Consider the following 57,671-nt stretch of genomic DNA (forward strand, 5'->3'; position numbering starts at 1 on the left):
GCTGCGCTTGGCGGCCGGATAGCCGAGGTCTTCCGCCGAGAAGGTGACGGTACGCAGGGTGGTCTCGCCATCGACCGGAGCGTACAGGACGATCGTCGCTTCCTTGCCCGGGTTGATGATGGTGTATTGCGAGAAGCCCGACCAGGTGCTGGAGCAACCGGTGATGCCTTCGGCCGCGCAGTAGGCGTTGACGGCGGCGTCGATGGCGACGTCTTCCGCGTTGGTCTTCAGCGAGCGGTTCAGGTAGGTGACGCCCAGGTTCCAGTAGTCGCCGAGACGGAATTCGTAGCCCAGGATGAACTCTTCTTCCTTGGTGGCGCTCAGGTTCTGGTCGATGGCCGACGTCGGATCGTGGATCGTGCCGTCGCCGGTGACGTTACAGCCCGAGGTACCCGCAGCCGCCGAACCCGAGGTGACCGGGAACGGACAGGCGCCCGCACCGGTCCAGCCCGTGAGCTGGGTGCCGAGGATCGGGGTCTTGTCAGCGTTCAGGCCCGAATAGGTCCAGTATTCGCGGAAGTAGTATTCCGAGCCAGCCTGACGGAAGGCCGTGTTGGCGGCGACCGGCAGATAGTAGACGCCGTACGAACCGAAGATACGTTGCTTGCCTTCACCCGTCGGGTCATAGGAGAAGCCGAGACGCGGGCCCAGGTTGCCGTCCATGTTGATGAACTGCGAACCGTCGCCGGTGAAGTTGTTGAAGTCATCCGAACGCAGGCCCAGGCTCAGGGTCAGGTTCTTGTTAACCTTCCATTCGTCCTGGATGTAGTAGCCGATATTCTCGGAATGGAACTCACCGCCCGAGTTATAGTAGTTCAGTTCAACATAGAGGCTGTTCGCGCCCAGGTGGGCGACGCTGTTGCCGGTGCCGGTGGAGCAGCGGACCGAGGTGCCGCAGCGGCGGTAGATCAGCGAGTAAGGATTGCCCAGGCTGTTACCCGGACCCGTGCGGGTCGCGAAGTGGACAAGGCTGTTTTCTTCCTTTTCCCAACCGAGGCGGACGTGGTGGTCGCCCCAGAAGCTGAACAGTATGTCGGCGTCAGCGCGGGTGAACTTGCGTTCCGTCGTTTGGGTGCCGTCGGAGATGCTGTTGCGCTGGGCGTTGCCGAAGGTGTTGCCGAGACCGAACAGGTTGAAGGCGTTACCCGCGTTGGCGTCCTGAATCAACTTCAGGGTGCCGCCATCCGACTCCGAAACGTCCTGGTTGACGCCGCTGGCCGCCGAAATCGTGAGCCAGTCAGTCAGCTTGCCGGTATACTTCAGCACATAGCTGGGGGCGCCGAAATGCTGGTTATCGACGTTGCCCAGGGCGCCAATCGCACCGGTGCCAACATTGTAGATTTCGTCATTGACCTGATCGTTCGTGCACTGGCCCTGCGTAACCAGACCCGGGCTACAGACGAACGCCGAGCCGCTGTCGTAGGCATAGTAGTTGCTGACGATATCGCGCGACGTGTCGAAATAGGTGAGTTCCAGGTGATGGTCAGGATTGATGTAACCATCCAACTTCAAACCATAGAAGTTGTTGTTGTTGATGTCTTCGCGCATGCCGCCGGCGAAGTCACCGTTCCAGTCGGACCCTTCGACGCGCTGGACCAGGCCGTAGGCGTAGAGGTGATCCTTCCAGATCGGACCGCCCAGTTCGACCACGATATCGGCCGACTGCGACTTATCGAACTGGTTGGCCGAACCGATGGTGTTCGGGGCATCGCTGAACATGCCGTTCGGCGTCCAGTTCAGACGAACAGCGCCCTTGAATTCGTTGGTACCGGACTTGGTAACGGCGTTGACGATACCGCCCGTCGCACGACCGAATTCGGCCGGCTGGCCGCCTTCCTTGACTTCGACCGACTTGAAGAATTCGAACGGAACCGACGACGAACCGAGATAGTTGTTGAAGTCGGTGATGTTCATACCGTTGAGGTAATAGGCGTTTTCAGCGACCGACGAACCGCCGACCGAAGCCAGGTTACCAAACGCGGCGTCGCCCTTGACGGTACCCGGCGCCATCAGCACCAGCGAGGTCAGGTTGCGGCCGACCGGCACATCACGGGTCAGCTTTTCGACATCCAGAACGACACCCGTGGTCGCCGTGGAGAAGGCCAGCTTGCGGCGGGCGCCGCGAACGATGACGTCAGACGAACTGGCCGTGCTGGAGGCCAGCGCAAATTCATAGTTGGTTTGCTTCGAAGCTTCGATGACGATCTGCTTGGCCGACTCCGAAGAGTAGCCCGAAGCTTCGACCATCACGTCATAGTCGCCGATCGGCAGGTTGCTGAAGCTGAAGGTACCAGTGCTGGAGGTCGTGGTCGAACGGGAGATGCCGGTCTGGTTGGAGACGATCGTCACCGTGGCGCCGACGACCGGCTTACCGCTACCATCAACAACATCACCGGTGAACACACCCGACGTATAGTCCTGGGCAAAGGCGGTCGTCGGCAGCGCCGCGACCCCTGCCACCACAGCCACGCCAGCCATCGTCGACAATACTGCACCGCAAATTGTCGTCGTAGCCATCAGGCCAGATCGCAAAGATTTATGTTTCACTCTTGTTTCTCCGGGTTACATGAGGGTGTAGGCGCACCCACCGCAGTTTCCAGCATTACACGCTGTTAATAAACTTAAAGACCCCTGTCGTGAATCCGTCAATCACGCGACACATTTTTGTCTATATCAATTGAAACCTGTTTCAATAAAGTCACAGGCGCAACCTTCCCTTAGGGAAGGATTTGTCGGACACAAGGGGCGATTTTTCCACGGGGCATTCCTACACCATTTAGAAGAAATACGACAAAAAATCTTAAAATTACAATAAAGGCCTCACACCTGCGGTTGCGTAAGGCACACGGAGCAGGAGAGAAAAATTTCACCCCGTATTGAGATCAAGCTGATGAAATCATTCCTGTGGATATCTCTCAGAGACGGCCCCAATCGGCTCCAAACGGGCACAAAGCCGCCACATCTGCGCCGCGCAAGGGCCATAACCGGCGTGCGAAAAAGGGAATTGTCGCCACATCCCCTCCCCTTCAAAGCGGGCCGTTCCAGCGTGTCAAAACGCTGATACACGCACCTGTCGTCCCATCCAAAAGACTCAGTGCCGCACTGCAACGCGCGCAGCCATGGGGGCCACCGGTTCAGGTGTGCAGCTGGCTACGGCAAGGTGTGCCAGAAACAGACACATCATCGCCGCCAGGCCACGTTGTGAACGCTTTGATATATAAAGGGCGATGTCGCCGGCCATGTCTCACCTCTGCACGTATGGCAAAGGTTAAGCAAAAGTTAAGCCACGCGGATGGTCAGAGGGCTTCGATCTTGTGAATAAGATCGACCACCCGACGGCAATTGGCGCCCAGGTCCGGCATAGGGTAACGGCCGACGCTGCGGATATCGATCCCGTTCGGATCCAGACGAATCACGACATCCGACTTGAAGCCGTAGAACGGGTCCTGATAGGTCGCTTCGACACGCCAGTCGGCGGAACCGGTCACCACATAGTTGTTCGCCTTCAGCATAGCGACGACTTTTTCGGCGGTCACGCCTTCCTTCTTGGTGATGGTGCGGGCGCGTGGACAGGTCAGTGCGTTGATTTCCGGGATGGTCTTACCGCCCCAGTCCATCGACTCGTTGCGCGGCACGCGCGGCAGGTCTTCGATCGGCCGGGCATCACGGCCGCGCTGTTCGATGAGACGGGTCGAGAAGGTGACAGGGCGCTCCCAGTTGGTGGCGACATCGCCGATCGGCGGGTTGGCTTTCAGCGCCTTCTGGTACCACCAGAACCCTCCCAGCACGCCGCCGGTGATCACCACCGCCGCCAGCGCCCACGGCCCGAGCCGCCCCGGCGCCATGAACAGCGAAATCAACAAGGACAGCCCCGCCACCGCCATGGCCCCCAGAGCCATTTTCGGCGCCAGGTTCAGGGTCAGCGCCCTGAAGCCAAGATCATAACTGATATAGCCCAGGTTGGACGCCATCATCACGCCCAGCAGAAACAGCGGCGTCACCAGGGACACCATGAAGGCGAAATGGGCGAAGGCAAGACCCTTTTTCTTGGCCTTGGGCTTGTCCAATGTCGGCATGTCTTCCGTCACGCGTGGGTTTTCCCTGTTGTTGTATCAGATGGAACGGATCGCGTACCTTAGCCCGTCAACGGGCCGCGTCACCGCTTTACCTTCAAAAAGCGAAATTTTTTTGACCGTGCTGCCGCCGCAACATCACGCATTCCATAGCGTATCCCCTTATACGCCGCCAACTGACGACCGGATGAGGGCGCCGCGACGATCTTGCTAGGGTTCAATCTGCCATGAAATCGTTGCGAGATCAACGGCTTGCTGTCGCTCGGCGATATCCGGCGTGGCGTCGGACACGTCTTTGGTCCGCAGAGCGACACGCGCCGCGCGATCGGAGGCCGAAACCTCCAGCCAGATGCCGGCAAACGGCAAATTCGCCTGAGCGGCGAGCGCCTGGGCCTTGTCGCGCCAGGTGACCTCACGGAAGGTGGCGTCGAGAATCACCGACTGGCCCGTCGCCGCGACCGTGCCGGCCAGGGCGAACATCTCGCCGTAGACGCGGTGGTTCTCATCCGGCGTATAGGCTTCGCGTGGGAGGGCCTCGTATTCCGGGCAGGCCCACAGGCGTTTGCGGATTTCGTCGCTGCGCAGGATGACGGCGCCGGGCGCGCGGCCGCTGGCTGGCGCGATCTGGCGGGACCGCGTCGACTTGCCCGAACCGGACAGGCCGCCGACGGCCGTGAAGGTCGCCGGCGTCATGTCGAGGAAGCGGTGGGCCGCCTCAAGGTACATGCGCGCCTTGTCCATGGCGTAGTGCCCCTCCCCGCCATAGTTGGCGTTGACGTGACAGCGCACACCGGCGCGGACCGACAGGTACAGCGGCAGGAGCTTCAGGCCGGCATAGACGCTTTGGACATCGTCCTCCAGGCGGGCGGCCTGTTCGAGATAGACATTGAGGACGCGCGAGGCGGCGTCGCCATGGCCCCTCACCCACAGGTCCATCAGCAGGAAGCCCAGGTCGTACAGGACGTCGATCTGGCTGAGGCGTTCGTTGAATTCGATGCAGTCGAACAGCACCGGCTGGCCGTTCTCGACCAGGATATTGCCCAGGTGCAGGTCGCCGTGGCAGTGGCGGATATGGCCGTCGGTAAAGCGTTTCAGGACGTCGCTTTCGACGGCGGCATAGGCGGCCTGGATAGCGGCGTCGTAGGCGTCGACCGCGTCTCCGCCCAGCTGTTTGCGGAAGACGTCGATGTTGCGCTTGTTGGAATCGATGACGTATTTGATGTTGTTGTCGTGCTGGGGATCGCGGCAGATCTCGGAACCGGCGTGGAAGCGACCAACCATGCGCCCCAGATTGTGCATCAGGTCGAGATCGGGCGTCCAGGCCGGATCTTGCGCGCTCTGTTCGCCCAGAACGCCCTTCGTGTCGAAGCGGCGCATGACCAGGACGCTTTCGCCGGCAATTTCCTCGACGCCGAGATAGATGTCGGCGGCCATGCGTTGATTGTAGCGCAGTTCACGCAGCAGGGCCGAGCGGCGCTTTTCGGCGGAGGTAAAGTCGAGGAAGCCGTAGTCGACCGACTTCTTGACCTTGTAGGCCTTGGCGCCTTTCAGGATGACGACGGCGCACGAGGTTTCGATGACCTGGTCGGCGCCTTCTTTCAGGTGGTAGAGGACTTGGCTGAGCGACATGGCCTTCGGGTAGGACGTTTTTCGAGGCTTGGCAACAGGAAGCGCTTGACCCCTTGGGGTGGACGGGCCAAGGAACCGGCCATGTCCCTTCCCGCGCCCCCCGTGCTGCGGTCTGAGGTGCAGGCGCTGATCTTCGATTGCGACGGCACCCTGGCCGACACCTTCGCCGCCCATTATCGCACCTTTCGTGAGGCTCTGGTTCCCTACAAGGTCGAGATGACCGCCGCCTTCTATGCGGCGCGTTTGGGGTTGTCGCGGCGACAATTGCTGGCGGCGCTGACCGAAGAAACCGGCATGCCGGTGGATGATGAGGATCTGCGGGTGCGGACGCCGGCCATGTTCCTGGGTCATGCGGCGGCCATCCGGGCGATCCCGTTTTCGGAGAACCTCGTCCGGCTGCATCATGGCCGACTGAAACTGGCTGTGGCCTCGGCGGCGCAGCGGCCGATGGTGATGGCGTCACTGGGCGCCATCGGGTTGACGGATTTCTTCGAGTCGATCGTGACCATCGAAGATACGGGCGTCGGCAAACCGGCGCCGGATCTGTTTTTGAAGGCGGCGACGAATCTGAGGGTAGCGCCAGGGTTGTGCCATGTCTTCGAGGACAGCGACCAGGGCATCGAGGCCGCTCACCGCGCCGGCATGACGGTGACAGATATACGGCCGTATTATCAGAGCGATCCGGCGGAGTGGTAGTGTACTTCGGCAGGCAGGTCGTCCCAAATTAAAGTAGATCCGAGTTCCCGGCTCCCCCTCCGCTTCGACGCGCTTCGCCTGAAGAAGGCTCGCTTGCTCAGCACCTCCCCCGCAAGCGGTGGAGGATAAGAAGGGTCGAGCCTGACACGTCAAGGGTATAGCTTCTCGCGGGTCCAGCCGGTGGATGTGCGGACGAACCGCACCCGGTCGTGCAAGCGGAACGGACGGTCGCGCCAGAATTCGATCTGGCTGGGGGTGACGCGGAAACCGGTCCAGTGCGGCGGGCGGTCGATCTTGCCCAGGCCGAACTTCAGGCCGTATTCGGCCACCCGCTTTTCCAGTGCGAAGCGGTCCGGCAGGGGCCGGGACTGATCCGAGGCCCAGGCGCCGATCTGGCTGGGGCGGGCGCGTGAGGCAAAGTAGATGTCGGCTTCGGCATCGGTAACGCGGGTGACCTCGCCGCGGATACGGACCTGACGGCGCAGGGACTTCCAGTGGAACAGCAGGGCCGCCTTGGGGTGGGCCGTCAACTGTTGCCCCTTGGCGCTTTGGGTGTTGGTGTAGAAGACAAAACCGTCGGCGTCGAAGTCCTTCAGCAGCACCATGCGCACGTCCGGCAGGCCGTCCTCGTCAACCGTGGCTACGGCCATGGCGTTGGCGTCGTTGGGTTCCTTGGCGCGGGCGTCCTTTAGCCACTCCGCGAACAGGAAATAGGGCTCGGCGGCATCGATCTCGGCGCCGTGGGCGGCATGGGCATCGGCGTAGTCGGCTTCGGATGGCGAGGCAGGGATCAGGGGTGACGACATGGTGGCTCTCCTGCCCTGCCCTATAGCGGCTACCGCGGGTGTGCGCAGTTAAAAAACATGGCTAACGGCACATTAAGACTTTTTGCCGCATAACTCGGCCATAGCCTCAAGAGAGCGTCATGGCCCGAGCGAAGAAGCAACCCAAGCCCGTCGTCGAAACCATCGAAGAGCCGACCACCCGCGCCGAGGCGCTGGTCGCGTTGGGGCTTGAAGGCGAGGTCAATGACGATGATGTCCGGACGGCGTTTCGGACACGGTTGAAGGCGGCGCACCCGGATATTCATGGCGGGACCGATGCATTGTTGCGGCGGCTGATCCTGGCGCGCGAGCTGTTGATGTCGGACAGCAAGAACGCGCATGAACACACGGAATTATTAACCAATCTTAACGCGCACCTCGACGAACCGATCAGGTTGGATATCAGCCTGAACCAGGCTGTGGCGGGTGGCGTGGCGTTAAAGGATGTGCCGGCGTTGGAGGTATCGGCGGCGCATGAGGAACTGACCTCGCTGACCCAGATGAAGACCCTGCGGGTGGCCTTGCCGGCGGGATTGCGGAACGGCGACCTGGTGCGGGTGCCGACCGAAGGTGTGCGCGCCGAGCAGGTGTTCCGCATCCATATCGATGCGCCCGACGGCATTCGGGTATGGGGCGACGACCTGTGGATGACGGCCTATATCGAAGCACGGATCTTCGCCATAGGCGGGCTGGCGACGATCGAGACGCCGCATGGCCCGCGCGACGTGGCGATTGAGAAGGATGCGCCGCGGGGTTCGAGCCTGTGTCTGACGGGCCTGGGCTTGCCGGCCAGCGGGAAGCATGGCGCCGGGAACCTGCATGTGCGGCTGGAGGCGATGATGAACCGGGTACCATCCTATCGCGAAGCCTTGAACGAGTTCAGGATGAAGTGGGCCTCGTAATGTCGCCGGACGTCTTCAGTCCATCGCTTGGGATTCGCGAGGATGGGTTCGGCAACCCGATCGGCAAGGCGGTGCCGGATTGGGCAGGCTGTCAACGATTGCCCGATGTGGTGTTGGCGGGGCGGACGTGCCGGGTCGTGCCGTATGCGGTTGAGTTTTCGGAGGGTTTGCTGGCGGCCTATGCGAAGGGCGACGGCGGGCTGTTCAGCTATCTGACCTGGGGGCCTTTCGGATCGGCGGGTGAGATCGACGCCATGGTGCGGGACTATATGGACCATCGTGGATTCCAGACCTTCGTCATCGTGACAGCGGATGGCCCGGTGGGGCTGGCTAGTTTCATGCGTTATGATGAGGGCAGCGGGTCGGTGGAGATTGGCGGCTTGACGTTTTCGCCGTTACTGCAAAGGACGACGGCCGCGACCGAGGCCATGTACCTGATGATGCGGCATGCCTTCGAGGGCGGCTACCGGCGCTATGAGTGGAAATGCGATCAGTTGAATGCGCCGTCGAAGCGGGCTGCCGAGCGGCTGGGGTTTGTTTTTGAGGGCGTCTTCCGCAATGCCGTTGTCACCAAGGGCCGGCGGCGGGATACGGCGTGGTATTCTGTGATCGTCGAGGAATGGCCCGCCGTGCGCGAGCGGCTGGAAGCGTGGTTGCAGCCGGAGAATTTTGACAAGAGCGGCATACAGAAACGGGCGTTGACGACGGGCAGTTAGATTTTCGCTCGAAGTCCGGATACGGAAAAGCTGTTCCGTGGAGGGTAAAGCCCCTCCCACCGCTTCGCGGTCCCCCCTCCCCGTGAAGAACGGGGCGGGAGAAGGTAAGGTCAAGCCATTGCGGTTGCTATGGTTTGGTCGGAGTCAGCAAGGGTGATTCCGCCTCAATCAGACCGTTCTCCCGGCTCACCAGGGTTGCGCACAACAGTTGACTGGTAACGTTCGTCGCCGTCCGCATCATGTCCAGGATCCGGTCGATCGCCGCCAGCAGCGCAATCCCTTCCAGCGGCAAACCGGCCGCCGACAAGGTCACCGTCAGCATCACCGTCGCCACGCCCGGCACCCCGGCCGTCGCCAAAGATCCCAACACGCTGGCCAGGGCAATGATGACATAGTGTTGCTGTGTCAGGACGATCCCGAAATAGTTGGCGATGAAGATCGCCGAGATCGCCGGATAGATCGCCCCGCAGGCATCCATCTTCATATTGGCGCCCAAGGGCAGGGCAAACCCGGCATAGCCCTTTTGAAGTTTCAGCTTGTCGATCGCCGCCTCCAGCGACACCGGCAGGGTCCCGATCGACGAGCACGTAAAGAAGGCCGTCTGCTGGGCCGTGAAGATGCTCTTGTAGAACCCGCTCACCCGTAGGCCGTGCACCTTCAGCAGAAGGGGATACACGACCAGCAAGAGAACGAAACAGCCGAGATAGACCAGGCCAATGTAAGGCAACAGTGGCCGCAGAGCGTCCAGACCATAGGAGGCCACCACGGACCCGATCAGGCCGAACACGCCGATCGGCGTCAGTTGGATAATCCAGCGAGTCAGGCGGAACATGACCTGAGAACCCTGTTCAACCAGTACACCCAACTCTTTGGTTTTATTACCCAAAGCGCCGATTGCCGCACCTATCAGAACAGCAAAGAAGACGATACTCAGAACCTGGCCTTCAGCAAAGCTCTTGAAGATGTTCGACGGCACGATGCCGGTAATCACCTCCACCGCCGGCGGGATGACCTTGGGCGTGACCTGCGCCAAGGGTAAGCCGGTCAAACCGGAGCCCGGCTGGAAATACCAGCCGATGGCAAGGCCGATCGACACGGCGATCACCGACGTGACCATAAACCAGACGACGGTGTAGATGCCGAGCCGAACCGCCCTGCCCCCACCGGTCGCATCCTCGCCATGCGCCAGACGCGCCACCGACGCCGCGATGGTGAAGAAGACCAGGGGCGCGACCAACATCTTGATGGCCCGCACGAAGGTGTCACCGATCGGCTTCAACACCGGCAAGGCGGCCTCGCCCCAGGCCAAAGCGACGGCTACGCCTGCGGCGAAGGCCACCAAGGTCTTGAGCCACAAAGGAATTTTACCGAGCGCCTTAAGCATGATGATTTCTCACGTAACCAGTCCGGCAGATATGGGGCTTATGGCCGCTTTAGACGAACTAAAAAAATTGCGGCCAGAAGTGAATGCCGCTAAAGCGATCTCGAGTTTCAGGTAGAAAATCCATGTCGCACAATACCTTCGGTCATCTGTTTCGTGTCACCACCTGGGGCGAAAGCCACGGCCCGGCCCTGGGCTGCGTGATCGACGGCTGCCCGCCAGGTATCCCCTTGTCCGAAGACGACATCCAGTGGGCCATGGACCGGCGCAAGCCCGGGGGCTCGCGCTTCGTCACCCAGCGCCACGAAGCCGACGAAGCCAAGATCCTGTCCGGCGTCTTCGAAGGCGTCACCACCGGCACGCCGATTTCAATATTGATCGAAAACACCGACCAGCGCTCCAAGGACTATGGCGACATCGCCCGCCAGTTTCGGCCCGGCCACGCCGACTACACCTATTTCGCCAAGTACGGCGTGCGCGATTATCGCGGTGGCGGACGGTCGTCAGCGCGTGAAACCGCCGCCCGGGTCGCCGCCGGCGCCGTGGCGCTGAAGGTCCTGCAGACCCTGGTGGGCGGTATCGAAGTCCGCGGCGCCCTGGTGCAACTGGGTATCCACAAGGTCGACCGCGACAACTGGGACTGGGCGCAGACCGCCGAAAATCCGTTCTTCTCGCCCGACGCCGCTTCCGTGCCGGCCTGGGAGGAATATCTCGATGGCATCCGCAAGGCTGGCTCCAGCATCGGCGCCGTGGTCGAAGTCGTGGCCGACGGCGTCCCCGCCGGCTGGGGGGCGCCGCTCTATGCCAAGCTCGACTCCGAACTGGCCGCAGCCCTGATGACCATCAATGCCGTCAAGGGCGTCGAGATCGGCGAAGGCTTTGAGGCTGCCATGCTGTCCGGCGAAGACAATGCCGACGAAATGCGCATGGTCGACGGCAAGCCGGTGTTCAAATCCAACCATGCCGGCGGCGTCCTGGGCGGCATTTCGACCGGCCAGCCTGTCGTGGCGCGCATGGCATTGAAGCCCACCTCCTCCATCCTGACCAAGCGCGAGAGCATTGATGTCACAGGCCAGGAAGTCGAACTGATGACCAAGGGCCGCCACGATCCCTGCGTCGGAATCCGCGCCGTGCCGGTGGCCGAGGCCATGGTGAGTTGCGTGCTGCTGGATGCCTTCCTGCGCCATCGCGGCCAGACCGGCGGCGGCGTTCACGAAGTCGGGAATTAACTATCAATAATTGCCAGCAACGGATTACCTCTCCATACTGCGTTTAAAATGGGGATGGAGGGACAATCATGCTGTACACGGGCATGCTGTACACGGGCACGCCGGGTGACGACACATTTGCCGGCACCAGCGACAACGATACGCTGAGCGGCGGTTCCGGCCACGACCGACTGGATGGGAATGACGGCGACGACCTGATTCGCGGCGATGGCGGCAATGACACGCTGTCGGGCGGGGCCGGCCGCGACACGGTCAGCTATGCCAGCGCCGGTGGCTCGGTGATCGTCAGCCTGGCTATCGTCGCCGCCCAGAACACCTATGGCGGCGGCACCGACGTCCTGTCGGGCTTCGAAGACGTCATCGGTTCATCCTACAGCGACATCCTGTCGGGAGACGCCGGCGGCAACTGGCTGGATGGCGGCGCGGGCAAGGACACCCTGGTGGGCGGCTTGGGTGACGACAGTTATGTTGTCGACAACGCCGGTGATGTTGTTCAGGAGTCCGGCAATGGCGGCGTCGATGTCGTCTTCGCCGCGCTGAGCTGGGCGCTGGGGGCGAATATCGAATACCTGACCCTGACCGGCAGTGGCCATATCAACGCGACCGGGAACGGTCTGAACAACCTGCTGACCGGCAATGCCGGCAATAACGTCCTCAATGGCGGCATAGGGCACGACCTGATGGCCGGCGGTTTGGGCGACGACACCTATTATGTCGACTCGACCGGCGATAACGTCGTCGAAGCGCATCACGCCGGCAATGATATCATCTTCTCCAGTGTGAGCTATTCCCTGTTCGGACGGGCGGTGGAGAGTCTGACCCTGACCGGCACCGGGCAGCTCACGGCCACCGGCAACTCACTCAGCAATACCCTGACCGGCAACACCGGCAATAACCTGCTGGACGGGGGCGGAGGCGCCGACACCCTGGCCGGCGGGTCCGGTAATGACACCTATTTTGTCAACACGATGGGCGACGTCGTCGTCGAAATCACCGGCGGCGGCAGTGACCTGGTCGTGGCCAGCGCCAGTTACGCCCTGACGGATATCGCCCGGGTGGAGGCGCTGACGCTGGGGGGAACCGGCCATATCGACGCGACCGGCAATGGTCAGGCCAACAGCCTGAACGGCAATGACGGCAACAACCGGATAGACGGCGGCGGCGGCAAGGACACCATGACCGGTGGCCTGGGTGACGACACCTATGTGGTCAACAGCGTCGGCGACGTCGTGATCGAAGGTGTCGGCGGCGGTTACGACAGCATCATCCTGCAAAGCCTTGACAGCAACGTCTACAGCCTGGCCGAGACTAGCAAAGTCGAAGCGGTCACGATTATCGGACGCGGCTGGATCAATCTGGGCGGCAACAGCCTCGACAATACGCTGACCGGCAACACGCAGCAAAATAAGCTGTGGGGTATGGACGGCAATGACAGCCTGGTCGGGTTGGGCGGCGACGACACGCTTATCGGCTATGCCGGCAACGACACAATGCTGGGTGGGGACGGCAATGATCACTATCATCTCGACTCGGCAGGCGATGTGGCCGTCGAACTGGCCGGCGAAGGCTGGGATACGATTTATGTCAATTTCGACTTCAGCCTGGTCGGTACGAACATAGAGAATGTCGGCGCTTCGACTTCCTATGGTGATTATAACCTGACCGGCAATGAGGTGAGCAATATTCTGACCGGCAATTACGGCCACAATCTGCTGGATGGCGGCGCCGGCGCCGACCATATGCGCGGTCTGGACGGCAACGACACCTATATTGTCGACCATGCCAACGAGGATTGTGATGAAACCGAGTCCAGCGGTATCGACCTGGTCATAAGCTCGGTCGATTTCGACCTGGGCTATGGTTATGATAACCCTCTTGATAACCTCACCCTGACGGGGAGCGCCGTTAAGGCCACCGGCAACGACCTCTACAATGTGCTGACCGGTACATCCGGCAACAACCTGCTGACGGGCGTCGGAGGCAACGACAGTCTGATCGGTGGCGAGGGCAATGATACCTACGTCATTTCCGGCCACGACGTTGTCGTCGAGATGGACAACGGCGGTACGGATGAAATACGCGCCGAGATGAGCTACGTCCTGACGGATGCGACCATCGAAAACCTGAGCCTGCTGGACCGCGCTGCCGCCCTGGACGCCACCGGCAACACCAATAACAATGTCCTGACCGGGAACAGCTACGCTAATCAATTGCGTGGCGGCCAGGGGCTGGACACCCTGATCGGCGGTGGCGGCAATGACAGCCTGGTGGGTGGTGCCGGCGACGACTGGCTGGTTGGCGGTGACGGCCATGACACCCTCTATGGCGGCCAGGACTCCGATTGGTACCTTTTTGCCGTCAACAGCGGCGAGGACGTCATCGATAGCGTCGAGGGACACACCTTCCACGACCGTATAGATATCAGCGCCTATACCGGCGGAGTCGCCAATGAAGGCATGCTGACGCAGGTCGGGGATAACACAATCATCGATCTGGGTGGCGGCAACAGTATCACCGTCACCGGTACCAGCGTTGAGAACACCCTGCTCTGCATGGTGTGGTAGTTTTTTGCCACGGGCGTAAATCTCATCATAGTACCGCGCCGCACGGCGCCAACGAGGAAATAGTCACATGCTGTACACGGGGACACCGGGTAACGATACGTTTGCGGGCACCAGCGATAACGATACGCTGAACGGCAATGGCGGCCAGGACAGCCTGCTGGGCGGGTTCGGCGATGATGTCGTCACCGGCGACGATGGCGACGATCATCTGCTGGGCGGCTGGGGCAGCGATACCTTAAGCGGTGGCGGCGGTTACGACGTCCTGGACGGTGAATTCGGCAACGACGTCCTGAGCGACAGTGACGGCGGCAGCCTTCAGAACGGCGGGACCGGTTTCGACACTCTTACCGGAGGCACCGGCGCCGATGTCCTCAATGGCGGCGATCATGGCGACCGGCTGGACGGCGGCGGCGGTTCGGATATCCTAACGGACGGGGCGGCCGGCAATACCGATCAGGACACCCTTCTGGGCGGGAGCGGCGACGACATCCTGCTGAGCTACGGCGGGGCCGATCGCGTCGATGGCGGCGCCGGACTGGATGCTGTGGTGCTGAACCTGTCGGCGTCATCCCAGGCGGTGTCGCTGGACATGGCCCTGGCGGCGACAGCCCTGGGCATCACGCTGGATAACGGCACGGTCCTGGCCAATATCGAACTGGGCGAAATCACCGGCGGGTCCGGCAACGACACGCTGACCGGCGCGGCGCAGGCCGACTTCTTCGTCGGCAGCGCGGGCAATGATGTACTGTCGGGCCGGGCCGGCAATGATGTGCTGGACGGCGGCGATGGCGAGGACTGGCTGGCCGGTGGTGCGGGCAATGACACCCTGATCGGCGGCGCCGGCGAAGATACTGCCGATTATTCCAGCGCCGGTGGCGCGGTTCAGTTGGACCTGACCGTCACCACCGCCCAGAACACCAATGCGGCCGGAATCGACCAGGTCACCGGGATCGAACACCTGATCGGTTCCGCCTATACCGACCTGTTTGTCGGTAATGCGGCCAATAACCGTATCGATGGCGGCGCCGGCGCCGACACCCTGGCCGGCGGTGCCGGTGACGACACCTACTGGGTGGAGGCTGCGGGTGACAGGGTCATCGAAAAATCGGGCGAAGGGGTCGACCTGGTCTATGCCGCAATCAGCTATTCCCTGACCGGAAACTTCGTCGAGTTCCTCACCCTGACCGGATCGGCGGACATCAACGCCACCGGCAACGGCATGAACAACTTTCTGACCGGCAATGAAGGTAACAATGTGCTGGACGGCGCCACGGGCAATGACCTGATGGCCGGAGGCCTGGGTAACGACACCTATTATGTTCAGACGGCCGGCGACATCGTCGTCGAGAACCACTTCGCCGGCACCGACACCGTCTATTCCACCATCAGCTACAGCCTTTTCGGCCGGGCGGTCGAAATCCTGACCCTGACCGGCACGGCGAATATCAACGCCACCGGCAATTCGCTGGCCAATGCCCTGACCGGCAATGCGGGCAACAACCTGCTGGATGGCGATGCCGGCAACGATACCCTGACCGGTGGCCTGGGCAACGACACCTATGTCATCAACAGCGTCGGCGACGTGATCGTCGAAGCCGCGGGCGAAGGCATAGATACGGTGCGGACGTCGATCAACTATACCCTGGCGGCGGGCAGCGCCATCGAAGCCGTGGTGCTGACCGGAAGCCGCAACCTGAACGCCACCGGCAATGCCCAGGACAATGCCCTGACCGGCAATGCCTTCGACAATCGCCTGCTGGGCCGGGACGGCAATGACGCCCTGGCCGGCGGCGGCGGTCAGGACAGTCTGAACGGCGGTACCGGCCGCGACACCCTCTCCGGGCAGGACGGCAATGATACCCTGGCCGGGGATGCCGGAAACGACACGCTGTCGGGCGGCAATGGCCATGACCGGCTGGACGGCAACCTGGGGGATGATACCCTGGCGGGCGGCACCGGCAATGACAGCTATAGCGTCGACTCCGCCGGCGACGTCGTCCAGGAACAGGGCGGCCAGGGGCTGGACCGGGTCACCAGCAGCCTTTCCTACGCGCTGGGCGCCAACCTCGAGGAGTTATATCTGGCGGCTGGTGCGGTCAGCGGCACCGGCAACGTGCTGAACAACTACATATCCGGCTGGGATGGCGACAATGTGCTGGATGGCGGGGCCGGCAGCGATACGCTGTCCGGCGGTCTCGGTAACGACACCTATCATATCGATTCCAGCGGCGACGTGATCATCGAAGGCCTCAATCAGGGCGTCGACACGGTCGTATCCAGCTTCACCTATTCCGCTGCGGCTAACGGGATCGAGACCTTGATTCTGAGCGGAGCCGGCAACTATTCCCTCACCGGCAACGGGTTTAACAACACGCTGACCGGCAATTCCGGCAACAATCTGCTGGACGGCGGCGCGGGCAGCGACACCATGGCCGGTGGCCTGGGCAACGACAGTTACCGGATCGACAATGCCGGCGATGTGGTCATCGAAACGGCGGGTGGCGGCAACGATACGATATTGGTCGGGGCCTTCAACGGCAACACCTACGTGCTGGCTGAGGGTGAGATCGAATCCGTTACCATAACCGTCGCAGGTCCGTACAACCTTACCGGCAACAGCACGGCCAACACCTTGACCGGCACCAATTCCACTAACTTCCTGAGCGGCGCAGGCGGCAATGACGTGCTGGATGGCCGCGGAGGCAAGGACACGCTGGACGGCGGTGGCGGCGACGACACCATGATCGGCGGCGCGGGTGACGACTGGTACTATCTCGATTCCGCAGGTGATGTGGTCGTCGAACTGGCCGGTGGCGGTATCGATTCGATTCTTGCCTATGGCAGTTACAGCCTGGCCGGTACGGAGGTCGAAAACCTGCACACCCGGGTCGGGGATATCAACGACACGGTCACCGGCAATGCCCTGAACAATCTGCTCAATACCCACGAAGGCAATGATTACCTGGACGGAGGCGTCGGCGCGGACACCATGTATGGCGGCAGTGGCGATGACACCTACATTGTCGACAATGTCAGCGATGTCACCTCCAACAACGGCGGCACGGATATCGTCTTCAGCTCGGTCAGCTATACCGCCGGACACCAGGTAGATCACCTTACCCTAACCGGAAACGCCGACATCAATGCTACCGGCAACATCTTCTTCAACATCCTGACCGGCAATTCCGGCAACAACCTGCTGGACGGGGGCGCGGGCCAGGATACGCTGATCGGCGGACTGGGGAACGACACCTATGTGGTGGATAGCCTGGCCGATGTGATAACCGAGGCCGCGGGCGAAGGCTTTGATGAAGTCCGGGCCAGGACGAGTTATGTCCTGGCCGGCGCCCTGGAAGCCCTGACGCTGCTGGAGACGAACAGCGCCCGCGACGCCACGGGCAATGCGGCCAACAATGTGCTGACCGGCAACAGCCTCTTCAATCTGCTTGACGGCCGCGAAGGCCAGGACACGATGCGCGGCGGCACCGGGGACGACACCTATGTCGTGGACGATGCCGGCGACGTCATCGAAGAACAGGGCGGCTATGACTGGGTCACGACCGGCCTGTCCTACACCTTGGGCGCCAATCTTGAAGCCGTCACACTGACCGGCAGCGCCAATGTCAACGCGACGGGCAATGCCGCCGGCAACGTCCTGACCGGGAATGCCGGGATCAACGTCCTGACCGGCGGGCTGGGGGACGATACATACTTTGTCCAGACGATCGGCGACACCGTGGTGGAAGCCGTGGGCCAGGGTATTGACCAGGTCAATACCCTGGTGGATTTCAGTGCCGTTGGAACGCACATCGAGCGGCTGTACATGAGCGGAATCCGCGATGTGCGGGTCGTCGGCAACGAGCTCAACAACACAATCGGCGGCAATGACGGCAATAACCTGCTGGACGGCGGCACCGGCGCAGATACCCTGGCCGGCGGCAACGGCAATGACACCTATGTCATCGACACTGCCGGCGACCAGGTTTTTGAATATGGCGCTTCCAGTGGTATCGACACGGTCGAGACCCCGTTCGACTATACCACGGGTACCAATATCGAAAATGTCGTCCTGACGGGTACGGCGACGACGGCGACTGGTAGCAGTGCCGCCAACAGCCTGACCGGCAACGGCCTGGACAACACGCTCAACGGCCTGGTCGGTAATGACAGCCTGTATGGCGGTGGCGGCAATGATGCGTTGTTCGGCGGCGATGACTTCGACCGGCTGGACGGCGGCACCGGCGCGGACACCCTGACGGGCGGCACCAGCAACGACACCTATGTCATCGACAGCCTCAGCGATGTGATCGTCGAACTGAGCGGAGCCGGTCCGTTCGATACGGTGGAATCCTACATCACCTACACCCTGCCCTCCGCCATCGAACGCCTGGTCCTGATCGGCAACGCCGATATCAACGGGTCTGGCGACAGCCGTGACAACTATATCGCCGGCAATGACGGCATCAACGTCCTGACCGGTTTTACCGGCAACGACACCTACCTGATCCAGAACGCCGGCGATACGGTGGTCGAACAGGGCGGCGGCGGCACCGACGAGATCCGCGTCACCTTCAGCTACTCCCTGGTCGGCGTGGCCAATATCGAGCGGCTGGCGCTGACCGGCACCGCCGATATCAATGCCACCGGGAATGCCGGCAACAACGTCCTGCGTGACAACAGCGGCATAAACATCCTGACCGGAGGCCTGGGCGACGACGAGTATTATGTGAGCAATGCCGGCGACCAGATCGTCGAACTGGCCGGTGAAGGCTATGATTTCGTCCAGACCGAAGTCAGCTATTCGATCGCCGGCACCGAGGTCGAATATCTCGGCCTGATCGGCGACGAAGACGATGATGTCGACGCCACCGGCAACCACCTGGACAACATCATTTCCGGCAATGAAGGCAATAACCGTATCGACGGCGGTGGTGGCAACGACACGCTCTATGGCGCCGGTGGCCAGGACCGCTTCGTCTTCGGCCCTAACAGCGGCCAGGACCTGATTGAGGACTTCCGCGGCTTCTACGAGGGCGACCGGATCGATGTCAGCGCCTACAGCAACGGCGTTGTTCACAACGAATGGGTCAGCCAGAGCGGCAATGATGTGGTCATCAACCTCGGCGGCGGGAATACCATTACCGTGCAAACAGACACATTCAACGTCGTGCAGACCTACATCATCTGGTAGCAGAGACCGTCAGATCGCAAGGAAACAGGGAAGTAACATGCTTTATACAGGTACACCCGGAAACGACAGCTTCGCCGGCGGCAGCAATGCCGACACCCTGAATGGCAATGGCGGTCACGACACGCTGGCCGGCGGCGTCGGCGACGATATGATCACCGGTGACGACGGCAATGACAGCCTGGCCGGCGAATGGGGCAATGACACCCTCACCGGCGGTGACGGACTCGACACGCTGGACGGCGGCTTCGGCGACGACGCCTTGAGCGACAGCGCCGGCGGCAGCGTGATGAACGGCGGCGACGGCTTCGACAGCCTGACCGGCGGTAGCGGGGCCGACGTCCTGAACGGCGGCGTCCAGAACGACTGGCTGTCGGGCGGCGGGGCGGCGGATATCCTCGCCGACGGCGAGATCGGAAATACCGAGATCGACACCCTGCTGGGCGGGAGCGGCGATGATGTGCTGATCAGCCGCGGCGGCGCCGACTCGATCGACGGCGGCGACGGTATCGACAGCCTGATCCTGGACCGCGCTGCCTTTGCCGGCGCGCTGATGATCGACCTGGCCCAGATGGCGACGCCGGCCGGCCTGACCCTGAGTGACGGCACGCACATTACCGGTATCGAACTGGCAGAGGTCCGCAGCGGGTCCGGTAACGACACGCTCCTGGGCGCGGCGGCCGGTGACCGGCTGCAGGGCGGCGCCGGCAACGACAGCCTGGGTGGGAATTCGGGCCATGACCGCCTGGACGGTGAAGACGGCAACGACCTGCTGCTGGGCGGCGGCGGCAACGACACCTTAAGCGGCGGCAATGGTACGGATACGGTCAGCTACGCCAATGCGGGCGGGTCGGTGACGGTCAGCCTGGCCGTCGCCACGGCCCAGAATACCGGCGGCGGCGGCACGGACATGCTCAGCGGCATTGAGAACGCGACCGGATCCGCCTTCACCGATATCCTGGCGGGCAATGCCGCGGCCAATCGTCTGGATGGCGGCGCCGGCGCGGATACGCTCCTGGGCGGCGCGGGCGATGACACCTATGTCGTGGACCATGCCGGAGACATGGTCCAGGAAGGCGCCGGCAACGGGGTGGATATCGTCTATGCCGGGCTGAGCTGGACCCTGGCCGGCAATGTCGAAAATCTCGTCCTCAGCGGCGGTGACATCAACGGCACCGGCAACGGGTTGAACAACGCGCTGACCGGCACGGCCGGCAACAATATCCTGGATGGCAAGGGCGGCAGCGATATCATGGCCGGCGGGCTGGGAGACGATACCTATTATGTCGACCATATCCAGGACAATGTCGCCGAACAGCATCTGCAGGGCACCGACACCGTCTTTTCCAGCGTCAGCTATTCGCTGTTCGGCCGGGCCGTCGAAATCCTGACCCTGACGGGGGCGGCGGTCAGCGCGACCGGGAACGGCCTGAACAACACGCTTACCGGCACCGACGGCAACAATGTGCTGGACGGCGGCGCCGGGGCCGACAAGCTGATCGGCGGCCTGGGTGATGACACCTACTACGTCGACCATATCCAGGACAATGTCGCGGAGCAGCACCTTCAGGGGACCGATACGGTTTATTCGACCGTCACCTATTCGTTGTTCGGACGGGCGGTCGAGGCCCTGATCCTGACCGGCGCTGCGCACATCGCCGCCACCGGCAACTCTTTGGCCAATACCCTGACCGGCAACAGCGGCAACAATGCCCTGGACGGCGGAGAAGGCAACGACACCCTGAGCGGTGGTGACGGCCACGACGCGCTGAACGGCAATGTCGGCGCCGACTCCCTGGCCGGCGGGGCCGGTGACGACAGCTACGTCGTCGATAATGTGAACGACACCGTCCTGGAACAGGTTGGCCAGGGCCGCGACCGGGTGACCACCGGCCTGTCCTACACGCTGGGCGCCAATTTTGAAGACCTGATCCTGACGGGCAGCGCCCTCACCGCCACCGGCAACGGGCTGGACAACGCCCTGACCGGGACGGATGCCGCCAATACCCTGAACGGGCTGGGCGGCAATGACACCCTGAGCGGCGGCAACGGCAACGACACCTATTATGTCGACTCGACCTTGGATACGATTGTTGAAGCCATCGGCGGCGGCACCGACCTGGTCTTTGCCGGCACAAGCTACGTGCTGGCAGACACGGCGCGGGCGGAAACCCTGACCTTGACCGGTTCCGGCAATTTTAATGCAACGGGTAATATCGCTGCCAATGCCGTGAACGGCAACAGCGGTTATAACCTGCTGGATGGCGGCGGCGGCGTCGACACCATGGCCGGCGGACTGGGTGACGATACCTATTATGTCAACAGCCTGGATGTCGTCATCGAAGCCGCGGGCGGCGGCTACGACTCCGTCGTGCTGCAAAGCTATGACCGAATTGGTTTCGCGCTGGCGGCTGACAGCGAGATCGAGGCGGTTACGATAACGGGTAACGGCCACATTGCGGTCGTCGGTAACGGTTTCGATAACCGTCTTAACGCGAACAATGGCAATAACCGGCTCGATGGCCTGGCGGGGAACGACGAACTGCTCGGCTTTGGTGGCGACGACTCGCTTTACGGCGGCGACGGCAATGACACGCTTGTCGGCGGGGATGGCGGCGACAGGGTGAACGGCGGCGCCGGTGACGATTCCATGACCGGAGGCCTTGGCAACGACACCTATTATATCGACGCGGCCGGTGACGTGGTGATCGAACTGGCCAGCCAGGGCGAGGATACGATTCTCGTTAATTCAAGCTACAGTCTGGCCGGAACCTATGTCGAAGGCCTGCAACTGAACGTAACGGCGGGCAACTTCAACCTCACCGGCAATGAAGCCGCCAACAGGATGGTCGGCAACGATGGCGACAACCTGCTGGATGGCGGCGCGGCCGCCGACAGCCTGCGCGGTGGCAAGGGCAACGATACCTACCTCGTCGATAACGCGGGAGATCTGCTTTACGAGGACGCCGATGAAGGCATCGACACGATCGTGAGTTCGATCACTTTCGAGATGACCTATTTCCATCATCAGTTCGAGAATATCACTTTGACGGGCAGCGCCTACAGCGCCAAGGGTAATAGTCGCGACAACGTGCTGACCGGCACGTCAGGTAACAACTATCTCGATGGTGTAGGCGGAAACGATACGCTGATCGGTGGTGACGGCGATGACTACTATGTCGTGTCCGGGGCGGATGTGATCATCGAGGCTGAGAATGGCGGTACGGACCAGGTTTCGGCGGACAGCAGCTACGTCCTGACCGGTACCGCGATCGAAAACCTGACCTTGCAGAATGTGGCGGCGGCGCTCAATGCCACGGGCAATGCGCTGAACAATATGCTGACCGGAAACGCCTATGCCAATATTCTGGACGGGGGCGCCGGCGCCGATACCATGTCGGGCGGCAGCGGCAACGACACCTATATCGTCGACAGCACCGGAGAGGTCACCCTGGAGAGCAGCTCGTCGGGCGGCAAGGACCTGGTTCTGGCCTCGGGCTCCCATACCCTGGGCAACCTGATCGAAAATCTGACCCTGACCGGCAGCGACAATATCGACGGAACCGGCAACGCGCTGTCCAACGTGCTGAGAGGCAATGCCGGGATCAATGTGTTGAACGGCGGCGCCGGCCACGACACCTACTATGTTCAAAACGTCGGCGACACCGTCGTCGATACGGTGAGCGGGAACGATCTGGTGTATTCGGACGTGTCCTTCATTCTGAGCGAAGGGGTAGAAAAGCTTTACCTGCAGGGGACGGATAATCTGACAGGCACCGGCAACAGTGGGGATAATCAGCTGAGCGGCAATTCCGGGAACAACCTGCTGGATGGGGGAGATGGATACGATATTCTGAACGGCGGCGACGGCGACGATACCATCATCATCGGCGGCTATGATGAGGCCCACGGCGGCGGCGGAGTTGACAGGCTTTTGACATCGGTCTCCGTTGACCTGGATGTCGGCGAGGACCAGGACGGCCATATCTTTGGATTTGAAATCGTGATCCTAACGGGAAGTGAGGATTTGGGTATTTATTCCGGCGGTTCCGGCAACGCGTCCCTCTACGGTAATTCCGGCGACAACCACCTGTGGGCGGGAGACGGCGACGAACGGCTGGATGGCGGCGCCGGTAATGACAATCTGTACGGCGGTGACGGCGCCGACCTGTTCGTGTTCGGTCTCGACAGCGACCAGGACGAGATCGCCGACCTGGACGGCAGCGAAGGCGACCGGATCGATGTCAGCGCCTATACGGGCGGCGTCGCCAATGTCGGCATGGTGTCGCAGGTCGGGTCGCACACCATCATCGACCTGGGGGACGGCAATATCGTCACGGTGCAGTACACCACGGTCAGTGAGGTCCTTCCCTATATCGTCTGGTAAGGTTCAGCCAGCCATCATCACGGAGATAAAGTCATGCTTTACAATGGGACACCGGGCAACGACAGCTTTGCCGGCGGCAGCGACAACGATACCGCGAACGGTAACGGCGGCAACGACACCCTGACCGGCGGGGTCGGAAACGATGTCATCACCGGCGATGACGGCAATGACAGCCTGGCCGGCGAATGGGGCAATGACACCCTCACCGGCGGTGACGGGCTCGACACGCTGGACGGCGGCTTCGGCGACGACGCCTTGAGCGACAGCGCCGGCGGCAGCGTGATGAACGGCGGCGACGGTTTCGACAGTCTCACGGGCGGTAGCGGGGCCGACGTGCTCAATGGCGGGACCGAGAACGACTGGCTGTCGGGCGGCGCGGCTGCGGATATCCTCACCGACGGCGAGATCGGCAATACCGAGGCCGATACCCTGGTCGGTGGGACCGGTGATGACGTCCTGATCAGCCGCGGCGGCGGCGACAGTATCGACGGCGGCGCCGGGATCGACAGCCTGGTGCTGGATCGTACCGCCTATGCCGGTGCGCTGGCCGTGGACGTGGCCCAGATGGCCACTGCGGAAGGCGCGCTCCTGGCCGACGGCACGCGGGTCTCCGGCGTGGACCTGGTCGAGATCCGCAGCGGGTCCGGTAACGACACGCTCATAGGCGCCGCGGCGGCCGACCGGCTACGGGGCGGTAGCGGCAATGACAGCCTGAGCGGTGGTTCCGGCCATGACCGGCTGGACGGCGAGGATGGCGACGATCTGCTGCTGGGTGGTGGTGGCAACGACACGCTCAATGGCGGCAACGGCATAGATACAGTCAGCTACGCCAATGCCGGCGGCGCGGTGTCGGTCAACCTTGCGACGACTACGGCCCAGGCGACCAGTGGCGGCGGTACGGACGTCCTCAGCGCAATCGAGAATGCGATCGGCTCGTCCTTCACCGACATCCTGATCGGGACCACCGGCGCCAACCGGCTGGACGGGGGCACCGGCGCGGATACGCTGTCCGGCGGCGCCGGCGATGACACCTATATCGTCGACAACACCGGCGATGTCGTCCAGGAAGGCAACAACGGCGGCATCGACACCATTTTCTCGTCCGTCACCCGCACCCTTTCGGGCGTCGGGGCGGAAGTCCTGAACCTGACCGGCAGCGCCAATATCAACGGCACCGGCAATGGCGCCAACAATCTGCTGACCGGCAACAGCGGCAACAACCTGCTGGATGGTGGTATCGGCAGCGACATCATGGCCGGCGGCGCCGGAGACGACACCTATATCGTCGATTCCACCGGGGATAATGTCGCCGAAAGCCACCTCCAGGGCACCGACACCATCCGTGCCGGCGTGAGTTATTCGCTGTTCGGACGGGCGGTCGAAATCCTGATCCTGACCGGATCGGGCAACATCAACGCCACCGGCAACGGGTTGAACAATACCCTGACCGGCAATGACGGCAACAATGTGCTGGACGGCGGCACCGGCGCCGATGTCATGACCGGCGGGCTGGGCGACGATACCTATTATGTCGATCACATCCAGGACAATGTCGCTGAACAGCATCTCCAGGGCAATGATACGGTCTATTCGACGATCACCTACTCCCTGTTCGGGCGTGCCGTCGAAGCCCTGATCCTGACCGGCAGCGCCCACATCAATGCCACCGGTAACTCGCTGAACAACGCCCTGACCGGAAATTCCGGCAACAACATCCTGGATGGCGGCGCCGGCGCCGACACACAGACCGGCGGTGCGGGTAACGACACCTACTATGTCGATATCGCCAGTGATGTGGTGACCGAAGCCTCGGGCGGCGGCACCGACCTGATCATCTCCGCGATCAGCTATGCGCTTGCCGGTGGCTTCGTCGAGAACCTGACCCTGGGCGGGACGGGCAACCTGAACGCCACCGGCAGCGGCCTGGCCAACACCCTGACCGGCAACAGCGGTAACAATGTGCTGGACGGCGGAACAGGGAACGACACGCTCTATGGAGGTGACGGCAATGACACCTATTATGTCGATTCCACGAATGACCGCGTGTCGGACAGCACGGGCACAGACCTCATCCTGGCCAGCGCAACCTTCAACCTGACCAATACCGGAACAGAAAGCCTGACCCTGACCGGCTTGGCCAATATCGACGCAACCGGGAACAGTCTGGACAACACCCTCACGGGCAACGCCGGCAACAACAATCTCGACGGCGGCTTCGGCAATGACACCATGATCGGCGGTACGGGCGACGATACCTATCAGATCCGCGGTGACGACGTGGTCGTCGAGGCCGCCGGCGGCGGCCATGACACCCTGTGGTTCCTGACGCGCCTGACCGTTCCCTATGTCCTGGCCGAGGGCGAAGTCGAATCTGTCGAGATCAAATATACCGGCTATGACGCGTCGGTTACCGGCAACGGCCGCGACAATCGCCTTACCGGTAATAACGGTGGCGATACGTTATATGGGCTGGCGGGCAATGACACTCTGTCGGGGGGCGCCGGTTTCGACGATCTGTACGGTGGACTCGGCAATGACAGCCTGGACGGCGGCGCCAGTGGCGGCCTTCTGGATGGAGGTGAAGGCGACGACACCATGGTCAGCGGTGGTGACTATACCACCTTCTATGTCGACTCTGCCGGCGACGTTATCGTGACCACACCGTCCGCGGCGAACAATTCCGCCTTTGCCTCGATCAGCTTTTCGCTGGCCGGGCGGGCGATCAAGACCCTGACCCTGACCGGCAGCGCCAATATCAATGCAACAGGGCATACCGGATTGAATACCCTGCGTGGCAATAGCGGCAACAACGTCCTGGATGGCGGCGGTGGAACGGATACCCTGATCGGCGGCCTTGGCAACGACACCTATTATGTCGACAGCAGCAGCGATAACGTCCAGGAACTGGCCGGCGAAGGTACCGACACGGTCATAAGCAGCGGCAATTACGAGCTGAAATCCGCCGTCGAAAACCTGGTCCTTTCCGGTGCGCTGGATTCCAGCGGCAAGGGCTTCAGCAATGCCAACACGATCACCGGCAATAGCGGCAATAATCTGCTGGATGGGAGCTTTGGCGCCGACACGATGATCGGAGGCCTGGGGGACGACACCTATATCGTCGACGACTCCGGCGATATTATTACGGAAGCCGAAGGCGAAGGATGGGACACGGTCAGGACAGGCGGCAACTATACCCTGACCCAGGGTGCGATCGAGGCCCTGGTTCTGACGGGAAATGCGACGTTCGGAACCGGAAATTCCCGTAATAACGCCCTGACCGGTAGCTTTTTCGACAATCGGCTCGACGGCGCGGCGGGCGACGATACGATGGAAGGTTACCAGGGCAATGACACCTATGTCGTCGACAGCACCGGCGATGTTGTCATCGAGTCCAGCGCCGGCGACGGAACGGATGAAGTCTGGGCGTCGGTTTCCTATACGCTGAGCGCATTCGTCGAGAAGCTGACCCTGACCGGCACGGCCGACATAAACGGGACGGGTAACAGTCTGTCCAATGCGTTGAACGGAAACGACGGGACCAATGTTTTAGCCGGCGGACAGGGTAATGATACCTACCTGGTCCAGAACGTGGGCGATACGGTTGTCGAGTCTGCGGGTGAAGGCGACGATATTGTCTACAGCCACGTCGATTTCGACGCCGGCAGCAGCGCCGTTGAACGTATTGTCCTGGCGGGGACGGCGGATAATGACGCCTTCGGCAATGACTTGAGCAATGGCATCCAGGGCAATATCGGCGCCAATCTGCTTGAGGGCCGCGCCGGTACCGATCTGATCGAAGGCGACGCCGGAAACGATACTCTGGACGGCGGCGCCGGAGCCGACACCATGCGCGGTGGCTCGGGAGACGATGTCTATATTGTCGACAGCCTGAACGACGTCGTCGAAGACAGCGACTACTCTGGCCAGGTGTGGTCGTCCATCAGCTACCAGCTCAACGAAGACGGGATTAACTACCTCCGTTTGCTGGGAACGGCCGATATCAATGCCTATGGCAGCGAGGAAGGTGGCGACCGCCTGATCGGCAACTCGGGCAACAACCTGATCGAAGGTTTCGGGGAAAATGACTGGCTGGACGGCGGGGAAGGCAACGACACCCTCCATGGTGATCAGGATTCCGACTACTATCATTTCGGCCTGAACAGCGGCCAGGACATGATGGACAATATCGACCCGTACACCTTCCATGACAAGATCGACATCAGCGCCTACACCCACGGCGTTGCCAACGAAAGCATGCTGACCCAGGTCGGCTACAATACCTTCATCGACCTGGGCAGCGGCAACACCATTACTGTTGTCGGCTCCGGCGTTGGGGACGTTCTCCTCTGCATGGTCTGGTAGGGGTTTGCCGAATTCAAGCTGTCAGCGCTACAGGTAGGAGAGAATTATGACCTATTTTCCGGGAACCCCCGATAATGATGTCTATGCCGGTGGCAGCGACAAGGACGGGATCAACGGACTGGGGGGCAACGACACCCTGTCCGGCGGCGATGGCCAGGACACGATCTTCGGCGGCGACGGTCACGACTGGATCGACGGCGGCAGCGGCGACGACATCATGGGCGGCGGTCTGGGCAACGACACCTTCATCGTCGACAGTACCGGCGACACCGTCCTGGAAGGCGGCAACCAGGGGATAGACCTGGTACGCGCCTCGGTCAGCTTTTCCCTGGCCGGGCGGCAGATCGAATACCTCACCCTCACGGGGCTGGCGCATATCAACGCCACCGGCAACGGGTTCAACAACCTGCTGATCGGCAATGAAGGCAATAATGTTCTGGACGGCGGCGCCGGGGCCGACATCCTGCAGGGCGGTATGGGCGACGACACCTACTATGTCGACCATGCCGGCGACAATGTCGTCGAAGCGCACCTGCAGGGGACAGACACCATCTATGCCTCCGTCAGCTATTCGCTGTTCGGCCGGGCGGTGGAGAACCTCATCCTGACGGGCGCCGCCAACCTCAGCGCCACCGGTAATTCGCTGGCGAACACCCTGACCGGCAACAGCGGCAAAAATGTCCTGGATGGCGGGACCGGCGCCGACGTGCTGCGCGGGGGAACGGGCGACGACACCTACTATGTCGATAACGCCGGCGACAATGTCGTCGAGGCCCACTATGAAGGGACCGATACCGTCCGTGCCAGCGTCAGCTATTCCCTGGTCGGGCGGGCGGTCGAAAATCTGGTTCTGTCAGGCGCCGGCCATCTCAATGCGACGGGGAACTCGCTGCACAATGTCCTGACCGGCAATGCGGGCAACAATGTCATCGATGGCGGCGGCGGCAAGGACACCATGACCGGCGGCCTGGGTGACGATACCTTCTATGTCAATAGTGTTGAAGACGTGGTTTTCGAAGCCAATAACGGCGGCAACGACGTCCTCCTGCTGAACGTCAGTGCGCCGGTCTATCTCATGCCCGAATGGGTGGAACAGGCCATCATGCTGGGGGGCGCCGGCGACATCACCGGCAATACCCGCGCCAACCTGATCGACGCCACCAACAGCAAGGTCACCAAGCCGGACAACCGGCTGGACGGCGATAGCGGCAACGACACGCTGATCGGCGGCGCCGGCGATGACACGCTCATCGGCGGAACCGGAAACGACAGCCTGGCCGGCGGCACGGGGTCCGACGTATTGAGCGGCAGCGGCGGCGACGACACCATGGTGGGCGGCACGGGCGGCGACGCCTATTCGGTCGACTCGGCGGGAGACGTGGTGATCGAAGTGTCGGAGAACAGTGTGGATTTGTTGTCGGCGTCGATATCCTATGTCCTGCCCGAGTTTATTGAGACCCTGACCCTGATCGGCACCGGCAACATCGACGGAACGGGCAACAACCTCAGGAACCTCCTGATCGGCAATGCCGGCAACAATGTCCTGACCGGCGGCGCCGGCAATGACAACTTCCACTTCGGGAGGAAGGTCGGTCAGGATACCATCGCCGACATGGACGGCGAAGAGGGCGACCGGATCGATATCGCGCTGCACACCCACGGCACGGTCACGCCGGGTATCGTCACCCAGTCGGGGGCCGATGTCCTGATCGACCTGGGCAACGGCAACACCGTCCTTGTGCTCAGCGACACGGTCGAAAACGTCCTGCCGTACATCCTTTGGTAAAGCGTCCGGCATTCACACGATAAGGATACGACGATGGCTTATTTTATTGGGACGCCGAACAATGACACCTACTCCGGCGGCAGCGGTAATGACGGAATCAACGGGCTGGGCGGCGATGACGTGCTCGACGGCGGCGGCGGCCAGGATACGGTGTTCGGTGGAGACGGCCATGACTGGCTCGACGGCGGCACCGGCATCGACACCCTGGGAGGCGGCCTGGGCAACGACACCTTTGTCGTGGATGATGCCGGCGATGTCGTTCTGGAAGGCGCCAATCAGGGTGTCGACCTGGTGCGCGCCTCGGTCAGCTTTTCCCTGGCGGGACGCCAGATCGAGTATCTGACCCTTACGGGGGCGGCGCATATCGACGCCATCGGCAACGGCCTGAACAACCTGCTGATCGGCAATACCGGCAACAATGTGCTGGATGGCGGCATCGGTAACGACATCATGGCGGGCGGTCTGGGTGACGACACCTACATTGTCGACGCCATCGGCGACAATGTCTCTGAAAACTATGGCGAAGGCGTCGACACCATCCGCTCCAGCGTCACCTATTCGCTGTTCGGACGGGCGGTCGAGTATCTGACCCTTACCGGCGATGCGTCTATCAACGCCACCGGCAACGGGCTGAACAACCTGATGACGGGCAATGCCGGCAACAATGTTCTGGACGGCGCGACGGGCAAGGATATCCTGGCCGGCGGGCTGGGCGACGACACCTATTACGTCGATAATACCGGCGACAATGTCGCCGAGAACCACCTGGAAGGCGCAGACACCATCTATTCCACCGTCAGCTATTCCTTGTTCGGGCGGGCGGTCGAAACCCTGATCCTGACGGGCAGCGCCCATCTCAACGCCACCGGCAATGGATTGAACAACGTCCTGACCGGCAACAGCGGCAACAACGCGCTGGACGGCGGCGCCGGCAATGACGTCCTCAACGGCGGCACCGGCAACGATACCCTGACCGGCGGATCGGGAAACGATAGCTACTACCTCACCACGACCGGTGACGTGGTTGTCGAAGCCGCTTCGGGAGGCACGGACACGGTCTTCACCAGCTACAACTACTTCATGGAAGGACTGGGGGTGCAGTGGGTGGAGAATATCACCTTGCTGGCCAACGCCGGCAGCATTCATGCCGCCGGTAACGCATTGAACAATGTCCTGACCGGCAACAAGGGTGACAATGCATTGTCCGGCGCGGACGGCAACGACACCCTGATCGGCGGCCTCGGCAACGATACCTACTATGTCGAGCAGACCGGCGACGTCGTGATCGAAAATCCGGGCCAGGGAAATGACACCCTCATCACCTATGTGACCTATTCTCTGGCCGACCTGCCGGCGATAGAGACGATCGACATCGGACACGCCCGGCCCGTCGGCGCGACCGGCAACGACCTCAATAACGAAATGTCCGGCAACAACAGCCATAACTTTCTGGACGGTGGCTTCGGCGATGACACCATGACCGGGCGGCTGGGCCACGACACCTACTATGTCGACTCGGCCGGCGATGTGGTCATCGAGGCCGAGGGCGGCGGCGTCGACCAAGTCGTGACCGGTCTTAGCTATAGCCTGGGCGCCTGGGTGGAGAACCTTACCCTGACGGGGGCTGCGGATGTGAACGGCAACGGGAATGACCGCGGCAATGTCCTGATCGGCAATGACGGCGCCAACGTCCTGGACGGCCGGCAAAGCATTGATACCCTGAACGGTGGCTGGGGGAACGACACGCTTACCGGCGGCACCGGCGCGGACACCTTCCAGTTCAGCACCGGCAGTAGTAACGACCAGATTCTCGACTTTCAGGGCAGTGCAGGCGACCGGATCGACGTTTACGCCTATACCGGCGGCGCCTCCAACCCGGCCCTGGTGAGCCAAAGCGGCGCCGACGTCCTGATCGACTTCGGCGGCGGCAACACGGTGCTGATCCTTACCGATACTGTTGACAATGTGGTGCCATACATCTTCTGGTAAATCCGGTTCTGGCGCATATTGTAATTGTTAAGGTTACACTTATATAGGCGTCAACTGAGTGGCATCCTGCGATGCCACGGGGAGATGTGACAATGATCGACAAGCGACCTTTCGATAAACTGGGCGGCGCCAACCATGGCTGGCTGAACGCCAAACACCATTTTTCCTTCGCCAGCTATCATGACCCGGCCAAGATGGGCTGGGGCTCCATCCGCGTGTGGAACGATGACGAAATCGCAGCCAATAGCGGTTTCCCGCCGCACCCGCACGACAATATGGAGATCATCACCTATGTCCGCGAAGGCGCCATTACCCATCAGGACAGTCTGGGTAACAAGGGCCGTACCGAGGCCGGCGACGTCCAGGTGATGTCGGCCGGGACCGGTATCCGGCATGCCGAGTACAACCTGGAAAGCGAGACCACCAAGATCTTCCAGATCTGGGTGACCCCCAGCGCCCGGGGCGACGCGCCGCAATGGGGCGCCCGCCCCTTCCCCAAGGATGACCGGGCCGGCCGTTTCGTAGCCCTGGCGTCCGGGTTCGAGAATGACGGCGACGCCCTGCCGATCCGCACTCCGGCGCGGTTGCTGGGCGCCACCCTGCTGAAAGACCAGGCGGAAACCTATCGCCCGGTCGAAACCGGCGGGCAGCGCTACCTGTACCTGGTGGTGTCGAAGGGGAAGGTCGAGGTCAATGGTGTCGAACTCGATACCCGCGATGGCGCCGCCATCAAGGACGAGGCGGAGCTGAAGATCACCGCTTTGGAAGATGCCGAGGTCGTATTGCTCGACGCGGCATAGGGTGTGGCCAACTGTCACCACCTACCCGAAATTGTGGTTGGTGTCTGGACGGATACGAACGCGGAGCCTAGATTTCAAGCTCCGCGTTTCGCTTTTGTGGAGGCCCACAGTGCGCGTTCTCCTAGTTGCCGTTCTTGCCCTGGGCCTTAGCGCCTGCGAACCGGAAATCTCCGGCGGCGAACCCGCCGCTGCGCCCGAACCGCCATCAGCGCCCGGTGGGCCAGCCGTTCCCGAAGCGCCCAAGCCGATCGTCGGCGGGGTCAATCTTAATGAGCCGGTCAATCTGGTCGGCACCGAGCCGTTCTGGAGCGTCAAGATCGAGGGTGCGACGATGAGCTATTCGTCGCCCGAAGAGCCCGGCAAGCCCTACGTCATCGGTACCACCAAGATCGTCGACGGCAACAAGGCCGAACTGACGAGCGCAGGGCTGAACGTCACCCTGACGGCGGGCACCTGTTCCGATGGGATGAGCGATCGGGTTTATCCTCTGACGGCGGTCGCCACGCTGGACGGCAAGACGCTGAAGGGCTGCGCCATCAGCGCCGCCGAAATGGCAAAGACCCAGCCCTGAACTATTTGAGACCGACCAGCTTATGGGTCTGCACGCTCATCCGCCATTGCGGATGCATCAGGCAGTAGTCGATCACCGCCTGGGTGTTGGCCGCCTGCCGCGGATTGTCCTTGGGCTGAAGATAAAATCGTTCGAATTGCATTTCCAGGAAATCGGATGGATCGACATTTTCCTGAGGCCAGACAAGCTTTAATTCCTGCCCACTTTTCTGATGCAAGCGATTTTCACCTTTCGGCGAGACGCAGATCCAGTCGATACCGGCGGGCGCCTTCAAGGTGCCGTTGGTCTCGACAGCGATGAAATAGCCGGCGGCCTTGACCGCCGTGATGAGGTCGCTGTCGAGTTGCAGCAGGGGTTCGCCGCCGGTGAAGACCACCGCCTTGTCCGCCGCCCTGCCCTCGCCCCAGACGGCGTCGAGCGCCGCGACGATATCGGCGGGCGTAGCGAACTTGCCGCCGTTCTCGCCGTCGGTGCCGACAAAGTCCGTGTCGCAGAAGTCGCAGGCGGCGGTGACGCGGTCCTGCTCACGGCCGCTCCACAGGTTGCAGCCGGCGAAACGGGCGAAGACATTGACCCGGCCGGCCTGGCCGCCTTCGCCCTGGAGGGTGAGGAAGATTTCCTTGAAACTGTACATGGTGGGGATTTAGCGCCGTTTCCGTTCGAAATCCATGGTCGCGTTAGCAGGGAATTTTACCACGGACCATACGGACCACACGGATATCAAATTCGGTTGACCGCGCCGCATAGCGCAACCGTTCACCAAGTACGCCGCTGCGCGGCAGTTCGCCTGGCCCCCGAAGTCCGTGCGGTCCGTGTGGTCCGTGGTAAAAAACTATCGCTCGGCGTGCTGCTTCATTTCCAGGAAGTGCTCGAACCCGGTCTTACGAAGTTGACAGGCCGGGCAGTCGCCACAACCATAGCCCCAGGCGTGGCGTTCGCCGCGTTCGCCCATATAGCAGGTGTGCGACTCTTCCACGATCAGGTCGACCAGGGCCTGGCCGCCCAGGTCCTGCGACAAAGCCCAGGTCTGGGCCTTGTTCAGGTACATCAGCGGAGTGTCGATGGTGAAGGGCCGCTCCACGCCGAGGTTCAGCACGGTTTCCATGGCCTTCAGCGTGTCGGCGCGGCAGTCGGGATAGCCGGAAAAGTCGGTTTCACACATGCCGCCGACCAGGTGGTCGATGCCGCGGCGGTCAGCCACGGCGGCGGCATAGACGAAGAAGACCAGGTTACGGCCCGGGACGAAGGACGACGGCAAGCCGCGTTCGGTCATGACGATGGCGGATTCGCGCGTCAGGGACGACTCGGCGACCGCGCCGAATCCCTTCAGGTCGCAGACATGGTCTTCGCCCAGGCGGGCCCTGGCCAGGGGATAGACGTCGCGGAAGCGCGCCAGCAGGTTCTGGCGCACCGTCATCTCGATGGCGTGGCGCTGACCGTAGTCGAAGCCGATGGTTTCCACGCGGTCATAGGTATTCAGTGCCCACGCCAGGCAGACGCTCGAATCCTGGCCGCCCGAGAACAGAACAAGGGCGGAGTTTGCGGCGGGGACCTGGTCCAGATACGCGGACATCGAAATGGCTTCCTGTGGAACAAAACGGAACCTTATCTAAAAAGCCCCTTTTTGCCGTTTTGCAAGGGGTTTTTGCTGCGGCGCGCCATCGAATTCCGAGGTCAGGCGCGGTTTAGACTTTGACGTTCGCGGAAACTTGGACGAAAATGGCGGCCAGTCCCGGTAGGAATCGCTCATGAGCCAGCCGCTGCCGTTTTCCAACATGTTCGCCGAGATCGTCGGCCATACGCCCTATATGAAGGCGATCGGAGTACGCTACGTCGGCACCGGCGCCGATGGGGTGACCCTGGCCCTGCCCTATCGCGACGACCTGGTCGGTGATCCGGAGACCCGGGTGTTCGCGTCGGGCGTGGTGACGGCCTTGCTAGACAATACCTGCGGCATGGCGGTGTGGGACCGGATCAACGAATTCAAACCGCTGGCGACCCTGGACCTGCGCATCGACTATATGCGTCCGGCCATGCCGGACAATGAGCTGAAAGCGACGGCCCGGTGCTACAAGCTGACCCGGTCGGTCGGCTTCGTGCGCGCCTTTGCCTATGAGGTCAGTCCGGACGATCCGGTGGCCGCGGCCCAGGCGGCGTTTATCATCAGCAATCCGGCTTTGAGGGCAAAAGCATGAGCGAAGATCTCAGCAAGCTGGCGCGCAAGGATATCTGCATTCCGGCCGAGGTGTTGGCTGCCATCCCGTTCGCCCAGTTCTTGGGTGTGAATGTGGAGCTCGCCGGCGATGAGTTGACAGCGCATCTGCCGTTCCAGGACAAGCTGATCGGCAATCCGATGATTCCGGCGCTGCATGGCGGAGTGATCGGGGCGTTCATGGAAATCACCGCCATGGCGCAATTGGCTTTTTCCGAGAAGTTCGATCACATCCCGAAACCGATCGATGTGACGATCCAGTATCTACGCTCGGGCAAGCCCGTGCACACCTATGCCCGGGCGGTGTTGAACCGGGTCGGTCGGACGGTGGCCAATGTCGAGGTGTCGGCCTGGCAGGAGCAGAAGAACCATCCGATTGCGACATTGCAGGCGCATTTCCTGATCGGGTAGCGCTCGCGCTATCCTCCACCGCTTGCGGGGGAGGTGGCGAGCAAGTGAGGCCCCCTATGGGCCGAAACGCGTCGAGACGCAGGGGGCGTTCCGAGTTCCCGGCTCCCCCTCCGTCTCGACTTACTACGCCTTCGGCTTCGCTCGCTCGACACCTCCCCCGCAAGCGGTGGAGGATAAGATTGTTATTCCGCGCTCGGTGTGAACCCGTATTCCCAGTCGTAGGGCACGCCGGTGTCGCCCAGGAACAACTTGATCAGGTCGGGAAAGGCCTTTTCGGCGCGGACGTCGTTGGCCAGGATCACCACGCAGCGTTGGCCTTTTTCGATGCAGACCATCGTGTTGCCGGTCGTGTCGTTGTGACCGCCCTTATAGAAGCCCGGACCTTGCGGGCCGTCGAACACCACCACGCCAAGGCCGGCATAGAGGTCCTTGCGTTGCTGTTCAGGGGGAAGTTCCGGCTGGAAGCTGTTGAATTGCGAGCGGGTTGTGATGTGAAGCTGCGGTTTGCTCAGTTCGGCGCGGGAGTTTGCAGTGAGGCCGTCGCCGCGGACCAGGGCGGCGGTGAACTTGGCGATATCTGTGATGGTCGTGTCCATGGAGCCGGCGGCGCGGACCTTGGATCGTTCGTCGTGGGGTTCGGTCTGCCCCTCTTCGCCCCAGCCATCGGCCAGGTTGCCGGCGAAGTCCGGGCGCCAGATCAGCGAGGTCCGTGCCATGCCCAGGCGGTCGAATTGCGTTTGGGTCAGTTGGCCGACATCGAGGTTGAGGCCTTTTTCGATGGCGAACTGGAGCAGGATAATGCCGTCACCGGAATAGGCATAGCGGGCGCCGGGGTCGAAATGGATACGCAGCTTCCCGTCGGGCTCGAGGAAGCCGAAATTGGCAAAGCCCGTGGAATGGGTGAGGATGATGCGCGGGGTGATGTTGCGCCAGCGGGGGTCGGTTTTGAGCGGCGCGTAGTCGGCGTATTTGGGTTCTTCCGGATAGTCCGGCAGAGGTTTGGGCAGGACGTCGGCGATCGGTGTATCGAGGTTGAGCTTGCCCTGATCGACCAGTTGCAGGGCGGTATAGGCCATGACCGTCTTGGTCAGGGAGGCGCCATACATGATGGTGTCGGGCGTCAGCGGGTCGTTGTTGGTGTTCCGGATGCCGTAGGCCTGGGTATAGGCGACCTTGCCGTTGTCGATGACGGCGATGGCAAGGCCCTTGGCGCCGGTGTCGGCCATGGCCTTGTGGACGGCCGAGTCGATGTCGGCCGGCGCGGGGATCGCACTGCTGAGCAGGGCGTAGAGGGCGAGGCTGGCAAGCGACATAGGCACTCCTGTAATGGGGTTTGGGGCCTGAGGCCCCAAGTCTTCCTCTTCCTCCCCTTGACCTCGCCCCCTTGAGGGCGAAGGTCAAGGGGAGGAAAAGAAAAAGATGTGGGGTCGCGGACCCCACACCCCATAACAAGGGGCTAGGCGACCACCAGCTTGCCCTCTACGCCCTGCTCAAGCAAGTCGATCGTCCGCTCCAGACCGAAAATCGCCACGAACGACCCGAACCGCGGCCCCTGGGACTGGCCCAGCAGCACTTCGTACAGCGCCTGGAACCAGGCCCGCAGCGGCTCGAATTCATGCACCTTGCCGACCTCGAACACCAGGTTCTGCAAGGTTTCCGCATCGCGCGTATCGGCCGGCAGAGCACGGAACCGTTCCGCCAAGTCCCGCATCGCCGCCGCTTCACGCGCATCCGGCAGGCGGAACGCTTTCGACGGCTTCACGAAGTCCTCGAAATAGTTCAGCGCATAGCCGGCCAGGCGGTCCAGCAGTGGCTCAGACTCGGGCGTTGCGCCCGGAATATAGGCGCGCAGGAAGCCCCACAACGTCTCCTTGTCCGAGGCATTGGCCGCCGACACCAGGTTCAGCATCAGCCCGAAGGTCACCGGCATACCCTTGCCGACCTCCTGACCGCGCAGAACGAACCACACCGGGTTTTCGATTTGTTTGGCCAGCTCCTGCTTCGGATAGGCCTCCAACTGCTGCAGGTATTCGTCCGTCGCCCGCGGGATGACGTCGAAATACAGCTTCTTGGCCGACTTGGGCGACTGGAACATGTAGTAGGCCAGGCTCTCCGGCGCCCCGTAACGCAGCCAGTCCTCCATCGTCAGGCCATTGCCCTTCGACTTCGAAATCTTCTGGCCCTGCTCATCCAGGAACAGTTCGTAGTTGAACCCTTCGGGCGCCACGCCCCCCAGCACCCGGCAAACCTGAGACGACACCTTAACGGAATCAATCAAGTCCTTGCCGGACATCTCATAATCGACTCCCAAGGCTGCCCATCGCATGGCCCAATCGGGCTTCCACTGCATCTTTACATGGCCACCGGTCACCGGCACCTCGAAACGCTCACCGTTTTCCTCGAACACGATCGTGCCCTTGGCGACATTGCGCTCCAGGGTCGGCACCTGCAGGACATGGCCGGTCTTCGGCGAGATCGGCAGGAAGGGCGAATAGGTCGAACGGCGATCCGGCCCAAGCGTCGGCAGCATAATCTTCTGGATATCGTCGAAACGCTCCAGAGCCGTCAGCAGGGTCGTATCGAACACCCCACCCTTGTAGCAATCGGTCGAGGAAAGGAATTCATAAGTGAATCCAAAGCCATCCAGGAACTTCATAAGACGGTTGTTGTTGTGCTGACCGAATGACGGATGCTCGCCGAACGGATCACGGACCACCGTCAAGGGCTTATACAGGTCTTCACGCAATATCTCAGGATTGGGGATACCTTCCGGCACCTTGCGTAATCCGTCCATGTCGTCGGAGAAACAGATCAGCCGCGACGGCCACAAACCATTGGTCATGGCGTCGAAGGCCTGACGCACCATGGTGGTGCGCGCGACCTCGCCGAAGGTGCCGATATGCGGCAGCCCCGACGGCCCATACCCCGTCTCGAAGATCACCGGGCGGCCCAGGCCTTCGAAATTGCCCAGGGCCTCATCCAGCTTGCCCACCTCGATCAGGCTCAGCGCCTGTTTCTGCGCCTCATGCCCTTGAACACGCGCCTTGATCAGGCGCGCGATCAGAGCACGGGCCTGTTCAAACGGCCATGCGCGGCCGGCGTAAGCAAGAGAAGCGAGAGACGACATAATCGGGAGGTTACCTTTCAACGGTTGAAACACGCGCCAGCCTTTAAGCCGCAAGGTCTGATGCGTCAATGCGGAAGGGTAAGGTTCCCCTTACGGCAACAAAATTGTTGACGTAGCGTCCAAACCGCCATATGTTTACGTTGACGTCAATGTAAACTTTTGCCATAAGACACCCATGGACCACTCCCGTACCTATTCCATTCGCCAGCTCTCCAAGGAGTTCGATGTCACTGCCCGCGCCCTGCGTTTCTACGAGGACAAGGGCCTGATCCATCCGGAGCGCAAGGGCCAGACCCGTCTCTATTCCGCCCGCGACCGGGCGCGCCTGCAACTGATCCTGCGCGGTAAGCGCCTGGGTTTCTCGCTGATCGAAATCCACGAAATCCTCGACCTCTATACGCCGAAGGACCATGGCGTCGCCCAGATGCGCGCGACCCTGGGCAAGTACCGCGGCCAGATCGAGACCCTCAAGCGCCAGCGCGAAGACATCGATGCCGCCATCCACGACATGCAGGACGGCTGTGTCTGGCTGGAAGGCGAGATCACCAAGGTGGAAGCCGAAAACCTCAAGGCGGACAACGCCTAAGAACAACAGACTAATCTACAGGATGAATGCCAGATGGCCTACAAAGCCCCGGTTCGCGATTATCAGTTCCTCATCGCGGATGTCTTCAAGACCGATCAGTACAACAATCTGAAGGGCTTTGGAGACGCCGATTCGGCCACCGTCTTCGCCATCCTGGAAGAGGCGGCCAAGTTCACCGAGGAGGTCGTCCACCCGATCAATATCAGCGGTGACAAGGAAGGGTGCACTCTCAACCCGGTGACCCACGAGGTCACGGCGCCGAAAGGGTATAAAGAGGCTTACAAAGCGTTGAGCGAGGCCGGTTGGACCGCGCTGTCGGGTGACCCGGCCTATGGCGGCCAGGGATTGCCACATTTCGTGAATACAGCCTTTTCGGAAATGTTGTCGGGCGCCTCCAGCGCGTTCGGCATGTATCCCGGCCTGACCGAGGGCGCCATCTCGGCGCTGACCGCCGGCGGGACGCAAGACATGAAGGACCTGTACCTCCCCAAGCTGATCTCCGGCGAGTGGTCGGGCACGATGAACCTGACTGAACCGCATTGCGGCACCGATCTGGGCCTGCTGCGGTCGAAGGCCGTGCCGGCGGAGGACGGTTCCTACAAGATCAGCGGCCAGAAGATCTGGATCTCGGCCGGCGAGCATGACTTCACCAGCAATATCTGTCACCTGGTCCTGGCCCGCATCGAAGGCGCGCCGGAAGGCGTGAAGGGTATCTCACTGTTCCTGGTGCCCAAGTTCATCCCGGATGCCGACGGCAAGCCGGGTGAGCGCAACAGCCTGCATTGCGCGGGGCTGGAGCACAAGATGGGCATCCACGGCAATTCGACCTGCGTCATGGTCTATGAGGACGCCAAGGGCTTTCTGCTTGGGGCCCCGAACGAAGGCCTGAAGATCATGTTCTACATGATGAACGCCGCGCGGTACGGCGTGGGCCTGCAGGGCCTGGCGATCGGGCACGCGGCCTATGTGGCGGCGGCGGACTTCGCCAAGGACCGTTTGCAGGGCCGGGCTTTGACAGGGCCGAAGTCGCCGGACAAGCCGGCCGACAGCATCCTGGTTCACCCGGATGTGCGGCGCATGCTGCTGGAGTCGCGGGCCCTGATTGAGGGCGGCCGGGCGTTTCTGACCTGGGGCGCCTTGCAGGCCGACTTCCAGCATGTCGCGGAAGATGAAAAGGACCGCGAAAAAGCCAGTGATTACATGGGCTTGTTGACGCCTGTGTTGAAAGCCTATCTGACGGAAAAGGGCCTGAAGGTCACCCAGGACGCCATGCAGGTGCATGGCGGTTCAGGCTTTACCGAGCACTTCCCGGCGTCGCAATATATGCGCGATGTCCGGATTACCCTGATCTATGAAGGCACCAATGGCGTGCAGGCTTTGGACCTAGTCGGTCGCAAGCTGCCGTCTAAGGGTGGCCGCGCCATGCAGAGCTTCCTGGGCGAGATCGATGCCTATATCGCGGCGGAAGAGGCCAATTCGGCCGTACCGCAGTACATCAAGGCGTTGAAGGAGACCAAGGCCAAGCTGATGGACGGGACGCTGTGGCTGATGCAGAACGGCATGGGCAATCCGGACAATGCCGCGGCGGGATCGCTGGATTATCTGAACATCTTCGGCCTGACGTGTCTGTCGTACATGTGGGCGCTGATGGCCAAGGAAGCACAAGCCAAGATCACCGAAGGTTCGACTGATCCCTTCTATGCCGGCAAGCTGAAGGTCGGCCGGGTGTTCCTGGAGCGTATCTTACCGGAAGCCGATGCCCACCTGGCCAAGATGAAGGGTGGCGCCGAAGCCATCATGGCCCTGGAAGACGAATTCTTCTGAGCCTTTAAAGCTTCATCATAGGCTGATAGGTTCCACCAAAAGGGGCTTGTCATGCTGAAGAAGATTCTGGCCGGGATCGGCGCTGTCGTGCTGGCGCTTGTTGTTGCAATGGTGGTGTGGCTGAGCGTGGCACCGCCCAAGCTGCTGCGGGTCGGCACAGGCTATGCCGCCAAGATCCTCTGCTCCAATGTTTTCCTGGCTGGGCGCAATCCCAAGGCCGTGCTGGCCGACGATGTCCAGGCACCCGGGCATCCGGTGTTGAAGCTGGTATCGTTCAATATTGACGACCAGGTGGTGACGGTCCGTCTGCTGGGTATGTTCGCGCCCAGCGTCGCCGTGTATCGACCGGGCCTTGGCTGCGTCAATGTTCCTGACTTCTTTGTCTCTAAGGTCCGCAGGCTGAGCCTGCCCGAGGTCAAGCCGGAGCCCCAGGGCGCACCGATTGCCGCCGCAGGAAAGCTTGCCGATATTCTCACGGATAAGGCCTTGACCGGTCCAGGCCTGCGCGCCGTTGTGGTGATGCAGGATGGCAAGGTTATCGGAGAAGCTTATGGCGACGGATTTACACCGGACACGCGCCTCCTCGGCTGGTCGATGACCAAGACGGTCAATGCCGCTCTGATCGGCCGGGCCAATGTCAATCTTGATCAGGTTGTTGCGCCCAACGTCACGATCCGCGACCTCGCCGCCATGAAGAGCGGCCTGGCCTTCAACGAGGACTATGGCGGCGTGTCAGACGTCTCGCGCATGTTGTATCTGGAGCCAGACATGGCGGGCTTTGCCGCGGGTATGCCGGCTGGTGAGAAAAAATACGCCTATTCAACGGGATCGAGCCTGATCCTGACACGAAGCTGGATGAAGGCTGTGGGCAAGGACGCCCTCACCTATCCGCGCGAAGCCCTGTTCGGCCCGCTGGGCATGACGAGCGCCGTGTTCGAAACCGACGAAAGCGGCACCTTTGTCGGCGGGTCCTATGTCTACGCCACGGCCCGAGACTGGGGCCGGTTCGGGCAGTTCCTGATGCAGGACGGCGTGTGGGAGGACAAACGGTTACTGCCTGAGGGATTCGTAGGATTGATGCGGACCTCGAACGGGTCGGAGGAAGGCTACAGTCAGATGCAGTCCTGGCTCAAAGGCCCCGGCGAAAGCGATACCGGCAAGATGGCCGGGCTGCCAGCGGACACCTTCTGGCTGCGCGGCCATGACGGTCAGACCGTGACCATCATCCCGTCGCAACGGTTGATTGTCGTGCGGATGGGATTGACGCCGTGGGATCTGGGATACCGGCCTGAGGCGCTGGTGAAAACCGTGTCGGAAACGATGTAGTACTGCCAGCAAGCGAAGCCAGGCGCTCGTAACGCCCCCTCCGTCTCGACGCGCTTCGGCCCATAAGGGGCCTCGCTTGCTCGCCACCTCCCCCGGCCTCGCCGGCAGGCAAAGCGGGGGAGGATAAGGTTAAAGCTGTTCCAGCACGTGCTCCGCCGACGACACGCGGAACTCGCCCGGCGCTTCGACGAACAACTGATCGACCTTGCCGTCCTTGACGACCATGGCGTAACGCTTCGAACGCCCGCCCATGCCGAAACCGGTACCGTCCAGTTCCAGGCCCACCGCCCTGGCGAAGTCGCCATTACCGTCCGCCAGCAGGACAACCTCGTCGACAATCCCCTGGTCCTTGGCCCAGGCCTTCATCACAAAATAGTCATTCACCGAGGTACAGGCGACAACGTCGACGCCCTTTGCCTTGAAATCGGCGACATGATCCTTGAAACCCGGCAGGTGGCGGGCCGAGCAGGTCGGCGTAAAAGCCCCCGGAACGGCAAACAGAACCACGGTTTTACCGGTAAAGAACTCGCCCACCGTCGTCGCCTGGGGAGATTCCGCGCCGACCACGGTCAGCTTGAGATCGGGAAGGGCATCACCGGGTTGCACAGTCATGGAAGTCTCCTTAAATTCACCTTGCCGGGGACCTATATAGATATCGCCACCACGGGCCAAGACGCCGCCTGCAATATATGTTAGGCTTCGCATAAAGGATGTGTGATGACCGGACCGGACGCCATGACTGACGACCCTCTGTCGCTGCAGGGACAACTCCTGATCGCTATGCCGGGCCTCGCCGGCGAACCGTTCGAACATTCCGTCGTCTATGTCTGCCAGCATGACGAAAACCACGCCATGGGGCTGATCCTCAACCAGCCGATCAATGGCCTGAACTTCGGCAAGATGGTTCGCGAACTGGGAATCGACAGCGGTGATCGCGCCCCGTCCCTGCAGAAGATCTTCCGCGGCGGGCCGGTCCAGAACGACCGCGGCTTCGTGCTGCATAGCCTGGACTATCAGATCGACAAGATCACCGTCGAACTGGGCGGGCCCTTCCAGGAAGGCCAGGACGGCGAAGAAACCGGCATGGGGTTGACGGCGTCACGTGACATCCTGGTCGACCTGTCCAGCGGCACAGGTCCGGCACGCAGCGTGATCGCGCTGGGCTATGCCGGCTGGGGCCCCGGTCAGTTGGAAAACGAATTGGGCGCCAATGCCTGGCTGGTGGCGCCGGCCAGTCAAGAGTTGATTTTCATGAGCGAGCCGGAGCAACTGTGGTCGGCGGCGCTGGCGACCCTGGGTGTTGAACCGGCCCATCTGTCCGGTACTGCCGGACGGGCGTAAGACTTTTACCACGGACCACACGGACCACACGGACGCCTTGGAAGTTCTGACGCCGCGCAGCGGCCTCGCCATTTGATGACGCTGCACGGCGGTTTCCGGTAAATCCTGAAGTCCGTGTGGTTCGTGTGGTCCGTGGTAAAAAACCTTACGCGCTTAAGGCATCCGCCTTGTATCCCAGCGAATTCGCCAGGAAGGCTTCCGCCTCGGACGGTTTCAGCGCCTTGGCAAAGCCCCAGCCCTGCCCCATCTGGCAGCCCAAAGCCGCCAGGCGATCGGCCAAGGCCATGTCCTCGACGCCTTCGGCCACCACGTCCAGCCCAAAGTCGCGGCCCAGGGTCAGGATCGACCGCACGATCTTCTCCGAAGACGCCTCGGTCTTCATGGTGTTGACGAAGGAACGATCAATCTTGAGCGTATCGAACGGCAGCCTGGCCAGGTAGCTCAGAGACGAGAAACCGGTGCCGAAATCGTCCAGCGCAATCCCCGCGCCGGCCGTACGCAGATCTTCCAGAATACGCGCCGACGCCTGCGGATCGCGCATGACGTCGCTTTCGGTCACCTCCAGCTTCAGCATCTTGTTCGGCAGGCCGGCATCACGGATCAATCGCGACACGTCCTCGATCAGATGCAGGCGCTCGATTTCCGGCGCCGACAGGTTGACGCTGATGAAGAAGCCCGCCGGAAGGGCGTAGGCCTGCTTCCACTTGCCGAGCACCCGAACCGTGGTGTTCATGATGATGGTGCCCAGGTCGACCATCATGCCCAGGTCACGCACCGCCCCCAGGAACTGGTCCGGCGGAATGACACCGCGGCGCGGATGCACCCAGCGCGCCAGGGCTTCGAAACCGGTGATCCGGCCTGTGTGCAGGTTGACGATAGGCTGATACCAGGCATGGATCTCACCGCTGACAAAGGCCTTGCGCAGTTCAGCTTCCAGCGCCAGGCGCGTCAGTCCGTCGCTTTCCAGGTCGCGCTTGTAGGAGGCGACTCCGCCGGCGCCCTTGGATTGCGCCGCTTCGACGGCCATCTCGGCGCGGCGCAGCAGTTCAGCCGCCTCCAGCGCCTGGTCGCCGCCATCGACCGATACTGCGCCCATGGAGAAGGTCGGCTGGATGTCGAAACCGGCAACATTGATCGGACGTTCCAGGGCGTTGCGCATGCGTTCGGATACACGTGGGAAACCCCGCAGGGTCAGGACAGCGAACTCGTCCTCGCCGAGGCGAGATAACAGGGCATTGTCAGGGAAGGCATCGCGCAGACGCAGGGCCAGCAGTTCGAGAACGATATCGGCACGTTCGTGGCCCAGGGCCTCGTTCAGCCGGCGGAAACGGTTGAGATCGGCCACGACCAGATCGTAGTCGCCGGGTTTTCTCAACACTTGACCGGCGCCGTGCAGGAAGCCCTGGCGGTTCAGAAGGCCGGTCAGAGGATCGGTATGAATATCCTGCAGCGGAAGGCCGTCGTTGTGATCGGTTTTGCCTATGGCCTTCTTCAGACCGATATCACGGCTAAGGTCGGTGATCAGGCCCAGGACCTGGCCGCGCGACACCTTGCGGCCTTTGAGATAGACCAGGCGATGGTCGCGCAGGCGCAACAGGCATTGGATGTGGCCTTCGCCCGGCTGGGCGGCGTGGACTTCGAGCGCGCGGAACTGGCTGTCGAGACGGTCGACCTCGCCCGGTTCGAAGGCGGGATCGAGATCATCAAGGAAGACCCGGCTCCACAGGGGCGGCAAACCGAGGTGACGGAGGTCGCCTTTGAATTCGAACAGGCGCTGGCTCAGGTCGTAGGACCACAAAAGCGCGTCGGCGGACTTCAGCGCTTCCATCTGGGCGGCGCGGCTGTCGATGGTCATACGTGGGTCGACGTCGCGCAGCACGTCCTGCCCTGACGGTCCGCCCATTTTCCAGCCGAAAAGATTGATGTCCGACATGCTGTGCCCCGGTGTTAACCGTGAGCCTTAACCAAGAGTGTTACTGTTCGGATAAGGAAAGGCCTTGTGGTGAAAGGAACCGGCGTTATTTTTGCGCTGCAAACGATTTTGGGCGTTAGGACTTGGACTGCAGACCCTGCTTCAGTCGGGAACCTCGTCCGGCAAGGACAGAAGCGGAAGGACGAGGAATTCCGGATGGCTGATCCTCCACGCGAAGCGCTCTAATTGATATTGCTTCAGGCTATGCTCCGTCCCTTCCTTCAACCGGAATTCCGTGCCTTCCGTGCACGCCGCCGCAGGCGGCGCTTCAGTGTTTTCCGTGTTCCTCTTAATAGCCTCCGGTTTGTCTGAGGGTTTTAAGAGGAACACGGAACACACGGAAGCCGCTACGCGGCACCACTGAAAACACGGAATTCGGGATGCTCCTATACATATGAGACAGGTCATACCATCGGTAGGAAGGCGCTTCGCGCGGGAGAACGGTCAACCGGAATTCCATGTCGTGCCGACTCTTTCCATGCCGTGGTTCCCCCTTGGGAAAAGCCAGGCTGCACGGACCAAGGCCGTTTTGGCTACGCCGCCAGGGTCATGGTTTTGGGGCCCAGCAGGGCCGAGGCGCCGGGTTGGGAAGCGACAGCGCCGCCGACGCGGACCAGGTCGTCGCGAGTCACCGCCGCGATGTCCACGGCGACCTCGTCCAGCGTAAAGACCTTGTCAAACACCGACATCTGGCTGGCAAAGGCCGCGGCGCGCGAACCCGCGCCTTCGAAGTTCAGGAACAGCGAGGTGGTGAACTGGGCCTTTGCCCGCTCCAGCTCCGACGGCTTCGGATCGGCCGCCAGTTCGGTCAGAACGCGGCGGATCAGTTCGCTCAGCGGCGCGACATCCTTGGGCGCGCAACCGGCATAGACGCCGAACACGCCGCCGTCACGATACGGCGTGGTGTAAGAGTCGATCGCGTAGGCCAGGCCCCTCGCCTCACGCGCTTCCTGGAACAGGCGCGATGCCATACCGCCGCCCAGGATTTCTCCGAACAGCCGCAGCGGAATGATGTCCGGATCGGTGCGGCCGATGGCGTCGAAACCGAGCGTCAGGTTGGCCTGTTCGATGCGGCGCTTCTGGACGGCATGGCCGGGGGTGAAGCGCAGGACATCGGGTGCCGCGAAGCCGGCATGTGGCGCAACCGGGCCGATCAGCGGTTTGGCGGCGGCGAAGACCTCTTCGGCCGTGACGCCGCCCGAGATGCAGATGACGATGCGGTGCGGCGCGTACAGCGTGCCGGCAAAGTCGCGCAAAGGTTCCGGTTTCGCCGGGTTCAGGCTTTTGCGGCTGCCCAGGATCGGCCGGCCAAGGGCCTGGTCCTGGAACATGGCTGTCTGCAGCAGGTCGAAAACATGGTCGTCCGGTGTGTCGAAAGCTTCCAGGATTTCCTGGGCGATGACCTTCTTTTCGCGTTGCAGTTCGGTGCGGTCCAGTTGCGGCCGGAACATCAGGTCAGTGACGATCTCCAGCGCCAGGGGGAGCAGCGACGACAGGCCGCGGACTTCGAACCGGGTGTGTTCGTAGCCGGTCGAGGCGTTGATGCTGCCACCCTTGTGTTCGATGGCTTCGGCCAGGGCGCGGGCGTCGCGGCCGCCGGCGCCTTTGAATACCATGTGTTCCAGCAGGTGGGCCCAGCCCGATTGCGCCTCGGTTTCGAAGCGCGCCCCGCCGTGAATGAGGGCGTTGAGGGCAAAGGTCTTGACGCCGGGCATTGGGTCAACCAGCAAGCGCAGGCCGTTGTCGAACGTATAAAGGCGTTGTCCGTCCAGAATCATAGTTTCCGCATGCGTTGGATCACGAAGGCGATGTACATGCCCAAAAGGGTCAGGGCCAGGGCGAACCAGGTCAGGGCGTATTCGAGGTGACGATTGCTCAGTTCAGCGGTCAGGTGCCCCTGCTCCAGGTCTTCGACCGAAACGCCGGACGGCGCCTGGTCCAGCATGACGAAATAGTCTTCGCGCAGATCGGGCGCGCGCAGGAACGGCCCCATTTCCAGCGGCGAACGCCAGTACCAGTCATTACGGATCGGATCGTTCATTGGTGTGACCAGGCCGGCCTTGTCATAGGCGCGCAATCGGCCGACCGGGTGTTCGATGGTCAGGGACGGCTGGAGCCGGGTTTCGGCAAAGCCCAGTTCGACCAGGATGCTCCTGTCGCCGGCCGGACAGGCCACGAGCAGGCGATAGCCGGGCTTGCCGTTGCTGAGGCTGTTCATGTGGATGATCATTTCCGGCGACACGTCACACCGCGTCAGGGCGACCGAGCGCCAGGCCGGTTTCTTTGAGGCCAGCACCTTGTCCAGCGGCTGCGGCGCCTGGGCCTGGGTGCTGGCCAATTCGGCGAGCAGACCCTTTTTCCACATCAGACGCTGGACCTGCCAGGCGCCAAGGCAGTTGAGGATGACGAAGGCCACCGCCACCGCGATGGTCAATCCCTTGGGCATGGCTTGGACGAAACGGGAGAGGCTCATTCTCAGTCTCTTACCTTGTGACGAATCTGGACGGCGACCATCAGGCCCTTCAGGACCGGCATCAGGGCCAGGGCCAGGACGACCGCAAAGGCCGGCCAGACGGACAGTAACATAACCGGGCTCCAGTTCCAGGCCAGGAAACTGACCAACAGGCCAATACAGGCGGCAAAACCGGCGATCAGAATGACAAAGACGACGGGACCGTCTCCGGTATCCGCCGCCTTGAAATCCGCGGCGCAGACCGCACAGGCCTGCGCCACCTTGAGATAGGATGTGAACAGCTTACCCTTGCCACAGATCGGGCAACGCCCGAACGCCGCTGCGATGAAGCCGGCCCCGCCCTGCGTTGTCAATGCGGCGCGCCGCCGAAGACAACGTAGACGAAGGCGAACAGGAAGAGCCAGACCACGTCAACGAAGTGCCAGTACCAGGCGGCGGCTTCGAAGCCGAAGTGCTTTTGCGGCGTGAAGTGGCCAGCCAGCAGGCGGAACAGGCAGACGATCAGGAAGATGGTCCCGATCAGGACGTGGGCGCCGTGGAAGCCGGTGGCCATGAAGAAGGACGAGCCGTACAGGCCGGCATTGGCCGATTCTTCGCTGAAGAATTCGTGGTGGTGGATGATCTGGAAGTATTCATAGGCCTGGACCGCGGTGAAGGTGGCGCCCAGGATGATGGTCAGGATCAGACCCCACTTTACGCCTTCGCGGTCGCCTTCGGTCAGGGCGTGGTGCGCCCAGGTGGCGGTCGTGCCCGAGGTCAGCAGAAGAAGGGTGTTGAGCAGCGGCAGGTGCCACGGATCGATGGTTTCGACGCCGTGCGGCGGCCAGGTCGACCAGGCCTGACGGACTTCCTCGATGGCGGAATGGTCGCCGGCGCGGTGCGTGTTGAACAGCGCCATTTCGAAGAAGATCCAGAACCAGGCCACAAAGAACATGACTTCGGAGGCGATGAACATGATCATGCCGTAGCGCAGGCCGATCTGGACGACCGGGGTATGGTCGCCGGCCTTGCTTTCCTTGATGACGTCGCGCCACCAGAAGACCATGGTCAGCAGGATGCCGGTAATGCCGACGGCGAACAGCCACCAGCTACCCTTTTCGAAGCCGAAAAGACCCTGCAGCCACATGACGAGGCCCAGGCCCCAGCACACCGCGGACGCCGAACCCATCAGGGGCCACGGCGAAGGATTGATGATGTGATAGTCGTGTTTGACGCCGTGGGCCATTCTCGTTCAACTCACCTCGGTAACGCGCCCGGGAGCGCGCGGAAATGCTAATATTCGGCCTTTAGCCGGATGGTTCCGTTTAGGCCAGTTCTTTTTCAAAGACAATGCGAAGCAGCCACCAAAATGGCCGCTTTTGCGTTACTTTTTTGCCGCTTTCGACTCGAAAAACGTATAGGACAGGGTTACGTCGCGCACCTTGCGCGTGTCGATGTTTTTCAGCATCTCCGGATCGAGGAAATAGACCATCGGGAAGGTCTTCGATTCCCCCGCCTGAAGCGTCTGGTCATCGAAGCAGAAGCATTGAAGTTTGCGGTAGAACGGCCCCATGGTCTCGGGCAGGACGTTGAACACGGCGCGGCCGGTGATCGCATGATCGGCGGTGTTGGTGACGGTGAAGTACATCATCGCCGTCTTGCCGATGCGGACGTCCTGATAGGGTTTTTCCGCTTTGAAGGTCCAGGGAATGTCACGGGTATTGGTGTCGAACCGGACCCGGACGATGACGTCGGTCGCCACTTCGGGCGCCTTGGTCGCGCGCATGGCCGTGCCGTCGAATCCGGTCAGGTTGCAGAAGGCGCGGTACAATGGCACGCTGGCAAAGGCCAGGCCGCCCATGAAGGCCACGGCCGCCACCAGCCACAGAACGACCTTGGTATTCCGTTTCATATCAGTGCGTAGCGGGCGCGGCCGAACTTACCGCCGCGGCCTGGCTTTTCAGGGCGTTGAGCTTTTCAATTTTCGTGTTGCGGCCCATCTGGATCATGGTCACAAAAAAGACCAGCACCACGAAGACCAGCAGGCCGCCGGCGATAAAGTAGTTACGCCGCGATTGCGCCGCCAGGTAGGCCTTCTTGCCGTTGTCGTTGGTCATGACATCACGCCTTTGATCAGGTGTTCGACCAGGAGGGTGGCGAACAGCGCCGTCAGGTAGAAAATCGAATAGGCGAACAGGTTGCGCGCCGAAAGGGCTTCCTTCTTAACATCGTAAAGGCTGTTTTCGCCACCTTCGGGGTGGTCTCCCGCCCGCGACAGATAGACGCGCAGGGCGAAATAGATGAAGACCGCGCCGCCGACCACCGAAACGAAACCGTAAACCAGGCCGCCCAGGCCCGTGGCGATCGGCAGGCAGGCCACCGGCGCCATGACCAGCGAATAAAGCAGTATCTGCAACCGGGTCGATTTGGCGCCCTTGGCCACGGGCATCATGGGGATGCCAGCTTTTGCGTAGTCTTCGGCGGTGTAGAGCGCGAGGGCCCAACTGTGCGGCGGGGTCCACAGGAAGATGATGGCGAACAGGATCCAGGCTTCCCAGGGTGCGGCGCCCGTCGCGGCCGCCCAGCCGATGACCGGCGGGAAGGCGCCGGCAGCACCGCCGATGACGATGTTCTGCGGCGTCCGGCGCTTCAGCACCAGGGTGTATAGGACGACATAATAGACAATGGTCATGGCCAGGAGCGCGGCGGCCAGGCCATCCGGGAAGGCGATCCACATCATGAAGACCGACAGGAAGGCCAGGACGCCGCCGAAGGTCAGGGCGTCATTGCGCGTCACCCGGCCGGCGGCGACGGGGCGCAGCTTGGTACGGCGCATCAGGGCGTCAGTTTCGCCTTCCAGCGCCATGTTCAGCGCTCCGGCAGCGCCGGCGCCCAGGGCGATACACAGGATGGCGATAAAGGCCAGGAAGGGGTGGATCGGCTTACCGGCGATAATCAGTCCGGTCAGGGCGGTGAACACCACCAGCGACATGACCCGCGGCTTGAGCAACTGGAAATAGTCCCCGGGCGAGCCGCGCAGCGCCTGGGAGGCATAGGCCTGCTTCAGGTCGGTGGCGATGTCGAGCGGCGCCTCTGGCTTAGCGGGTTTCTTGCTCATCTTATCTCTACGTAGAAGGCAGGGCTGTCACATACGATCAGTCACCGGCTCAATATACCATCTTATACCTCCCCGCTATGCGGGGAGGTGGATCATTTGCGGTCAGCAAATGAGACGGTGGGGGATTTGGCCCTCTGAAAGTCCGGTTCCTGTGCCGTACGCTTCAAGATTTGGCGCCAAGAAATCCCCCCTCCGTCTGCTGCGCTCCGCTTGCAGACACCTCCCCCGCATAGCGGGGGAGTATAAAAATTAAGGCGTTCCTAGTTCAGTGGTTCATAATATCCGCAAGCGATAGCTCTGACGTAGAAAGGGGGTGAAGCGAACTTCACCCCCTGATCCGTTCTGGTTCCGAAGACGACCTAGTGGTGGTCGTCTTCCTTGATGACCGGCAGTTCCGAGAACTGGTGGTACGGCGGCGGCGAGGACAGGGTCCATTCCAAGGTCGTGGCGCCTTCGCCCCACGGATTGGCTTCGGCCGGACGGCGGCGAATGATCGATTCGACCAGCATGATCAGGAAGATGATCACGCCGACCAGGGTAATGGCGTAGCCAATGGTCGAAATCTGGTTCCAGTAGGTGAAGCCGGTCGGATAGTCGACATAGCGCCGCGGCATACCTTGCAGACCCAGGAAGTGCTGCGGGAAGAAGATCAGGTTCACGCCGACGAACATCACCCAGAAGTGGGCGGTGCCGAGGAAGGCGTTGTACTTGATGCCGAACATCTTTTCGTACCAGTAGTAGAAACCGGCGAAGATCGAGAAGACGGCGCCCAGCGACAGAACGTAGTGGAAGTGGGCCACCACATAATAGGTGTCGTGCAGGGAGTAGTCGATGGGGGCGTTCGACAGGACCACGCCGGTGACGCCGCCCACGGTGAACAGGAAGATGAAGCCGATCGCCCATTGCATCGGGACAGAGAAGGTGATCGAGCCGCCCCACATGGTGGCGATCCACGAGAAGACCTTAACCCCGGTGGGCACCGCGATGACCATGGTGGCCAGCACGAAATAGGCGCGCAGATCGAAACTCATGCCCACCGTATACATGTGGTGTGCCCACACGACGAAGCCGACGACACCGATGGCCACCATGGCGTAGGCCATGGCCAGGTAACCGAAGACGGGCTTTTTCGAGAAGGTGGCGACGATGTGCGAGATGATGCCGAAGCCCGGCAGGATCAGGATGTAGACTTCCGGGTGGCCGAAGAACCAGAACAGGTGCTGGTACATGACGGGGTCACCGCCGCCGGCGGCCTGGAAGAAGGAGGTGTTGAAGTTACGGTCCGTCAGCAGCATGGTGATGGCGCCGGCGAAGACGGGCAGCGACAGCAGCAGCAGGAAGGCGGTGACCAGCACCGACCAGGCGAACAGCGGCATGCGGTGCAGGGTCATGCCCGGGGCGCGCATGTTGAAGATGGTGGTGATAAAGTTGATGGCGCCCAGGATCGACGAAGCGCCCGACAGGTGGAAGCTGAGGATCACGAGGTCGAAGGCCTGGCCGGGTGAACCGGCGTGGGTCGACATGGGCGGGTACATGGTCCAGCCGCCGCCGAAGCCATGCTGGCCGGCGCCGGGACCCGACGGGGTGAACAGCGACACGCAGAGCAGTATCCACGAGGCAACCAGGAGCCAGAACGAGATGTTGTTCAGACGCGGAAAGGCCATGTCCGGCGAACCGATCATGATCGGCACGAACCAGTTGCCGAAGCCGCCGATCATGGCCGGCATAACCATGAAGAAGATCATGATAACGGCGTGGGCGGTGACGAACGAATTATAGGCGTGCTTTTGCGCGGCCGGATTGGTCAGGTCGAACAGGCCCAGGGCATCCAGCATCGAGCCCTTGGCAAAAATCTGAAGACCCGGCTCATACAGTTCCCACCGGATAAAGCCCGACAGCGCGCCGCCGACCAGACCCGCCATGATGGCGAAGCCCAGATAGAGGGTGCCGATATCCTTATGGTTCGTGGTGAAGAACCAGCGGTCGAAGAAGCCCGGTTTGTGGTCGTGATCATCGTGGTGATGATCGTGAGAGGCGGCGACGGTAGCCATGGATAAGGTCTCTCTATACTTTTATTCAGTTTGCAGCCGGCGCAGCAGCGGCAGGCGCGGCGGCAGGCGACGAAGAAGGTTGCGCGGCGGCAGGCGCGGCCGCTGGGGTCGCGGCAGCTTCAGCCGGAGCTGCCTGGGCCGAAGCGGCGTCATCCGCCTGTGCCGAAGCCGCAGCATCGGCGGCGGCCTGGGCCGCGGCAGCCGTAGCCGCCTTTTCTTCGGCGGCGATCATGGCGCGGGTCTTGCCACCCTGGGCGACGATGAATTTATCAAAATCGGCTTCGGACACGACCTGAACTTCGATGGGCATGTAGGCGTGGTCCTGGCCGCACAGCTCCGAGCACTGGCCATAGTATGTACCGATCTTGTCAGCCTTGAACCACAGGCTGTTCAGGCGGCCGGGCACGGCATCAACCTTGACGCGGAAGGCGGGGACGGTCCAGGCATGGATAACGTCGTTGGCAGTAACCTGGACGTGGACGACCTTACCGACGGGCACAACCAGCTTGTTGTCGGTAGCCAGCAGGTACGGCACTTTGGCGGCCTCGGCCTTCTTGAGGTCGGCGGCTTCCGGCAGCAGGCGGGCTTCGATGCCTTCGACGCCCAGTTCCGGATAGTCGTAAGCCCAGTACCACTGGTTACCGGTCGCCTTGACCACCACGTCGGGGGTCGGCACGTCATTGAACTTCTTCAGCAGCGGCATCGAGAAACAGGCAATGACCACCAAGATGATGATCGGCACGACGGTCCAGATGATCTCGATCAGGGTGTTGTGCGAGAACTTGGCCGGGGTCGGATTGGCCTTGCGGTTGTAGCGGATGGCAATCCAGACCAGCAGGGCCAGGACGAACAGCGAAATGACGGTGATGATCGGGAACAGCAGACCGTTGTAGAACCAGTCAACCTCATGACCCAGTTCAGTCACGTTCGGCTGCAGACCCATTTCCTTGTCAGTCGGCTGACCGATCAGCGGCTCGGCGGCGGCGGACATCGCCAGCACGCCGCTCAGCGTCAAGGTGGCTACAGCCCCGCACGCGGCCTTCATCAGCCCGTTCATGCCCATTCGCCCAAATCCCATAATTCTGGCCTCATCTTGCGGCCGGACGCGGTGCACTGTGCGTCCCAACCTTTACCGTAATAGACATTTGACCGACGCCAGCCCCGGCAACGATTCGCGCAGCCACGCCTGGCCGCTGCCCGCCGGGCCGCCCGATCAGAAACGATCCCATAATGCGTTCGCGGGCAATTGCAAAGGGCAAAAAAAGGATTTCCGGGTTTTGAACAGGGTCTTTGCGGCAAATCCAGCGCGTGCAGGCTTTGACTGCGCGCAAGGTGCGCTACTTTGTCGCGGAAAGGCGCGGAAAAATTGCGCTTTGCCATGGTCATACGGTGCGGGCACGCCTAAATAGAACCGACAGTTACATATATGAGCATCGATATCATGGCCCTCTCCTCCCCTGCTGATTCCGCCACTGCCGACTGGGGTGATTTCGATCTTCACGCGGCGCAGGGCTTATTGGACGAAGCCCTGAAAGGCGCCGACGATGGCGAGATCTTCATCGAGAAGCGTGAGGGCGAGTCGCTGTTGTTCGATGACGGCCGGCTGAAGTCGTCGGCCTATAATGCTGACCAGGGATTCGGTTTCCGCATCGTGGCCGGCGAGACGATCGGCTTCGCCAACAGCGCCGAGCTGTCGCTGGACGCGGTGGCGCGGGCGTCCGAGGCCGCGGTGCTGGCCAAGAAGGGCAAGAATGTCGATGTGAGTTTGGTTGCGTCGCATCCGGCGCGGTCCAACCGGTCCTATTATCAGGCGCATGACCCGATTGGCGAAATGGCCTTTGCCGACAAGATCGCCCTGTTGCAAGCCATGGACGCCTATGCCCGCCAGGCGCATCCGGGCGTGGTCCAGGTATCGGCGTCGCTGGCCTGCGACAAGCGCGCCATCACAATCCTGCGCGGGGGTGGGCAGATGTATCATGACTATCGGCCGCTGGTGCGGTTGAATGTCAGCGTCTCGGTCGAGAAGAATGGCCACCGCGAGACGTCATCTTCGGGCGGCGGCGGGCGGATTTCCTGGTTCGACATCACCTCGCCGGAAAAGTGGCAGGCCCAGGTCGACGAGGCCATCCGCCAGGCCCTGGTCAATCTGGACGCCATTCCGGCGCCGGCGGGCGAAATGGACATCGTGTTGGGGCCAGGCTGGCCGGGCGTGTTGTTGCACGAAGCGGTCGGGCATGGGCTTGAGGGCGACTTCAACCGTAAGGGCACTTCGGCATTTTCCGGGAAGATGGGCAAGCAGGTCGCGGCCAAGGGCGTGACCATCGTCGATGATGGCACCGTAGCGGATGCACGCGGTTCTTTGAACATTGACGACGAAGGTACACCGACCTCGTGCACGACGCTGATCGAGGATGGGATACTGGTCGGCTATATGCATGACCGGCTGTCGGCGCGGCAGATGGGAGTCAGTGCGACGGGCAACGGCCGGCGTCAGTCCTATGCCCACCAGCCCCTGCCCCGCATGACCAACACCTTCATGCGTGGTGGTAGCGACAAGCTGGACGATATGATCGCCACGACGAAGAAGGGGCTTTATGCCGTGAACTTCGGCGGCGGCCAGGTCGACATCACCAACGGCAAGTTCGTCTTCCAGTGCACCGAGGCCTATCTGATCGAGGACGGCAAGGTCGGCGCTCCGGTCAAGGGCGCGACGCTGATTGGCGATGGTCCGGCAGCTATGGGCCAGGTCGATATGATCGGCGACGATTTCAAGTTCGATCCGGGTGTCGGCACCTGCGGCAAGGCGGGCCAGTCGCTGCCGGTCGGCATCGGCCAGCCCAGCCTGAGAATCAGGGGTTTGACGGTCGGCGGTACGAAATAAGCGGCGCTGTTACATTAATTCTGCGTAATGTCGTTCGCGGAATTACCTACGAAAAATGCCGTAGTTAGATTTTTTAATAGGTTGATTTTACATTGATTTCCGGTCCGAAACCTGATGGTTTCGGGCCGAATTTCGTTGAAATTGTTACAGGCATTTAACTTGTCAGCGACGCCGGCACGGTATTCCGTCGCGGCAAGGACCGCCGCGAACGGCAGGATGTCTACCGGGGATTTTATAACTATGCGTTTCTACGTCACCTCCGCCTTAGCTCTCGTGCTCCTGGCTGCGCCGGCTCTGACCCAGGCCCAGGATACGGCCCCGGCGCCCGCGGCGGACAGCAGCAATCAGGTGGTCACCTACCAGGCCGACTATTTCACCCAGTTTCAGGTGTCGACGGCTTTGGACATGGTGTTCCGGGTTCCGGGCTTCGCCTTCAACCAGGGCGATGAGGTTCGCGGGTTCGCCGGTGCAGCCGGCAATGTGGTCATCGACGGCCAGCGTCCTGCCAGCAAAGCGAACCTGGCCGAGCAGTTGAACACCATCTCGTCGGCCCAGGTCGAGCGGGTCGAATTGATCACCGGCGGCGCGCCCGGCGTCGACATGCAGGGCTATCGCCAGATCGTCAATGTGGTGCGCAAGCAGAGCGACAAGGCGACGATCAATTTTGGCGGCAATGTCAAGTTCTTCCCGGGTTCGTCCAAGCCGGCCGGTTTCTTCAGCTATTCGCGCAACCGTGGCGGTGTGCTGACCGAATTTTACATGGAGTCGTTCGGTTTCAACGACAACGGTGCGCACGACACGACACGCTATATCTATGAGCCGGACTTCAGCGATCCGACGCCGGTGCGGATGTTCATCGATCAGCGCGGCGGCGGTTCGGGTCACGCCGAGCGGTTTACCCATGCGCGTCCGTTGTTCGGCGGCAAGATTACGCTGAACGGCAGCCTCAATCCGATCGACTATGAGTATGATGCCCGCTACATCCGGGACGCATCGACGGCGAAGGAACATCTGGACCTGCAGGAGACCGAGGGCGAGTTAGGGCTGCAGTTCGAGCGCAAGCTGACCAAGACGCTGTCGATGGATATCAACCTTTTGCACCGGATGGACGACGAGACGCTGGACGACATCTATACAGACGGTCCGGATACGTCGCGCTACGTGTCCAAGTCCGAGGATCGCGAGAACATCATCAGCGGCAAGCTGACCTGGCAGCCGAAGGAGAAGATCACCTACAAATTCGGCGCGGAGAGTGTTTATAACGGCCGCGATG

Annotated in this window: 40 protein-coding genes (1 of these 40 running past the window's edge); 20 read left to right on the plus strand and 20 right to left on the minus strand. The window is 61.7% G+C overall.

What is annotated here, in order from left to right:
* From ABAC460_RS38200 to ABAC460_RS38210, 3 genes are all read right to left on the minus strand, one after another.
* The coding region (locus ABAC460_RS38200) for a TonB-dependent receptor (protein WP_155914658.1) at positions 1 to 2,547 on the minus strand (2,547 nt) is incomplete at its 3' end.
* Positions 2,548 to 3,296: 749 nt separating this feature from the next.
* Complete coding sequence (locus tag ABAC460_RS38205; protein ID WP_023454005.1) at positions 3,297 to 4,076, minus strand: DUF1499 domain-containing protein; 780 nt, start codon at positions 4,074 to 4,076, stop codon at positions 3,297 to 3,299.
* A gap of 207 nt (positions 4,077 to 4,283) precedes the next feature.
* The gene (locus ABAC460_RS38210; RefSeq protein WP_023454006.1) at positions 4,284 to 5,702 is read right to left on the minus strand and encodes a bifunctional aminoglycoside phosphotransferase/ATP-binding protein; all 1,419 of its coding nucleotides are present in this window, start codon (positions 5,700 to 5,702) and stop codon (positions 4,284 to 4,286) included.
* Positions 5,703 to 5,783: 81 nt separating this feature from the next.
* Here ABAC460_RS38210 and ABAC460_RS38215 point away from each other — a divergent pair, with 81 nt between their 5' ends.
* A complete protein-coding gene (locus tag ABAC460_RS38215; protein WP_023454007.1) occupies positions 5,784 to 6,398 on the plus strand; it encodes an HAD family hydrolase in 615 nt (204 codons plus the stop codon).
* A 149-nt stretch (positions 6,399 to 6,547) separates the two neighbouring features.
* Here ABAC460_RS38215 and pdxH read toward each other — a convergent pair whose 3' ends face one another.
* Positions 6,548 to 7,204, minus strand: a complete 657-nt coding sequence (gene pdxH, locus ABAC460_RS38220; protein ID WP_023454008.1) for a pyridoxamine 5'-phosphate oxidase — start codon at positions 7,202 to 7,204, stop codon at positions 6,548 to 6,550.
* Between the two features lie 119 nt (positions 7,205 to 7,323).
* On the opposite strand from pdxH, the gene ABAC460_RS38225 reads away from it, so the two are divergent.
* On the plus strand, positions 7,324 to 8,124 hold the full coding sequence (locus tag ABAC460_RS38225) for a DnaJ C-terminal domain-containing protein (RefSeq protein ID WP_023454009.1): 801 nt from the start codon (positions 7,324 to 7,326) through the stop codon (positions 8,122 to 8,124).
* Positions 8,124 to 8,840, plus strand: a complete 717-nt coding sequence (locus ABAC460_RS38230; protein ID WP_023454010.1) for a GNAT family N-acetyltransferase — start codon at positions 8,124 to 8,126, stop codon at positions 8,838 to 8,840. The genes ABAC460_RS38225 and ABAC460_RS38230 overlap by 1 nt, the downstream gene beginning before the upstream one ends.
* 127 nt (positions 8,841 to 8,967) lie before the next feature.
* Here the strand turns inward: ABAC460_RS38230 and ABAC460_RS38235 are convergent, their stop codons facing one another.
* Entirely contained in the window at positions 8,968 to 10,224 is a 1,257-nt protein-coding gene (locus tag ABAC460_RS38235) for a dicarboxylate/amino acid:cation symporter (RefSeq protein ID WP_023454011.1), read from the minus strand.
* 122 nt (positions 10,225 to 10,346) lie between these two features.
* Between ABAC460_RS38235 and aroC the strand changes: the two genes are divergently transcribed.
* From aroC to ABAC460_RS38280, 9 genes are all read left to right on the plus strand, one after another.
* On the plus strand, positions 10,347 to 11,450 hold the full coding sequence (aroC, locus tag ABAC460_RS38240) for a chorismate synthase (RefSeq protein WP_023454012.1): 1,104 nt from the start codon (positions 10,347 to 10,349) through the stop codon (positions 11,448 to 11,450).
* A gap of 68 nt (positions 11,451 to 11,518) precedes the next feature.
* Positions 11,519 to 14,014, plus strand: coding sequence for a beta strand repeat-containing protein (locus ABAC460_RS38245; protein WP_023454013.1), 2,496 nt, complete (start codon positions 11,519 to 11,521; stop codon positions 14,012 to 14,014).
* Positions 14,015 to 14,081: 67 nt separating this feature from the next.
* Positions 14,082 to 19,205 carry a beta strand repeat-containing protein gene (locus ABAC460_RS51030; RefSeq protein WP_023454014.1) on the plus strand — a complete coding sequence of 1,708 codons (5,124 nt, stop codon included), beginning with the start codon at positions 14,082 to 14,084 and terminating at the stop codon, positions 19,203 to 19,205.
* Positions 19,206 to 19,242: 37 nt separating this feature from the next.
* A complete protein-coding gene (locus ABAC460_RS38255; protein ID WP_023454015.1) occupies positions 19,243 to 23,589 on the plus strand; it encodes a beta strand repeat-containing protein in 4,347 nt (1,448 codons plus the stop codon).
* A gap of 33 nt (positions 23,590 to 23,622) precedes the next feature.
* Positions 23,623 to 27,951: a beta strand repeat-containing protein gene (locus ABAC460_RS38260; protein ID WP_023454016.1), complete on the plus strand. Its 4,329-nt coding sequence runs from the start codon at positions 23,623 to 23,625 to the stop codon at positions 27,949 to 27,951.
* A 46-nt stretch (positions 27,952 to 27,997) separates the two neighbouring features.
* Positions 27,998 to 29,737, plus strand: a complete 1,740-nt coding sequence (locus tag ABAC460_RS48370; protein ID WP_023454017.1) for a calcium-binding protein — start codon at positions 27,998 to 28,000, stop codon at positions 29,735 to 29,737.
* A 33-nt stretch (positions 29,738 to 29,770) separates the two neighbouring features.
* The gene (locus ABAC460_RS38270; protein WP_023454018.1) at positions 29,771 to 31,726 is read left to right on the plus strand and encodes a beta strand repeat-containing protein; all 1,956 of its coding nucleotides are present in this window, start codon (positions 29,771 to 29,773) and stop codon (positions 31,724 to 31,726) included.
* A 92-nt stretch (positions 31,727 to 31,818) separates the two neighbouring features.
* Positions 31,819 to 32,526: a pirin family protein gene (locus tag ABAC460_RS38275; protein WP_023454019.1), complete on the plus strand. Its 708-nt coding sequence runs from the start codon at positions 31,819 to 31,821 to the stop codon at positions 32,524 to 32,526.
* Between the two features lie 109 nt (positions 32,527 to 32,635).
* Positions 32,636 to 33,097 carry a COG3650 family protein gene (locus ABAC460_RS38280; protein ID WP_023454020.1) on the plus strand — a complete coding sequence of 154 codons (462 nt, stop codon included), beginning with the start codon at positions 32,636 to 32,638 and terminating at the stop codon, positions 33,095 to 33,097.
* Position 33,098: 1 nt separating this feature from the next.
* Here ABAC460_RS38280 and queE read toward each other — a convergent pair whose 3' ends face one another.
* Positions 33,099 to 33,731, minus strand: a complete 633-nt coding sequence (queE, locus tag ABAC460_RS38285; RefSeq protein WP_023454021.1) for a 7-carboxy-7-deazaguanine synthase — start codon at positions 33,729 to 33,731, stop codon at positions 33,099 to 33,101.
* 198 nt (positions 33,732 to 33,929) lie between these two features.
* Entirely contained in the window at positions 33,930 to 34,670 is a 741-nt protein-coding gene (gene queC, locus ABAC460_RS38290; protein ID WP_023454022.1) for a 7-cyano-7-deazaguanine synthase QueC, read from the minus strand.
* Between the two features lie 175 nt (positions 34,671 to 34,845).
* Between queC and ABAC460_RS38295 the strand changes: the two genes are divergently transcribed.
* Both ABAC460_RS38295 and ABAC460_RS38300 read left to right on the plus strand, forming a co-directional pair.
* Positions 34,846 to 35,292: a PaaI family thioesterase gene (locus ABAC460_RS38295; RefSeq protein ID WP_023454023.1), complete on the plus strand. Its 447-nt coding sequence runs from the start codon at positions 34,846 to 34,848 to the stop codon at positions 35,290 to 35,292.
* Positions 35,289 to 35,720 carry a PaaI family thioesterase gene (locus tag ABAC460_RS38300; protein WP_023454024.1) on the plus strand — a complete coding sequence of 144 codons (432 nt, stop codon included), beginning with the start codon at positions 35,289 to 35,291 and terminating at the stop codon, positions 35,718 to 35,720. The genes ABAC460_RS38295 and ABAC460_RS38300 overlap by 4 nt, the downstream gene beginning before the upstream one ends.
* A 182-nt stretch (positions 35,721 to 35,902) precedes the next feature.
* Here the strand turns inward: ABAC460_RS38300 and ABAC460_RS38305 are convergent, their stop codons facing one another.
* Both ABAC460_RS38305 and ABAC460_RS38310 read right to left on the minus strand, forming a co-directional pair.
* Positions 35,903 to 37,033 (minus strand): serine hydrolase domain-containing protein, encoded by a 1,131-nt coding sequence (locus tag ABAC460_RS38305; protein WP_023454025.1) that lies wholly within the window; start codon positions 37,031 to 37,033, stop codon positions 35,903 to 35,905.
* A gap of 143 nt (positions 37,034 to 37,176) precedes the next feature.
* Positions 37,177 to 38,847 carry a lysine--tRNA ligase gene (locus tag ABAC460_RS38310; RefSeq protein WP_023454026.1) on the minus strand — a complete coding sequence of 557 codons (1,671 nt, stop codon included), beginning with the start codon at positions 38,845 to 38,847 and terminating at the stop codon, positions 37,177 to 37,179.
* 175 nt (positions 38,848 to 39,022) lie between these two features.
* On the opposite strand from ABAC460_RS38310, the gene ABAC460_RS38315 reads away from it, so the two are divergent.
* From ABAC460_RS38315 to ABAC460_RS38325, 3 genes are read left to right on the plus strand one after another with little or no spacing between them, the layout of a single operon-like run.
* Positions 39,023 to 39,433 carry a MerR family transcriptional regulator gene (locus ABAC460_RS38315; protein WP_023454027.1) on the plus strand — a complete coding sequence of 137 codons (411 nt, stop codon included), beginning with the start codon at positions 39,023 to 39,025 and terminating at the stop codon, positions 39,431 to 39,433.
* 33 nt (positions 39,434 to 39,466) lie between these two features.
* Entirely contained in the window at positions 39,467 to 41,257 is a 1,791-nt protein-coding gene (locus tag ABAC460_RS38320) for an acyl-CoA dehydrogenase C-terminal domain-containing protein (protein ID WP_023454028.1), read from the plus strand.
* Positions 41,258 to 41,308: 51 nt separating this feature from the next.
* Positions 41,309 to 42,583 carry a serine hydrolase domain-containing protein gene (locus ABAC460_RS38325; protein ID WP_023454029.1) on the plus strand — a complete coding sequence of 425 codons (1,275 nt, stop codon included), beginning with the start codon at positions 41,309 to 41,311 and terminating at the stop codon, positions 42,581 to 42,583.
* 129 nt (positions 42,584 to 42,712) lie between these two features.
* Here the strand turns inward: ABAC460_RS38325 and ABAC460_RS38330 are convergent, their stop codons facing one another.
* The gene (locus tag ABAC460_RS38330; protein WP_023454030.1) at positions 42,713 to 43,195 is read right to left on the minus strand and encodes a peroxiredoxin; all 483 of its coding nucleotides are present in this window, start codon (positions 43,193 to 43,195) and stop codon (positions 42,713 to 42,715) included.
* A 123-nt stretch (positions 43,196 to 43,318) separates the two neighbouring features.
* On the opposite strand from ABAC460_RS38330, the gene ABAC460_RS38335 reads away from it, so the two are divergent.
* Positions 43,319 to 43,924, plus strand: a complete 606-nt coding sequence (locus ABAC460_RS38335; RefSeq protein WP_235075814.1) for a YqgE/AlgH family protein — start codon at positions 43,319 to 43,321, stop codon at positions 43,922 to 43,924.
* 145 nt (positions 43,925 to 44,069) lie between these two features.
* Here ABAC460_RS38335 and ABAC460_RS38340 read toward each other — a convergent pair whose 3' ends face one another.
* The 10 genes from ABAC460_RS38340 to coxB all read right to left on the minus strand — a co-directional run bounded on the left by ABAC460_RS38340 (position 44,070) and on the right by coxB (position 54,580).
* Positions 44,070 to 45,857 (minus strand): putative bifunctional diguanylate cyclase/phosphodiesterase, encoded by a 1,788-nt coding sequence (locus ABAC460_RS38340; RefSeq protein ID WP_023454032.1) that lies wholly within the window; start codon positions 45,855 to 45,857, stop codon positions 44,070 to 44,072.
* A gap of 572 nt (positions 45,858 to 46,429) precedes the next feature.
* A complete protein-coding gene (locus ABAC460_RS38345) occupies positions 46,430 to 47,674 on the minus strand; it encodes a M16 family metallopeptidase (RefSeq protein WP_023454034.1) in 1,245 nt (414 codons plus the stop codon).
* The gene (locus ABAC460_RS38350) at positions 47,671 to 48,369 is read right to left on the minus strand and encodes an SURF1 family protein (RefSeq protein ID WP_023454035.1); all 699 of its coding nucleotides are present in this window, start codon (positions 48,367 to 48,369) and stop codon (positions 47,671 to 47,673) included. Before ABAC460_RS38350 ends, ABAC460_RS38345 begins: the two co-directional genes overlap by 4 nt.
* 2 nt (positions 48,370 to 48,371) lie before the next feature.
* The gene (locus tag ABAC460_RS38355; protein WP_023454036.1) at positions 48,372 to 48,722 is read right to left on the minus strand and encodes a DUF983 domain-containing protein; all 351 of its coding nucleotides are present in this window, start codon (positions 48,720 to 48,722) and stop codon (positions 48,372 to 48,374) included.
* Positions 48,719 to 49,594, minus strand: coding sequence for a cytochrome c oxidase subunit 3 (locus ABAC460_RS38360; protein WP_023454037.1), 876 nt, complete (start codon positions 49,592 to 49,594; stop codon positions 48,719 to 48,721). Before ABAC460_RS38360 ends, ABAC460_RS38355 begins: the two co-directional genes overlap by 4 nt.
* Positions 49,595 to 49,732: 138 nt before the next feature.
* Positions 49,733 to 50,260 carry a cytochrome c oxidase assembly protein gene (locus tag ABAC460_RS38365; RefSeq protein WP_023454038.1) on the minus strand — a complete coding sequence of 176 codons (528 nt, stop codon included), beginning with the start codon at positions 50,258 to 50,260 and terminating at the stop codon, positions 49,733 to 49,735.
* A 1-nt stretch (position 50,261) separates the two neighbouring features.
* Positions 50,262 to 50,465, minus strand: coding sequence for a hypothetical protein (locus tag ABAC460_RS38370; RefSeq protein ID WP_023454039.1), 204 nt, complete (start codon positions 50,463 to 50,465; stop codon positions 50,262 to 50,264).
* Entirely contained in the window at positions 50,462 to 51,466 is a 1,005-nt protein-coding gene (locus ABAC460_RS38375; protein WP_023454040.1) for a heme o synthase, read from the minus strand. Before ABAC460_RS38375 ends, ABAC460_RS38370 begins: the two co-directional genes overlap by 4 nt.
* Before the next feature lie 359 nt (positions 51,467 to 51,825).
* The gene (gene ctaD / locus ABAC460_RS38380) at positions 51,826 to 53,517 is read right to left on the minus strand and encodes a cytochrome c oxidase subunit I (protein WP_023454041.1); all 1,692 of its coding nucleotides are present in this window, start codon (positions 53,515 to 53,517) and stop codon (positions 51,826 to 51,828) included.
* 25 nt (positions 53,518 to 53,542) lie between these two features.
* Positions 53,543 to 54,580 (minus strand): cytochrome c oxidase subunit II, encoded by a 1,038-nt coding sequence (gene coxB / locus ABAC460_RS38385; RefSeq protein WP_023454042.1) that lies wholly within the window; start codon positions 54,578 to 54,580, stop codon positions 53,543 to 53,545.
* Positions 54,581 to 54,958: 378 nt separating this feature from the next.
* On the opposite strand from coxB, the gene tldD reads away from it, so the two are divergent.
* Positions 54,959 to 56,398 (plus strand): metalloprotease TldD, encoded by a 1,440-nt coding sequence (tldD, locus tag ABAC460_RS38390; RefSeq protein WP_031236960.1) that lies wholly within the window; start codon positions 54,959 to 54,961, stop codon positions 56,396 to 56,398.
* Positions 56,399 to 56,638: 240 nt separating this feature from the next.
* On the plus strand, positions 56,639 to 57,671 hold the 5' portion of the coding sequence (locus ABAC460_RS38395; RefSeq protein ID WP_023454044.1) for a TonB-dependent receptor plug domain-containing protein. The gene runs 998 nt beyond the window's last position; 1,033 of the gene's 2,031 nt are visible here — the first part of the coding sequence; it begins with the start codon at positions 56,639 to 56,641; its stop codon lies off the right edge, out of view.

Source organism: Asticcacaulis sp. AC460, assembly GCF_000495795.1.
In the GTDB taxonomy this organism is placed as follows: Bacteria; Pseudomonadota; Alphaproteobacteria; order Caulobacterales; family Caulobacteraceae; genus Asticcacaulis.

Coding starts and splice junctions, on each gene's coding strand:
- ABAC460_RS38205 (WP_023454005.1), bottom strand. CDS start 4,076: ATGCCGACATTGGACAAGCCCAAGGCCAAGAAAAAGGGTCTTGCCTTC.
- ABAC460_RS38210 (WP_023454006.1), bottom strand. CDS start 5,702: ATGTCGCTCAGCCAAGTCCTCTACCACCTGAAAGAAGGCGCCGACCAG.
- ABAC460_RS38215 (WP_023454007.1), top strand. CDS start 5,784: ATGTCCCTTCCCGCGCCCCCCGTGCTGCGGTCTGAGGTGCAGGCGCTG.
- pdxH (WP_023454008.1), bottom strand. CDS start 7,204: ATGTCGTCACCCCTGATCCCTGCCTCGCCATCCGAAGCCGACTACGCC.
- ABAC460_RS38225 (WP_023454009.1), top strand. CDS start 7,324: ATGGCCCGAGCGAAGAAGCAACCCAAGCCCGTCGTCGAAACCATCGAA.
- ABAC460_RS38230 (WP_023454010.1), top strand. CDS start 8,124: ATGTCGCCGGACGTCTTCAGTCCATCGCTTGGGATTCGCGAGGATGGG.
- ABAC460_RS38235 (WP_023454011.1), bottom strand. CDS start 10,224: ATGCTTAAGGCGCTCGGTAAAATTCCTTTGTGGCTCAAGACCTTGGTG.
- aroC (WP_023454012.1), top strand. CDS start 10,347: ATGTCGCACAATACCTTCGGTCATCTGTTTCGTGTCACCACCTGGGGC.
- ABAC460_RS38245 (WP_023454013.1), top strand. CDS start 11,519: ATGCTGTACACGGGCATGCTGTACACGGGCACGCCGGGTGACGACACA.
- ABAC460_RS51030 (WP_023454014.1), top strand. CDS start 14,082: ATGCTGTACACGGGGACACCGGGTAACGATACGTTTGCGGGCACCAGC.
- ABAC460_RS38255 (WP_023454015.1), top strand. CDS start 19,243: ATGCTTTATACAGGTACACCCGGAAACGACAGCTTCGCCGGCGGCAGC.
- ABAC460_RS38260 (WP_023454016.1), top strand. CDS start 23,623: ATGCTTTACAATGGGACACCGGGCAACGACAGCTTTGCCGGCGGCAGC.
- ABAC460_RS48370 (WP_023454017.1), top strand. CDS start 27,998: ATGACCTATTTTCCGGGAACCCCCGATAATGATGTCTATGCCGGTGGC.
- ABAC460_RS38270 (WP_023454018.1), top strand. CDS start 29,771: ATGGCTTATTTTATTGGGACGCCGAACAATGACACCTACTCCGGCGGC.
- ABAC460_RS38275 (WP_023454019.1), top strand. CDS start 31,819: ATGATCGACAAGCGACCTTTCGATAAACTGGGCGGCGCCAACCATGGC.
- queE (WP_023454021.1), bottom strand. CDS start 33,731: ATGTACAGTTTCAAGGAAATCTTCCTCACCCTCCAGGGCGAAGGCGGC.
- queC (WP_023454022.1), bottom strand. CDS start 34,670: ATGTCCGCGTATCTGGACCAGGTCCCCGCCGCAAACTCCGCCCTTGTT.
- ABAC460_RS38295 (WP_023454023.1), top strand. CDS start 34,846: ATGAGCCAGCCGCTGCCGTTTTCCAACATGTTCGCCGAGATCGTCGGC.
- ABAC460_RS38300 (WP_023454024.1), top strand. CDS start 35,289: ATGAGCGAAGATCTCAGCAAGCTGGCGCGCAAGGATATCTGCATTCCG.
- ABAC460_RS38305 (WP_023454025.1), bottom strand. CDS start 37,033: ATGTCGCTTGCCAGCCTCGCCCTCTACGCCCTGCTCAGCAGTGCGATC.
- ABAC460_RS38310 (WP_023454026.1), bottom strand. CDS start 38,847: ATGTCGTCTCTCGCTTCTCTTGCTTACGCCGGCCGCGCATGGCCGTTT.
- ABAC460_RS38315 (WP_023454027.1), top strand. CDS start 39,023: ATGGACCACTCCCGTACCTATTCCATTCGCCAGCTCTCCAAGGAGTTC.
- ABAC460_RS38320 (WP_023454028.1), top strand. CDS start 39,467: ATGGCCTACAAAGCCCCGGTTCGCGATTATCAGTTCCTCATCGCGGAT.
- ABAC460_RS38325 (WP_023454029.1), top strand. CDS start 41,309: ATGCTGAAGAAGATTCTGGCCGGGATCGGCGCTGTCGTGCTGGCGCTT.
- ABAC460_RS38330 (WP_023454030.1), bottom strand. CDS start 43,195: ATGACTGTGCAACCCGGTGATGCCCTTCCCGATCTCAAGCTGACCGTG.
- ABAC460_RS38335 (WP_235075814.1), top strand. CDS start 43,319: ATGACTGACGACCCTCTGTCGCTGCAGGGACAACTCCTGATCGCTATG.
- ABAC460_RS38340 (WP_023454032.1), bottom strand. CDS start 45,857: ATGTCGGACATCAATCTTTTCGGCTGGAAAATGGGCGGACCGTCAGGG.
- ABAC460_RS38345 (WP_023454034.1), bottom strand. CDS start 47,674: ATGATTCTGGACGGACAACGCCTTTATACGTTCGACAACGGCCTGCGC.
- ABAC460_RS38350 (WP_023454035.1), bottom strand. CDS start 48,369: ATGAGCCTCTCCCGTTTCGTCCAAGCCATGCCCAAGGGATTGACCATC.
- ABAC460_RS38360 (WP_023454037.1), bottom strand. CDS start 49,594: ATGGCCCACGGCGTCAAACACGACTATCACATCATCAATCCTTCGCCG.
- ABAC460_RS38365 (WP_023454038.1), bottom strand. CDS start 50,260: ATGAAACGGAATACCAAGGTCGTTCTGTGGCTGGTGGCGGCCGTGGCC.
- ABAC460_RS38370 (WP_023454039.1), bottom strand. CDS start 50,465: ATGACCAACGACAACGGCAAGAAGGCCTACCTGGCGGCGCAATCGCGG.
- ABAC460_RS38375 (WP_023454040.1), bottom strand. CDS start 51,466: ATGAGCAAGAAACCCGCTAAGCCAGAGGCGCCGCTCGACATCGCCACC.
- ctaD (WP_023454041.1), bottom strand. CDS start 53,517: ATGGCTACCGTCGCCGCCTCTCACGATCATCACCACGATGATCACGAC.
- coxB (WP_023454042.1), bottom strand. CDS start 54,580: ATGGGCATGAACGGGCTGATGAAGGCCGCGTGCGGGGCTGTAGCCACC.
- tldD (WP_031236960.1), top strand. CDS start 54,959: ATGGCCCTCTCCTCCCCTGCTGATTCCGCCACTGCCGACTGGGGTGAT.